Here is a 56,432-nt window from a genome sequence, read left to right on the forward strand (position 1 = left end):
TCGGTATTGGAGAACATTTTCTTCTCAATAACGGTGCGCAGTTTTTCGTAGCTGGTCCAGTTCGGGTTACGTCCGCTGTTGTTCGCTCTGGCGCGCAGCACGAAATTGACGATTTCGTTGCGGAAGTCTTTCGGGTTACTGATCCCGGCAGGCTTCTCAATTTTTTCCAGCTCCGCGTTCAGGGATTCGCGGTCAAACAGCTGGCCGGTATCCGGATCACGGTATTCCTGATCCTGGATCCAGAAGTCCGCATAGGTGACATAACGGTCAAAAATGTTCTGTCCGTATTCGGAATAGGATTCAAGATAGGCGGTCTGGATCTCTTTGCCGATAAATTCGGCATATTTCGGGATCAGATAGCCTTTCAGGAACTCAAGGTAGCGTTCAGACTGCTCCTGCGGGAACTGTTCACGCTCAATCTGCTGCTCCAGCACGTAGAACAGATGCACCGGGTTCGCCGCCACTTCGATGTGGTCGAAGTTGAAGACGCGGGAGAGGATTTTGAACGCAAAGCGGGTGGAGAGCCCGTTCATCCCTTCGTCAACGCCCGAATAGTCGCGATACTCCTGATAGGATTTCGCCTTCGGATCGGTATCTTTCAGGCTTTCGCCGTCGTACACGCGCATTTTCGAGTAGATGCTCGAGTTTTCCGGCTCTTTCAGGCGCGACAGAATCGAGAAGCGCGCCAGGGTTTCCAGGGTGCCCGGTGAGCAAGGCGCATGGGTCAACTCACTGTGGTTGAGCAGTTTTTCGTAAATTTTGATCTCTTCAGAGATCCGCAGGCAATAAGGCACTTTGACGATGTAGACGCGGTCAAGGAAGGCCTCATTGTTTTTGTTGTTGCGGAAGGTGACCCATTCCGATTCGTTGGAGTGCGCCAGAATGATGCCGTTGAACGGCAGGGCAGAGATCCCCTCGGTACCGTTATAGTTACCTTCCTGGGTCGCGGTCAGCAGCGGGTGCAGCACTTTAATCGGCGCCTTGAACATCTCGACGAATTCCATCACACCCTGGTTGGCGCGGCACAGCGCACCGGAATAGCCGTAGGCATCCGGATCGTTCTGCGCGTGGTTTTCCAGTTTGCGAATGTCGACCTTCCCGACCAGCGCCGAGATATCCTGGTTGTTCTCATCGCCGGGTTCCGTTTTGGCAATGGCAATTTGTGCCAGAATTGACGGCCAGACTTTCACCACGCGGAATTTGGTGATGTCACCGCCAAACTCGTTCAGCCGTTTCGCCGCCCACGGCGACATAATGGTGCCGAGATAACGGTTAGGAATGCCGTACTCTTTTTCCAGAATCTGGGCATCTTCCTGTGGATTGAACAGGCACAGCGGGTGATCGTTCACCGGACTGCGTTCGCCGTTGGCGCTCAGCACATAGATGGGCACGCGCTGCATCAGCGATTTCAGGCGCTCGGCCAGAGAAGATTTACCGCCGCCCACCGGGCCCAGCAGATAAAGGATCTGTTTCTTCTCTTCCAGGCCTTGAGCGGCGTGCTTCAGGTAGGCGACGATCTGCTCGATAGCGTCTTCCATACCGTAGAACTCTTCAAACGCCGGATAGCGTGCAACCACCCGGTTCGAAAACAGACGGGACAGCCGTGGCTCATGGGCAGTATCGACCATGACTGGCTCACCGATAGCCATTAACAGTCGTTCTGCCGCATTGGCATAGGCACTGCGATCTTGTTTACAGATGGCAAGAAATTCCTGCAGTGTGAACTCTTCGTCCTTGGCAGCTTCATAACGCTGGCGATAGTGATCGAATATATTCATGGCATGCCGTCCTTTCGTTTTTTAGCACAGGATGAGAGCCGTTCATATGAGTAGTAGAGGCTCCCGGAAGCCGTAAGCTGAACGACGCTCACTCAGATTGCAGCAACCCTTGTGCCAGGTTGCCAGCACTGAAAAGATAGCGTGGCCCGCGATTACACCTTCTGAATTTAAGCGTAGATGGCATTTGGAAAACTTGCATGTTGAGAAAAATCAATTTCAATGACTTATCAATAACTCATCAAAAAATACCGCGACTTAAAGATGAAGAGATTTCAGGGTTTCATCGGGGTGTCATCCGGCTGTCAGCAGCGCGTCATACAAAGGTGGCAGCCTGGCAGGTTAAACAGTGTCAGTGGAAGTAAAGAATTTGAGGTAAGCGGGTCGGGCGGGTAAACTTCAGCCGCTTGTATTTTTAAAGGGATATGCAACGTGAAGACAATTAAACTTTTAACAACGGGCCTGCTTCTCGCAACAGCAGCTACCGTTGTGCACGCTGAAGACAGCAAATTGACGCTGGGAGCAGGCGTTGGCGTGGTCGGGCATCCGTATAAGCAGTATCACACTGATTATTATCCGGTGCCGGCTATCGATTACGAAAGCAAGAATTTCTGGTTCCACGGTCTTGGCGGGGGCTATTACCTCTGGAATGACCAGGCCGATAAGCTCTCCATCACCGCTTACTGGTCGCCGCTGTACTTCAAGCCGGGCGACAGCGACAATCATCAGCTCCGCAAGCTCGATCGTCGTCAGTCAACGATGATGGCTGGCCTGTCGTATATGCACTTTACCCAGTATGGCTTCCTGCGCACCACGCTCGCGGGTGATACGCTGGATAAAAGCAACGGCATCACCTGGGACACCGCCTGGCTCTACCGCTACAACGCGGGCAAGCTGACGGTAACGCCGGGCATCGGTGTGCAGTGGAACAGCGGAAATCAGAACGAGTACTACTACGGCGTTTCCAAAAATGAATCCCGGAAAAGTGGCCTGCGCAGCTACGATCCGGACAGCGGCTGGAACCCGTACGTAGAGCTTTCGATGAGCTATAAGCTGACGGACGACTGGACCGTGTATGGCATCGGGCGCTACACCCGTCTGTCAGATGAGGTCACTGACAGCCCAATGATCGACAAGAGCTGGACGGGTCTGCTGTCCACAGGGATCACCTACAGCTTCTGATGATGCACTAATAAGATGCGTGGAATGCAATAAAACAGGGCGGAGACGCCCTGTTTTGCGTTATGACAGTGCGAGGAATTAACGCTTAGCGACGCGAATCGACTGAGAAAGACGTGAAGGCTTCTCTTCGGACGCTTTCTGCGGGTTAGTCACGCAGGCGGTTTCCACGCAGACAAACGTTTTGTAGCCATCGTCCGGCATATCGCCCATGCTGACGGAGAGCGCCGGGCCCGGGTTCCAGCCAACCACGTTGCTGTGGTGACCATGGACCACGTCGATATTGCGATTCAGTGCACCGTCGTGGATCACGCTGCAGGCTTCCGCGTTGAGATAAACGCGATCGGTTCTGTCCGGGAAGGTCTGCACGCCATCAGCCAGTACGCCTTCTTCAGCATTCTTCACTTTGTCGATGTAGCGATCGCCAAAGCCACTCACTTTCACCTTGCTGATATCACCGACGTTGAAATAGGTGTGCAGGGCAGAGGTGGTCTCGAAATCACCGTGAGCCTCAAGCTCAATCTCACAGGTTTTACCGACCTTAAAGCGCGCATACAGCGTGAAGTCGTGCGGCCACAGCTTCTTCGTCTCTTCGCTGTTTTGCAGTTCAAAGGTCAGCACTACGCCGTTGTCATCTTCGTTATGCGCTTTCAGCGTCCACGGTAGATTACGGGCGAAGCCGTGAGCCGGCAGACCCTGCTGCGCAGCCGGGCCAAACCATGGCCAGCAGATTGGCACGCCGCCGCGCAGGGCGACGCCATTTTTAAAAGGCGTGTTGTTGCTGAGCCACAGCACTTCTTCTTCGCCCGCTGGTTTCCAGGAAAGCAGGTGAGCGCCCTGCAGCGCAAAAGAGGCTTTGACCTGTGGATGATCGACAACGATCAGCTCGAGATCGTCCAACTGACGGCGGGAGAGGACAGGGGTAAGGTGTTCAACTACCGGGAGAGCAAAAATTTTATTAATCATGGTGCAATCCTAAAGGTGAGCCGTAAACGTAAAGCCATAAAAAAAGGCGACCGAGGTCGCCTTTTTGGATCAGAGTCTCATCTCAACTTATTTGGAGATGTGAGCAATCAGGTCCAGAACTTTGTTGGAGTAGCCAGTTTCGTTGTCGTACCAGGAAACCAGTTTCACAAAGTTGTCGTTCAGTGCGATACCCGCTTTAGCATCGAACACGGAAGTGCAAACTTCGCCGTTGAAATCGGTAGAAACAACGTCGTCTTCGGTGTAACCCAGAACGCCTTTCATTGCGCCTTCAGAAGCCGCTTTGATTGCTTTCTTGATTTCTTCGTAAGACGCTGCTTTTTCCAGACGAACGGTCAGGTCAACAACGGATACGTTTGGAGTTGGAACGCGGAACGCCATACCAGTCAGTTTGCCGTTCAGTTCTGGCAGTACTTTACCTACTGCTTTAGCAGCGCCGGTAGAGGATGGGATGATGTTCTGAGCTGCGCCGCGGCCGCCGCGCCAGTCTTTGTGAGACGGGCCATCAACGGTTTTCTGAGTTGCGGTGGTCGCGTGAACGGTGGTCATCAGACCTTCGATGATGCCGAAGTTGTCGTTGATAACTTTCGCCAGCGGTGCCAGGCAGTTGGTGGTGCAGGATGCGTTGGAAACGATGTCCTGACCTTCGTATTTGTCAAAGTTAGCGCCTTTAACAAACATTGGGGTGTTGTCTTTGGAAGGACCAGTCAGAACAACTTTTTTCGCACCAGCGGTGATGTGTTTACGCGCGGTTTCGTCAGTCAGGAACAGACCCGTTGCTTCAGCAACGACGTCAACGCCTGCTTCATTCCACTTCAGGTTAGCCGGATCACGCTCAGCGGTAACACGGATTTTTTTACCGTTAACGATCAGATGACCGTCTTTCACTTCAACGGTGCCGTTAAAACGACCGTGAGTGGAGTCATATTTCAGCATGTACGCCATGTAGTCAGCGTCCAACAGATCGTTGATTGCAACGATTTCGATGTCAGAACGTTCCTGAGCAGCACGGAAAACAATGCGACCGATACGGCCAAAACCGTTGATACCTACTTTGATAGTCATATATTCCACCAGCTATTTGTTAGTGAATAAAAGGTTGCCTGTAAAATTACAAAAACCTTACGCAGCGTCAAGCGGAATCGTGTCAATCATTGCGACAAATCAATCCTCTGCATAGCCTTTGCACGATTGACCGCCTCACTCATCCATTGGGCCAAATTCCACATGGGGGCTGCGCCCGGAATTTTAAAGGCCATAAGAGATAAAAATGTGATTCAGATCACGATTATCTGGCGACCCTTTCGCAACGACTAAGTTTAGAACAAAAGTTCACGCTTCATTGTTAATGTTTTGTTAGAATCGACGCTGAAGTGGTCCTTAATACAGCGAGATGTGAGCCCATGACCAACAAACCTTCCCCGGAGCAGCTGAAAGGCTCGCTCAGCGAAATGCAGTTCTACGTGACGCAGAATCACGGGACCGAACCGCCGTTCACCGGCCGCCTGCTGCACAACAAGCGCGACGGCGTATATCACTGCCTGGTGTGCGATGCCGCGCTGTTTACCGCCGAAAGCAAGTACGACTCTGGCTGCGGCTGGCCGAGCTTTTATGAACCCGTCAGCGACACGGCGATCCGCTACCTGAACGACTCCTCCCACGGCATGCAGCGCACTGAAATCCGCTGTGGAAACTGTGACGCGCATCTTGGTCACGTATTCCCGGATGGCCCGCAGCCTACAGGGGAGCGCTACTGCGTGAATTCGGCCTCGTTGAGCTTCACCGATGAGCAAAACGGCGAGCAAACCAAGGGCTGAAGAAACGATTCAGCAAATTATTCCTGCGTTACGGAGTGAAGGGTGAATATTGAGCAAATGATCGACGGCATGTCAGAGGAAGTGTATTTGCGTCTGGCAACCGCCGTTGAGCTGGGAAAATGGCCGGATGGCGTCGCCCTGACGGCGGAACAGAAAGAGAATTGCCTGCAGTTAGTGATGCTGTGGCAGGCGCGCAATAATACCGACGCGCAGCACATGACCATCGACACGCAGGGGCAGATGGTGATGAAGAGCAAGCAGCAGCTGAAAGAGGATTTCGGTATCGCACCGAAGCCGATTGCAACGCTGAAAATGCAGTAAGTTTTGTGATTTGATGCCCGGCGGCGCATTGCTTGCGCGGGCCTACAGATAGCGTTTGCCTGTAGGCCCGATACGGCGAAGCCACCACCGGGCACTCTGCTTTATCAGTGCTTAATCCCTAAAGACGTCGCCAACTGCCTGGCTAACTGGTTGTGGTCATCCGCACCATATTCCCAGAACATCGCGCCGCCGAGGCCTTTCTCCTTGATGTATTGCGCTTTCAAATCCACCGAGCGTGGGTTTTCGTATGACAGCGCAAACAGCGGTTTCCCTTCCGCCGACTTCAGCGACAGCCAAGGTACTTTTGCCTCATCATCCCACTGTTCGGTAAAGCGCTTCTGCGGATCGTGAATCAGCTTGCCGACAATGTCGTTGTACTTCACGTAGGTGTCTTTGCTGAGATCGAAGCCGAGCGATTTAAACAGGGCGATTTCACTCGGGCCAAAGTAGGGCTGAGTGGCAGGGTTCTTCTGGGCATCCGGCTTGCTCCAGTCGATACCTGGCTCAGTGGCTCGCTTCGGCACCCGGCCATAGAAACCAATGCCCAGATTCATCTGCTCAGGCTTCAGCCCGGCCGCCAGATAGTTGTTCACCACGAAATCAGCGCTGTACTTATCCGCCTGCGCCACCGTAGGCCATGTTTGGGAGTCATACAGGTTGGAGTTAAAGTACTGTGTACCGTAGGCCATATCGTAAGTCATCAGGTTGATGTAGTTCAGATACGGCGCAATGGCCTTCACGTCGACCCAGCTTTTCGGACTTTCCGCATTCGCACCGAGTGCGACGGTGACCAGTTTTTCCTTCGGCAGCGCTTCACGTAACGCTTTCAGCAGGGCGGTGAAGTTGTCCTTGTCTTCCGGCTTTTTATCCACCAGCCCCCACGCGCCGTTGACCGGGTACTCCCAGTCGAGATCGATCCCGTCCAGGCCGTAGGTATTGACGATGTCATTTGCTGAACGGATAAAGACTTCGCGACTCTCTTTATCGTCCGCCGCGCCTGAGAACCCATGGGCTCCCCAGCCGCCCACCGACAGCAGCACCTTCAGGTTCGGGTTTTGCTTGCGCAGCTCAGGGATTTTTTTCAGGTCGGCGATCACTTTAGGCGACAGCCAGATCTGATGCAGTTTGCTGACGTCCTTCAGCGCTTCGTTCGTCTCGCCCGTTTCGTTGTTGTAGATGAGACCAAAGGAGTAATTGAGGTGCGTTATCTGACGGACATCCAGCTTATCGATATCGCCGCCGGGACCGGCGGTCACGTCACCGCCGCCGTTGAAGTAGCCGACGGACATCATATCGGCGGCGAAGGCGTACGGCGCGCAGAGCAGGGGTAAGGCTGCCAGAACAGGCAATAGCTTCATACAGTTTCCTCTTTGACTAAAAAAATAAGCACGCCACACAACGCGGCGTGACGAAAAAATAGCCAGGACAGAGTAGCAGTGCCGCTTCGCAAAAAATGCGAGAAGGGTTCAAATTGGAGAAAAATGAGGACGTTGTACGGTTGCTCCCTCTCTCTGTGGGAGAGGGACGGGTGAGGGCTCAGGCCGTACCAGCCACGTAGGCCGGGCAAACGGAGTGCCGCCCGGCGATCTCAAAAACTCAGGCCTGCGTTTCCTGCCAGTCGGCGAAGGTATAAAGCGTAGCGCCTTCGGCTGCCATCTCCATAAACGCCTGCGCGCTGTCCTGCGGCTGAAGATTAACGCCGCGACAGCCGTCGGTGATGACGTTGACTTCATAGCCGAGCTTCAGCGCATCCAGCACGGTAAATTTGACGCAATAATCCGTCGCGAGGCCCAGCACGATAAGCTCTGAAACTTGCTGCGCCTTCAGCCACTCATCCAGACCGGTTTTCTGACGATGACCGTTATCGAAAAATGCGCTGTAGCTGTCGATATTCACCGCTTCGCCTTTGGGGAAAACCACATCGATATGCTGTGAATTGAGCATGGGGTGCAGCTCCGCGCCTTCACTGTTCTGCACGCAGTGATCGGGCCAGAACGTCTGCGGCAGGCCATCTAGCGTGCCTTGCGTGTAGGGCTCAACGCCATGCTGGCTGGCAAAGCTGCCGTGGTTCGCCGGGTGCCAGTCCTGGCTTGCGACAATCGCATCGCCGCGCACCAGGCACCAATGGATCATCGCATTCGCCACATCCACTGTGCTGTCGCCTTCCGGTACAGCCAGTGCACCGCCAGCACAAAAATCGTTTTGGATATCAACCAGTAACAGCGCTTGTCCGTTCATCGTTGCTCCTTATTCGTCCGGCGTCAGTTCGCCGCGCAGGTTCTGCTGCATTGCGGTACGCACGGCATTGCAATCCAGCCCCTGCGTTAGCAGAAAGTGTAGCTTGGTCAGCGTGGCCTCGACGGTCATATCGAAACCGCTAACGACGCCCGCGTGGGCGAGTGCGTTGCCGGTGGCATATCCGCCCATGTTCACCTTGCCGGACATGCACTGCGTGAGGTTGACCACCACAATCCCACGGCTGCTGGCTTCGGCCAGCTCTTTCAGGAACTCACCATTTTGCGGTGCATTGCCCACGCCATAAGAGCGCAGGATCAGCGCTTTTACCGGCTGGCGCAGAAAGTTACGTACCACATCGGCGGAAATGCCGGGATAGATAGTGACCACGCCAATGGGCTGCGGGGTGATCGGATGAACGATCAGACCACCCGTACCGTGCGGAGCAGGCGGCGTGCCGGAGCGACGAATGTGGATCCCGGCTTCCAGCAAAGGTTGCAGGTTAGGTGAGGCAAACGCGTCGAAACCATCGGCATGCGCTTTGGTGGTGCGGTTGCCGCGGAACAGGCGATTGTTGAAGAACAGCGTGACTTCGTTAATCGGGTAATTAGCCGCCACATACAGCGCATTCAGCAAATTAATTTGCCCGTCTGATCGCAGTTCCGTCAGTGGGATTTGTGACCCTGTCACAATTACCGGCTTGCCCAGGTTCTCCAGCATGAAAGAGAGCGCCGAGGCGGTGAAGGCCATGGTGTCCGTGCCATGCAGGATGACGAATCCATCGTACTCATCGTAATGCGCCTGAATATCGTCAGCAATATGCTGCCAGTCGTCTGGCGTCATATCTGAGGAGTCCATCAGCGGGGCGTACTCGTGGATGGTGAAGTCCGGCATTTCCGGGCGATGGAACTCTGGCATCAGCGCCAGCTGACGCTGAAGATGGCCAGACACCGGAATATAGCCCTGCTCAGAGCGCTGCATCCCGATGGTCCCGCCAGTGTAGGCCACGTAAATTGATTTTTTTTGCATGTTGGAGTGACTGAATCAGATAAAAAAATCCCCTCCGGCGGAGGGGACAGGAATTAACGTATGTTAGCGCAGGTCAGACAGAATGCGTAACGGTTCTGCGGGTCGTTGAAGGCGGCGAGCTTATCGCTTTCCGCTTTTACCACGCTTGCAGCACTCGCCAGCGGCGCGGGCAGATAAGCCTGCAATGCTTCCGGCAGCGCGGCGCGCACCGATCCGCTCAGGCTGTCAATTACCGAGCTGAACAGCGATGGCTCTTCCTGATAGTAGTCAATGTGCCACTGCTTGAGCTTCGCGAGCTCTGCGGCTTTCGCCACGGCATCATCGAAATCACCCAGGCTGTCGACCAGACCGTTAGCTTTCGCGTCCTGGCCGGTCCAGACGTGGCCCTGCGCAATCTTATCCACCTGCACAGGCGTGCTGTGTCGGGACTGCGCCACCAGCGTAATAAAGCGCTTGTAGCCGTTCTCGATGCTCAGTTGCATCATGTCCTGCACTTCCTGCGGCAGCGCTTTGGTCACCGAAATATCGGCGAGCGGAGAAGTGGAGACGCCATCGGTATGCACGCCAAGGGTGCCGAGGCTGTTTTCAACCGTGTTGATCACGCCAAAGATACCGATAGATCCGGTGAGCGTGCTGGCGTTAGCCACGATGTAATCGGCAGGCGTGGAGATCCAGTAGCCGCCAGAGGCTGCCATACCGCCCATTGAAACGACAACCGGCTTACCGGCCGCGCGGGCTGCCGCCAGTTCAGAACGAATCACCTCGGAGGCGCTGACGCTGCCGCCAGGGCTGTTGACGCGCAGCACAATCGCTTTCACTTTTGAATCAAGACGCGCATCGCGAATCTGCGAAGCTGTGGTGTCGCCTCCCACGTTGCCCGGGGTTTCTTCTCCGTCGATGATTGCACCGTTAGCGAAGATGACCGCTACGCTTGCGCCTTTATCCGCAGGGGTTTTCAGCGAATAGTCGTAGTAGCTGACGGCGCGGTAATCGTTATCCGCTTTGCTCCAGCCGAACTGTTTGCTCATTGCCTTTTCGATTTCTGCACTGGAGGCCAGCACGTCAACCAGCTTGTTATCCAGCGCGTATTTCGCCGTGTCGCCATCGACCTTACGCAGGCCGTCAAGCATCCCCTGTGCGCCCGGGAAAATTTGCTCTGGCGTGGTCTGACGGTTGGCGGCAACGGTCGTCAGATAGTTCTGCCAAAGTTCGCCAATCCAGCGGCTGTCTGCTTCACGCGCTGCCGGAGACATATCGTCACGAATAAATGGTTCGACTGCTGACTTATAGGTACCGACGCGGAACACGTGAGTGGTGACCTTCAGCTTGTCGAGCAGGGATTTGTAATACAGACCGTTGGTCGCGAAGCCGTGCAGGTCCACGGTGCCCTGTGGCGAGAGATAAATTTTATTGGCGAAGCTCGCCAGGTAGTACTGGCCCTGAGTGTAGCTGTCGCCCACGGCGTAAACAGGTTTGCCACCGTCGCGGAATTCGCGCAGCGCCTTGCCGATATACTGCATAGACGGCTGATCGGCCCCGGCAAAGTTTTTCAGATCCAGTACGATCCCGGTGATGTTGCGGTCGTCTTTCGCCTGGCGAATCGTCTGCACGATATCGAACAGCGAGTTTTCCTGCAGACGATCGGAGTTTGCTCCGAGCAGCTGGCGGCTGATAGCGCCGAATTTGCTGGTGGAAGAGGGCTTATCGACCACCACGCCGGTGATATCCATCAGCAGCGCGCCGCGGCCAGTGCTTTCGGTCGAACTGCCGCTGAACTGCATCCAGATACCCGCGCACACCAGCACCAACAGAATAAAGAACAGGTTCAGCACCAGTTCGCGGACGAAGTTCAGTAAACGCCATGTCCATTTAAAGAATCCGGCAATAAATCGCCAAAGGGTTCGCATGTTTTCTCCCTGCCTGAATGAAATAGAGGTCCGCCCGCAAAGGCGCGACGTGAGGCTATCCTAAAGACACCGCCGACGGTTGTCAGCAGGAATCGCCTCCGCCGCTGTAACAAATTCTGCCGTCATGTTAATTTTGTGAAAACACTATGACAGGAGATCCCTTAATGGATGCACTCGACTTACTGGTCAACCGCCGCAGCGCTTCTCGTCTGGCCGATCCGGCACCGGCAGGCGAACAGCTGGAAAATATTCTTCGCGCAGGCCTGCGGGCACCGGATCACGGCACGCTCACGCCGTGGCAGTTTTTCGTCATTGAAGGTGAAGGACGCGAACGCTTCAGCCAGCTGCTGCAGAAAGGCGCAATCGAAGCCGGACAGGATGAAAAAGCGATTGAGAAAGCCCGTAATGCGCCGTTCCGCGCCCCGATGATCATCGCCGTGGTTGCTAAATGCCAGGAGCACCATAAAGTGCCTAAATGGGAGCAGGAAATGTCTGCTGGTTGCGCCGTAATGGCGATGCAGATGGCGGCAGTGGCGCAAGGGTTTAACGGGATCTGGCGCAGCGGGGCGTTAACCGACAGCCCGGTGGTGCGCGATGGGTTACAGTGCCGCGAGCAGGATAAAATCGTAGGATTTCTTTACCTGGGCACGCCGCAGCTGAAGGCTTCAGCTAACATATCCGTGCCGGATATCGCGCCGTTTGTGGTTCGGTTCTGATTTCCTGCCGGATGGCGCTCTGCTTATCCGGCCTACGAAATACGGGGCTTGTAGGCCCGGCAAGCCTCGCGCCGCCGGGCAAGAAAATTTACTTCTGCACCTTCGCAAATTCCTCTTTCGCTTTTTGCAGCTGCTGCTGGAAGGCTGGATTGGTGTGCAGGGTTGCCACGACCGCCGAACCCACAATGCGCGCCGCATCGACATCACTCTGCCAGTGATATCCGCAAATCACCCGACTTTGGCCCAGATCGTATCCGCGTTTGAGGATCTCGTTCTGCCGCGCCGGGTTCACTTCCGCCAGCACCAGCGCCGTCGCCCAGCCGATAGAGGTGTGGCCGGACGGATAAGAGCCGTTCTTTGCCAGCTCATCCTGTTCTTTGGTGTTGCAGGTTGGTACGCCGTAGAAGGCAAACGGGCGAATGCGCATATATTTCTGCTTGGCTGAACGGGTCGCCAGATCGCCGGCATCCTCAATCATATTGGTCAGCAGCTTGTGCAGTTCCGGGCTGTCCTTCTCGGTAATCGGCGAACCAAATGCGCCAGAGAAGGCGTTTGCCACGCCGCCGCTGCTGAGGTTGGCATCTTCTGCTGCCTGCTTCCCGCGCTCGGTAGTTCGCAGCAGGCGGCCCTGCTCATACATCGCCTGATCGTTCAGAAAAGCAATACTGCCCACTTCCGGAGGCGGTGGCAGCAACGCCAGGCTGTCGATAGCCTGTGCATTTTTCAGATAATAGAGGTCAGGTTTGGTGGTGGCATCGTTGCCAGAGGGAACAAGGGCAAGGGCGTTGACGGAAAACAGGCTGGCCACGCAAAACGCCAAAAGACTTTTCTTCATGAGTGATCCTTATTGTTTGAAATCGTCCAGGGGGAAAACTGTCACATTTCTGTCATAAATGGCGGCAAAAAAGGGTGCGGCAACTCGCAAAACGGGGGATTCATAAATTTTGTGAATGAATGGATTCCGAAAGCGTCAAGCCAGCCCATCCGTTTTCGGCATCAATCGTGCGCTTAATGAGCAACAGCGCGCGAAATCAGATTGTCGTACTTATCACCTCCGCAAATGGGCGCTAACATAGCAGGATTGCAATGACAGGAGATGTCCATGAGCGAGCAAGCCATTCGTTTGACGCAATACAGCCACGGAGCCGGTTGCGGTTGTAAAATTTCCCCCAAAGTGCTTGAAACCATCCTGCACAGCGAGCAGGCGAAGTTTATCGACCCGAACCTGCTTGTCGGCAACGAAACCCGCGATGACGCGGCCGTTTACGATCTGGGTAACGGCACGTCGGTCATCAGCACCACCGACTTCTTTATGCCGATTGTCGATAACCCGTTTGATTTCGGGCGCATCGCCGCCACTAACGCCATCAGCGACATCTTCGCGATGGGCGGTAAACCGATCATGGCGATTGCGATCCTCGGCTGGCCCATTAACACCCTTGCACCGGAAATCGCTCGCGAAGTGATTGAAGGCGGGCGCTTTGCATGTCAGCAGGCAGGTATTGCGCTGGCAGGCGGCCACTCGATTGACGCGCCGGAGCCTATTTTTGGTCTCGCCGTGACCGGCATCGTGCCGACCGAGCGGGTGAAGAAAAACAGCACCGCGCAGGCGGGCTGCAAGCTTTATCTGACCAAACCGCTGGGCATCGGCGTGCTGACCACTGCGGAGAAAAAATCGCTGCTTAAGCCTGAGCACAAAGGCCTGGCGACAGAGGTGATGTGCCAGATGAACCTCGCCGGGGCGGCTTTTGCCAACATCGACGGCATTAAAGCGATGACCGACGTGACCGGTTTTGGCCTGCTGGGTCACCTGAGCGAAATGTGTCAGGGCGCGGGCGTTCAGGCGCAGGTTCGCTTTGCCGACGTGCCAAAACTACCGGGCGTGGAAGAGTACATTGCCCAGGGCGCCGTGCCGGGCGGAACTTCGCGTAACTTTGCCAGCTATGGTCACCTGATGGGCGAAATGCCGGAAGAGTGGCGCAACCTGCTGTGCGATCCGCAAACCTCCGGCGGCCTGCTGCTGGCGGTGCTGCCGGAAGCGGAAAATGAAACGAAAGCCACGGCGGCAGAATACGGCATCACGCTGACCGCCATTGGCGAGCTGGTTACTGCCCGCGGTGGTCGCCCGATGATTGAGATCCGCTAGCCGCATGCGTTTGTTTATTGCGGAAAAGCCGAGCCTGGCTCGCGCCATTGCTGATGTGCTGCCCAAACCGCATCGTCGCGGCGACGGCTATATCGAATGCGGCAACGGCCAGGTGGTGACCTGGTGTATCGGCCATCTGCTCGAACAGGCGCAGCCGGATGTTTACGACAGCCGCTACGCGCGCTGGAACCTGATGGATTTGCCGATCGTGCCGGAAAAGTGGCGGCTTCAGCCGAGGCCGTCGGTGACTAAACAGCTGAACGCGATCAAACGCCTGCTGGGGGAAGCCAGCGAAGTGATCCACGCCGGTGACCCGGATCGTGAAGGGCAGCTGTTAGTGGATGAAGTGCTGGACTATCTCGACATGCCGGCGGAAAAGCGCCGTCAGGTTCAGCGCTGTCTGATCAACGATCTCAACCCACAGGCGGTGGAACGAGCCATTTCCCGCCTGCGTCCCAATAACGACTTTATTCCGCTGTGCGTCTCGGCGCTGGCTCGCGCTCGCGCCGACTGGCTCTACGGCATTAACATGACCCGCGCCTACACGCTGTTGGGCCGCAATGCAGGCTATCAGGGCGTGCTCTCCGTTGGCCGCGTGCAGACGCCGGTGCTGGGGCTGGTTGTGCGGCGCGATGAAGAGATTGAAAACTTCGTTGCCAAAGATTTTTTCGACGTGAAGGCGCACATCGTTACGCCTGCCGATGAGCGCTTCACGGCAACCTGGCAGCCCAGCGAAGCCTGCGAGCCGTATCAGGATGAAGAAGGGCGCTTATTGCATCGCCCGCTGGCGGATCACGTGGTGGCGCGCATTGCCGGTCAGCCGGCAATTGTCACCGCGTACAACGATAAGCGGGATTCCGAACCCGCGCCGCTGCCGTTCTCTCTTTCCGCTTTGCAGATTGAGGCGGCGAAAAAATTTGGCTTCAGCGCTCAGAACGTGCTGGATATCTGCCAGAAGCTGTACGAAACCCACAAGCTGATTACCTACCCGCGTTCCGACAGCCGCTACCTGCCGGAAGAGCATTTTGCCGGGCGCCAGGCGGTAATGAACGCCATCAGCGTGCACGCGACCGGTTTGCTGCCGCAGCCCGTCGTCGACCCTGAAATTCGCAACCGCTGCTGGGATGACAAAAAGGTTGATGCGCACCACGCCATCATTCCGACGGCGCGCAGTTCTTCGGTACATCTGACCGACAACGAAGCGAAGGTGTATGAGCTGGTGGCGCGCCAGTATCTGATGCAGTTCTGTCCGGACGCGGTGTTCCGCAAATGCCAGATAGATCTGGACATTGCCAACGGTAAATTCGTGGCGAAAGCGCGCTTCCTGGCGGAAGCGGGCTGGCGCACGCTGCTTGGCAATAAAGAGCGCGACGAAGAGAATGACGGCACGCCGCTGCCCGTCGTTGCGAAGGGTGATGAACTGCTGTGCGAGAAAGGCGAAGTGGTGGAGCGGCAAACGCAGCCGCCGCGCCATTTCACCGACGCCACGCTGCTTTCGGCGATGACCGGGATCGCGCGTTTCGTGCAGGATAAAGATCTGAAGAAGATCCTGCGTGCAACGGACGGTTTAGGCACTGAAGCTACACGTGCAGGCATCATTGAACTGCTGTTTAAGCGCGGATTCCTCGTCAAAAAAGGACGCTATATTCATTCCGCTGAAGCCGGAAGGGCGCTTATCCATTCGCTGCCGGAAATGGCAGGACGCCCGGACATGACCGCGCACTGGGAATCAGTGCTGACGCAAATCAGCGAAAAGCAGTGCCGGTACCAGGATTTCATGCAGCCGCTGGTGGGCACGCTGTTTGATTTGATTCAGCAGGCGCGCAGTACGCCGGTGAAGCAGTTCCGTGGGCTGGTGGCGCCGGGCAGCGAAACGAAGAAGAAAACGTTCAGCAAGGCGAGAAAGAAAAAACCGGAGACGCCAGCCGAGTCGTAGGAGTGTCGGGTGGCGGCTTTGCCTTACCCGACCTACGGGATCGAGCGGTTCTGTAGGCCCGGCAAGCTTGCCGCCGGGCGATTCTTTCCTGGATAACGCCCTGAGCCAGCATCGCATCGGCTACTTTCACAAACCCGGCGATGTTCGCTCCGCGCACGTAATGGGTTTGCTTCGCTTCCCCGCCAAACTCGACGCACGCCTCGTGAATATCCAGCATGATGTGATGCAGACGAGCGTCTACTTCCAGCCCATACGCGCGGCGTTCTGCGCCATCTCAAGCCCTGAAGTTGCCACGCCACCTGCGTTTGCTGCTTTGCCCGGCGCAAACAGTACGCCAGCCTCGAGAAACAGATCCGTAGCCGTAATGGTGGTCGGCATGTTTGCTCCTTCGGCGACGGCTTTTACGCCGTTAGCAATTAGCAGGCGCGCGCCAAGCGCCATCGCTTTTTCAATGGCATACTGCGCGACGTTGCCGGAACCGGACACCGCTACGCGCATCCCTTCAAAGCCGAGGCCGTGACGCTTGAGCATTGCATCGGTGAAGTAAATCAGGCCGTAGCCCGTTGCTTCCGGGCGAATCAGGCTGCCGCCAAACTGGATCACGCGTTCGGGTTCAACCAGACGTTCCAGTAATGCCATTTGACGATAGCGCGGGTTGGCGTCAAGGAACGGCCACAGCGTGGTCATTACCTCGCGCACGGCCTGGGCGAACTCGCCCTGGTGCGGGTCGCGTTGCTGAACGCGGGACAGGAAAGATTCCAGAGAGAGAGTCGATTCCATTACGATAAGTTCCTCTTATGGCATTAACGGTATGATGTTTGTGTGTTTATTCTTTGCGATTCGCTTTCTTTCGACTATCTCCGCTGACGCGGCGGCAGGCAAGGAAAAATCAAGCCGGTGGGGGAAAACTTATAACGGCCGGGCTGTCATAACCAAAAGCGATGAAGACGAAAATTTAAGAAAACGTCGCCAGGGTCGATATAGTTAACAGAGGATGCTCAATAAGGAACGACAATGAAACAATATCTGATGGTGGGGTTGTTACTGCTGGCGGGCTTCAGCGCGCAGGCGGCAGAACGCTATGGCTCCGGCGTAGAGGTCAATGTGCCGCCAGAAGTCTTCAGCAGCGGCGGCCAGCGCAGCCAGCCGTGCTCCCGGTGCTGCATTTATCAGGATCAGAACTACAGCGAAGGGGCCGTGGTGAAGGCTGAAGGTATTTTGTTGCAGTGCCAGCGCGATGAGAAAACCATCAGCACGAATCCGCTGGTCTGGCGGCGCGTAAGGCAGTAAGGCAGGTTTTTGTCGGGAACTGAAAAGAAGCAGAAATGCCCCTGGAGGGCATTTCTGCTTTCTTATGCATCGTCGCTTACGCAGACTCAGTAGAACGGACAACTTAATGAATTGCCGTTTAATGAACAAACAGGGCAATCAGAATAATAATCGGGATCGGTACCCCAAGAAAAAACAGCAGTAATGAGCGCATCAGGATCCTCCGGTGCAGTTGAATAAGTGATTATAAATCGCGCTGGCGGCCACCATAGGTCGCGCACAGGCTGGCAACAAAAGCCCCAATCAGCAGTGAAATAAAGGTCCAGAGCGTAAGATGAATGGCTGTTTTACGGGCAGCATCAGCAGCTTTCTTCGCCTCAGTTTTCGCATCCTGCCACGTAGTCTGGACTTTTCCATATACGGCCTGCACACGAGCCTCTGCATCTTTCTGGCTCATTCCCGTATGTTGAGCAACGAGCTGCGCAACATACTGCTGATCTTCAGGAGATAAAGCGCCAGTACGCAGACTGTTGGCAAAAATCCCCGTGACTTCACCAAGCTGAGAAGGGGTCACTGCCGGGGTTTGTGGCTGCGCGCCAGGCATGCCTGCAGGCTCAGCAGCTGGTGCGTTATCCGTTACAGAGGGATTAGCGGTCGTGCGGAAGAGAGAATGTACAAAATAGCCCATTGAGGAGCCTGACATGCCTGACGCGCCCGTTGATACGGCATTCGCAGATGTGCTGGCTGCCCCCCCTGCCACAGAGCCGACCGCTTTTGCACCGCCTCCGACAATGGCGCCGAGCGTGCTGGTCAACAGGACGGCAGAAATCAGGGAGGCGACCGCCCATGCCAGGAAACCATGCGCGGTGTCGCGGAAATAGATTTCATCCACATGGGTTGCTGCCCAACGCGTACGAAGTCGTCCGGCCAGATATCCCCCCATGCCTGAGGCGGCGATTTGGGTAAATATCAGCCAGCCAATGGTTGCTTTACCGACCGTGCTGGCCTGGAGACCGTGATCCTCCCAGGGGGAAACGGATGATAATCCCAGTCCGGTTCCCAGCATGAGGAGTATCATCGCTAAAGCCGCAGCCCCTACCGCACCGGCAAAGATAGCTCCCCACGACACGGCGCTGGCGCTGTTTTCGAGCGGGCCCGCAAAGCGTCTGTCGCCGTACTCGGGTTGGACAGGGACTTGATTTGATGCATCGTAACTGTTGGTCATGTCGAATGTCCTGATAAATAGTTATGAAATCCTGACACAGAAATAAATTCTGCGTTGTGAGGGTTAACAAAAAGAAAAACAGAAACGAACGTTGGGACTAAAAATACGTGCAGAATATACTCCACAATATGATTGCGCCACCGCTTCTATTGTAACATTCCCTATTAAAATTAACGGCATGTTTAAACGCTCGAGTGAATAATTTAATGTTAGTCGAGATCGGGTGGTTAACAATGAGAATGCATTCAATCCATTTTTTATAAATGTAAAAAATTGTAATCACCAGGTGACCTGTCAGGCAGTAAAAGGATGCTTTTACTGGATATTTAACATTTTCAATCTGTCATGTGATGTCGGTTTAGTGAATACTGCTTCAGGATTGTGGGGTAGATTAAGACCTGTTTATTCAGAAGATATATCCTTAAATGAACCTCATCAGGCACTGTAGAATATTTTCATGCAATCAACAGGGACGTTACAGATGATTATTCATGGTGATGCAGGATATAGAGCATTGATGGGAAAGACCCTGATTTTCCCGATGGTAAAGCAATAATGTATTTCTGAACTGGTAAAAATAATGGCATCATCAGCTTCAGCATTTTATTGATTTGAAGTGAAACAGTTAAACCGCCTGGCGGCAGTTTTATCTTCATAGCTGATTCACCTGTTACTCATGATGCTTTACCGCTTCGCTGTAATGAACGCATCCAGCAGCGGAACGTCGGCGGGAGCCAGATCCCGCTGATACGCCGCTTCGGGCCTCACCCAGACCAGTTCGCTGTGCTCAAAGGCGATCGGTTCACCGCTGAAGTCAGGCACGTGCCATGCGTGCAAATTAATCATACGTCCGGAAACTTCCCGCTGATGGCTCGCCACATAGGCAGCAGGGCAAGCCTCAATCCCCAGTTCTTCCTTCAGCTCACGTATCAGGGCTTCGGGCTGCGTTTCCCCGGGTTCGACTTTTCCACCCGGAAATTCCCACATTCCCGGCTGGTCGGCATGAGCCGGGCGCTGAGCCAGTAAAATCAGCCCGTCGCGTTCGATAATTGCCGCTACCACATCAATTGTTTTCAGCATTGAGGTCAAGGTTCCTTTAATGAGCGTGTCATACTATCTCTGCCGTTGAAAAATCAGAAGATCGACTGGAGTGTTCGGGTGAAAAACCGTCAACCGTGGGTGCCGCCGCTGAGCAAAATTCCTGCCTCGCTTGCGCCTGTCGTGAAAATGCAGAAGAAACATTATGGTGACGTACTGAATCCCACACGCTTGTGGGGAAGGATGCCGCGCCTGTTCTGGCTGGTGGCGCTGTTTGTCGGCTGGCTGGAACGAAAGCAAGCGCGCCTTTCCCCCGAACTGCGCGCGCTGCTGATGACCCGGGTTTCTCAGCAGTGCGACTGCGCATTTTGCATTGATGCTAACAGCCTCCGGCTGGCACAGCGCTGCAATGCGCTGGAAAAAGTGCAGGCGGTTGCAGAGTGGCGTAGCTCAGCACTGTTCACGGGTGGGGAGCGTGCGGCGCTGGACTATGCCGAAGCGATGACCGCCACGCCGCCGCGGATTAGCGATGAGCAAAAGGCGGCGTTGAAACAGTATTACGATGATGAGGCTATCTGCGAGATGACCGCGCTGGTGGCGTTCCAGAACCTTTCCGCGCGCTTTAACGCTGCGCTGGAGATCCCTTCGCAGGGATTATGCGACGCGCAGGGGAAACCGCATGCTTGACCATCATCTTCATCCCCGCATCAAGCCGCGGCTCAATCAGCTGGCGGAAAAGCTCGACAGGCCGGGCATCACGCCAGACGGCATTACGCTGGTTGGGTTCGCTATTGGCGTGCTGGCGCTGCCGCTGCTGGCGCTTGGCTGGTATCTTCCCGCTCTGGTCGCGATTGCGCTTAACCGCGTGCTCGACGGGCTGGACGGCGCGCTGGCGCGACGGCGAGGGCTGACCGATGCCGGAGGCTTCCTCGATATCGCGCTGGATTTTCTGTTTTATGCGCTGGTGCCGTTCGGGTTTATTCTGGCCGATCCGCAGGCCAATGCGCTGGCAGGCGGCTGGCTGCTGTTTGCCTTTATCGGGACCGGCAGCAGCTTTTTAGCTTTTGCGGCGCTGGCGGCTAAGCACAATATCGACAACCCTGGCTATGCACATAAGTCGTTTTATTATCTTGGCGGCTTAACGGAAGGCACGGAAACTATCGCGCTGTTTGTGCTGGGCTGTCTTTTCCCACAGGCGTTTGCCTGGCTGGCGTGGGTGTTTGGCGCGCTGTGTTGGCTGACGACGCTGACGCGGGTGTGGAGTGGGTATTTAACGTTGTCACGTTTGTAATGCCTGGCGGCCTGATGCTCATACTCGACGCTCTCTCTATTGGAGAGGAAGCAAAGCGGCAACCTGAGTTGCCGCTTTGCTTTATCTCATCACCGCGCAAAAAACATTAAAGCGTTGAATCCGGTCCGCGTTCGCCGCTGCTGACCGGGTTTTTCGCGTTCTGGCTCCATTCGTACCAGCCGCCGTCGTACACCGAAACGTTCTGCCAGCCCATGGCGCGGGCATACATAAAGGTTTCTGACGCACGCCAGCCGGTGCCGCAGTAGAACGAGACCTGCTGCGACGGCAGAATGTGCCATTCGGCCCACATTGCAGCGATGTCGTCGGCGCTGCGCATGGTGCCGTCCGGGTTATGAAAATCTTCCATATGGGTGGAGTCACTGCCTGCATGGCCCCAGCGAGCCCCGGCAATCTCACCTTTTGGCTTGATGTAGCTGTAGCCGCTGGTGGTGCCGATAAACTCAGGCCAGGAACGAATGCTCACCAGGGAGGCGTCCTTGCGATGCAGCAGGCTGCGCGCCTGTTCTTCATTCAGCATCAGCTGTGGCTGACCCGGAATGGTGGCACCGAAATCCGGTTCCGCTTTCACTTTACCCGGCGTACCGCGTTCGATGGGGAGATCCGCGTCGGACCAGGTTTTCCAGCCGCCGTCCAGCAGGCGAACGTCCTTCACCCCGGCATACAGCAGAATCTGCGCCACGCGCGCGGCGGCGTAGACGTCACGGCCATAGAGAATTACCGTGGTGTCGTGGCGAATGCCTTGCTTCGCCATCAGCGCCTTCAGCTTGTCGTCAGACACTTTGTTCCACAGCGGCTCGCTTTCGACGTCGTTGGTATTGATGTAGCCCGCGCCCGGGATGTGGTTCAGCAGATAAAATTTCGGCGCGCCCCAGGCGGCTTCAATAACCTTCCAGTCACCTTTCGGTGCCGCGGTTACGGCTTTTCCTTGCTGCAAATCATGCAGCCACTGCGGGTACACCAGCTGTTCGAAGTGCGGCAGCTTTTGCAGACGATCGGGCTGAGTCAGCGCATCGCCGAGCAGGCTAACGTGCGCGATACCGGCTTTTTTCAGACGTTCAGCTACGGCGGCGTTATCGTTTTCCGCGCCGTACAAAGCGACAGGCGTGGACGGCTGAAGCTTGTGTTGTTTAATCCAGTCGGTCAGCTGCGCGTCGTTCATTGCAGAAAGCCAGGTTGCCGAGAGGTTCAGCGCCGCCGGTTCATGGCCTTCCGGCCCGTTCAGCGTGTGCGGCCAGCCGTTGTAAAAAGCGCTGAGGCGCGTATCAATAGCGACACCTTTTTGCTGCTGCAGCTCGCTGAGCGTGAGGGAAGAGGCCATATCAGCCGCGAAAGAAACCGAAGAGGAAAGCCCGATCAGCAGGGCCAGCGCGGTCAGTTGAGAAACACGTTTCATCGAATTGCCCGTCAGAAGAAAATTGAAGCGACATTCTGAACCTCCGGATGCAGAAAATCCTTGCGTTAGCGCAGTTTAGCGCCAGCTTTCAAGGCGCATACAGCGTCCTCCCGGCGGGATGTCGGCGACGTCGTGGGTCACCAGAATGACCGGGATCTGCCGCTGCTTAATTTCAGCGAAAACCCACTGGCGGAAGCTGTCGCGCAGGACGGCATCCAGCCCGCTGAAGGGTTCATCAAGCAGCAGCGCTTCGGGCTCAGCTAGCAGCGAACGCAGCAGCGCGACGCGCGCCCGTTGGCCGCCGGAAAGCGTGGCCGGATCGCGGGAATAAAAGCCGCTCAGCCCGGCGTACTCAAGTGCGGCCTCCGCCTTTTGCCGACGAAGGCTACGGGGCACGGAACCGGGCAGGGCGAGCAGCAAATTTTGCCCAACGCTGAAGTGGTCAAACAGCAGCGCATCCTGAAACAGAATGCCGATCCGCCGCGCTTCCGTTGGCAGGATGTCGCAGCGCCTGTCGTTGAGCCACAGCGCTCCGCTGGCATGCAGGTTGTTCTCCGACGCTCCCACTATCCAGTTAAGCAGCGTAGATTTACCGCTACCGGAAACGCCCATCAGGGTCAGAATCTCGCCGTTGTTGGCGTGAAAACTGACGTTGTTGAGCAGCGTCTCGTGCGCATATCTCAGAGAGAGGTTGTCTACTTTTAGCATCAGCGAAGTCCTTGTCGATAATGTCCCACTATGCGCAGCATCAGCGCGACAGCCAGGAAGATCATGCCGGGAAGCAAAAGCTGCCACAGGGCCTCAGCGGCAAGCATCGGCGTGCTGCCGCCGCTGCTGAGTGCCACCGCCTCGGTAGTCAGCGTGGCGATACGTCCGGCGCTGAGCCAGACCGTTGGTAAATATTGCGCGATGCTGACCGAAAAACCGACCGCCAGCGCCGCCAGCAGCGGGCGCAGTAGCAGTGGGCATTTCATCAGCCAGAAGCCGCGCCAGCGGCTCCAGCCTAATGTCCGGGCAATGGTCGTGAGCCTGGGGTCAAGGCGCTGCCAGGCCGGTTGCAGGATAAACAGCATCCAGGGCACGACCCACAGAAGGTGCCCCCACAGCACCGTCAGCCACTCACCGTCCTGAAAGCTTAGCAGCGCCAGCTGATACTGCCCGGCGGCGAGCGGGAGGGCAGGCAGCACCAGCGGCAGCCACACCCAGGCGGTGAAGCGCTTTGCCCCGAACTCCAGCCAGAGTAAGCAAAGCACTACGCCGATCGAAGCGGACGCCAGCCCCAGCCATAAGCTGGCAGCGATATTGTCGGTGGTTGCCATTTCACCATCGGCCAGTAACGCCAGGGTCACCACACAAAGCAGGCCGCTCAGAGACAGCAGACCGCTCAGGGCTATCCCCGGCAGGGCAAACGCCCGGGAATGGCGAACGCCGCCAAAGTCAGGGATTTGGGTACGAAACAGACGCCACAGTAGATGAGCCAGCAGCATCAGCGTTGCCAGCAGAAATAACAAAAGCAGGCAGACCAGAGCGCCCAGGGCCTGCTGCTGCTCGTTCCCCTGCGAAAGCCACTGCCACGCCAGCACCGCAAGCGTCGGCGGATTGCCAGGCCCGAGAATTAACGCGACATCCACCGCCGACAACGTCCAGGCGGTAGTCGCCAGTAGCACGACGCGTAGCTGTGGCAAAAGCTGCGGCAGGATAATCCAGGCCAGGCACTGCCAGCGGCCATAGCCCTGGCTGCGCAGCGTCAGGCTTTGCTCCGCCAGCCGTTTCTCCCCGAGCAGGGCGTACATCGCCCACAGCAAAAAGACACTCTCCTTCACCGCCAGCGTCAGGCCGAGTCCAATGCCGTAGCGGTCAATCGGCGGCGTGAGCTGGGGAAACTGGCGAAACAGCCAGCCGCCTTCAGCGAACAGCAGAAGGGCTGCGCTGGCGAAGGCCACGTGAGGCACCGCCAGCATGAGCGGAAGGCGCACCGCCAGCCGCTGCCAGCCACGGGAAGGCCACAGGGCCGCCACTACGCAGAACGCGATAATCAACGCGCCGAAAACGGCCGTCAGCGTGGATATCAGCGTTGCAAGCGTTGCCTGCCAAAGCTGCGGATCGCTGAACAGCGATTGCCAGTTACCAGGCGAAAACGCGGGCGTGAGAAGCTGAACGGCGGCGGGCAGCAGCGGCAGATAAATCAGCCCCATCGCGGCCCACAGCAGGCCAGTCAGTGCGTACCGTAGCGGCGCAGCCATTCCTGCTCCAGCGCGTTAACCCAGGCGGCGTGCGGTTCAGCCAGTACCGGCGGAGCAGTTTCTGCCTGTGCGGCAGGCCAGGGGTGGGGGAGTTTTTGGATATCAAGGACGGTCGGATCGCCCCAGACGGCAGGATCGGCTTTATGCTGCTGAGCCTGCGGTGAAAGCAGGAAATTCGCCACCACTTTTGCCCCTGCCGCAGAACGGGCGTTGGCCGGAATGGCGACAAAATGCACGTTGCCAATCATGCCCTGGGCAAAACCGAAGCTGTAGCTGTCCTTTGGCAGTTCGCCGCGAGCGACTTTCTGGCTGGCGTGTGCAGGATTAAAGGTCAGCGACAGGTGCAGCGTGCCGTTGGCAAGCATGTCATCCATGCGGGCGGGCGATGCTGGGAAGTCGCTGCCTTTACGCCATAGCTGCGGGTGGAGCTTGTCTAAATACGACCACAGCGGCGCAGTGACGTTAGCAAATGTCGCCTGGTCAGGAGGTTGTTTCAGCGCATCAGGCTGCTGCGTCAGAGTCAGCAAGAGCTGCTCCAGAAAAGCCGTGGCGGTGAAGTCCGGCGGGCGAGGATAGGTTACCGTGCCCGGATGCGCCGTGGCAAAAGTGAGTAACTCCTGAGGCGTTTGCGGCGGCTGCGGGGTTTGTTCCCGGCGGGCAATGAACGTCAGCTGTGCACTGCCCCAGGGGGATTCCGCCCCGTCGGTCGGTATGGAAAAATCTTCCCGCACCGGCTTTTGCAGATCGACATAGCGCCAGTTTGGCAGCTGCTGCGCCCAGCCCGTTTGCAGTAAATTTGCCTCTTTCAGGGTACGGAAGTTTTCGCCGTTGACCCACAGCAAATCCACCGAGCCCCCTTTGGTCCGCCCGGCCTTCGCTTCCGTCTGAATGCGCTTTACTGCGTCTGCGGCGTCGGCAAGGCGCACGATTTTCAGGGTAACGCCATAGTCGCGTTTGACCTCGCTACTGGCCCAGTCGAGATAGCGGTTAACCGCCGGGTCGCCACCCCAGGCGTTGAACCACACGGTCTGCCCGCGCGCCTCCTGTTCAGTTTGCTGCCACTGCGTGGATGCGAATGCACACGGCGTAACCGCCAGCAGCGTCATCCATAACATACTCCGGGAAAATGTTGGCATCAGTGGCGTCTCTTCTGGCGTTGTTGGGTAATTTTTTTGACCATCACAATGAGGATAGCCAGGGCAAAAGCGATCAGCAGGCCGGTAACCAGCCAGTAAGTGCCGCCGGTCAGCATGCTGCCGACGCAGGAATAGACGATGGTGGCGGGCAACTGGCCGATTCCGGTCGCGACAAAAAAGGCGCGAAAGCGCAGGGACGTCAGCCCGGCGGCGTAGCTCACCGGGTCGAACGGCACGAAGGGCAGCAGGCGGCAAATCAGAATAGTGTGTTTGCCATAGCGGGTAAAAAAGCTGTCCACGCTTTCCAGTACGGTTTTGCCGGTGAGTTTTTCCACCGCATCGCGTCCGAGAATACGGGCAAGATAAAAGCAGAATGCGGCACCCGCCATGGAGCTGGTCCAGGACAATATACCGCCCGAGAAGGCACCAAATAGCGAGGCGTTGGCGAAGGTAATCAGAAAGGCGGGCAGCGGGGCAACGATAGCCTGCAAAATCATCAGGAAGAACGACACGGCAGCAGCCTGCGGCCCCCATGCGCGGATAAAGCGCTCGATTGCCGCTTGATCGAGGGTGGCGAAGGCGGCGAGGCTGCCGTTCACCAGCGTTCTGACCGTCGGGGAAATCCACCAGGCCGCCACCAGCGCGCAGAGCAGCACCAGCAAAGCGATGCGGTAAACCCGGTTCATTGCGATAACCCTGTGGCGCTTACGCCCTTGCGGCGCGCCCACGCTTTCGCAGTCCGGACGAGCATGAAAAGGAGAGCGCCCGCCACGCAGAGCTTCAGGAAAAACAGGTGTGTAACGCCATGAGTGGCGAGATCGTCAGCCATCAGCGTATAAATCAGCAGTCCCGGAAAGGTGGTCAGGATGGATATCAGGGTAAACGGCCAGAAGGCGATGGCGGTGAGGCCGTAGGCGTAATTCTGCAGCGTCCAGGGAAACAGCGGAATCAGGCGGGTAAACAGCAGAAAGTCCACGCCGTGTCGGTGGATACCGTTTTCTATGGCCTGAAAAACGGCGCTCTGCCCGAAGGCGTGTACCAGCAGATCGCGACCCAGCGCTCGCGCAAGCAAGAAGCAGAGGGAGCTTGCCAGCGTCGATGCCACCACGGAAAGCAGCGTGCCGTAAAGCGGGCCAAAAATAACGCCTCCGGCAATCACCAGCAGGCTGCCTGGCATAAAACAGACCGCCGCGAGAATAAACAGCAGAACGTAGAGCGCCGCACCGAATGTGCCGCTCTGGCGAATAAGCGTCTGAAGCTGTGACAGATGAAGCAGGGGATCGGTCATCCTGCCGTGGTGAAGTGCGAAAATCAGAATGCCGGAAAGGGCAATAAAGAGCAGAAGCTTAACGACTTTCCCTTTCAGAACTTCTTTGGCATCCGTTTCTCCGTGGTTCAGGCAATGAGGGGCGGCATTTTAGCAAGCTTTGCCTGATTCACGTCTTTGATATGGCGCAAATAAAGCCGATTGCCTGCGAAAAACCTGACGCCGGGGGGGCGTCAGGTCGCGCTAAATCAGCCCTTAAACGTCGCCCAGACCGGCGCGTGATCGGACGGTTTTTCCATGCTGCGGATGTCATAGTCGATACCGGTCTCAACGCAGTGCGGCGCCAGGCCCTGGCTTGCCAGCAGCAGATCGATGCGCAGACCACGGTTGTCGTCGAAGCCTTTCGAACGGTAGTCAAACCACGAGAATTTATCCTGCGTTTCCGGGTGGGCGTGACGGAAGGTATCCACCAGACCCCAGCCCATCAGCCGCTCCATCCATTCACGCTCTTCCGGCAGGAACGAGCACTTTCCGGTGCGCAGCCAGCGCTTGCGGTTCTCTTCGCCAATGCCGATATCGAGATCCGTCGGGCTGATGTTCATGTCGCCCATGATCAGCACCGGATTCTCCTTTTTCAGCTCGCCCGTCAGGTAGTTCTGCAGGTTCTGGTAGAACAGCTCTTTGGCCGGGAACTTCAGCGGATGGTCGCGGCTTTCGCCCTGCGGGAAGTAGCCGTTAATCACCGTCACGTTGCCGAATGCAGAAGGGACTTCCGCCATAATGATGCGGCGCTGCGCGTCTTCACCGTCGCCTGGAAAGCCACGGCGAACGGAAACCGGGGTCTCTTTGGTCAGCAGCGCCACGCCGTAGTGGCCTTTCTGCCCGTGATAAAACACGTTGTAGCCGAGCTTTGCCACGTCTTCGAGCGGGAACATATCATCGTGAACTTTGGTTTCCTGAAGGCCGATCACATCAGGCTGATGCTTCTCAACGATGGCTTCCAGCTGATGCGGGCGGGCACGCAGGCCGTTGATATTAAAGGAGACGAATTTCATAGTTGCTGTTACTGTGTAAGGTGAATGATGCAGGGATGTTAGCAGAATTTGTGGCGCCTGACTTCTGCAGTGTTATGCTGTTGCGGCCCCGGCCTGATAGCCGGGCCATGTCATTTCAATGCCCGCAGCCTTGCCAGCACCGTCGGGAAGAATTCTGCTACGGTCGGATGGATGGGCAGGGCCTGCTGCATCAGCCTGTAGCTCGCGCCTGTCGCCATAAAGTTAGTGATGACCGCGATAATTTCGTCCCCGCCAATGCCGAGGATGGCTGCGCCGAGAAAACGCTCGCTTTCGGCATCGATGATAAACCGCATCATGCCCCAGGTTTCATCTTCCTCTTTCGCGCGGCTGACGTCGGCCATGGCGATTTCCGCTACCAGAATCTTTTGCCCTTTGTTTGCAAGCGCCTTTGCCTGAGAAAGTGTGATGCCCACGCGACCCAAAGGCGGGTCGGTAAACATGGCGTAGCTCAGCACGCGCCTGTCGGCATCCTGCCATTGCCCTGCGGGATGCTGACCGTCGAATTCCGCCAACACAATCTGGTGATCGTGATAGCTGGTGTGCGTAAACGCGCCGCGTCCGTTAACGTCGCCGAGCGCTTTGATACCGGCCACGCTGGTATTGAAGCGTGCATCGGTGCGAATAAAGCCACGCGCATTCGTTTCCACACCCACGGCGCTAAGATTCAGGCGTTCAACGTTGGTCTGCCGCCCGGTAGCAAACAGAATGTGGCTGCCGTGAATTTCTTGGTTATCGCTGAGACGGGCGCTCAGGCCTTCATCACTACGCATTAGCTGATTGACGCTGCTGTTCAGGTAAAATGCGATCCCTTCGGCACGCAGGAACTCTGCAATGTGCTCGCTGATGTCCTCATCTTCGCGTTCGGCAATCCGCCCGGTACGATGAATGATGGAAACCTGCGCGCCCAGCCGGCGGAAGATTTGCCCCAGCTCAAGCCCGATGTAGCTGGCACCCACGATAATTAAATGTGCTGGACATTCGGTCAGCGCCAGAATGCTGACGTTATCCAGATACGGCACGCTCTCGATTCCAGGCACATCGGGAATGACCGCACGGGTGCCGGTATTCAGGTAGACGCGCGCCGTAGAAAGGGTTTCGCCGTTGGTCTCAATCAGAAATCGGTCGCCGTCGCGCCCCTGAAAGCTCGCCCAGCCGTGGAGAGTTTCGACATTCGCCGTCGCGTCAAGCCAGTCCGTCAGGCCAAGCCGCGAAGTTTCAACCCGCGCCCGCATGCGCTGCATCGCTGCTGCAAAATCGACGCTGACCGGCCCTGTCATCACGCCAAATTCCGCGGCCCGGCTTACCATATGCGCCACGCGGGCGGATTTGCGCAGCGTTTTGGTCGGCGTACAGCCCACGTTCACGCAGGTTCCGCCCAGTAAATTGCCTTCGATCAGCGCGACCCGCTGGCCTCTCTCTGCTAACTCAACGGCAAGCGAGGGCGCTGCCTGGCCTGCACCAATCAGAATTGCATCAAAGTGCCGCATTGATACCCCACTCAGCTGTTCACGAAATAATCAGATTCAGCGTAGTGCAGAGCGGTAAGGGTGACAAACCTGCTCTTTTACAGGGCATTCCGCTCCATTTTGGGGCGCAGACTTACGATAAATGTCGCTGCCTTCACAGAACGTGAATTAAGTTCCTCTAATGCATAATGCTGCAATTATTAACGCTGCTAATGGCACAGAAATCCCTTTCTATTCACTTTATATGCAGATTCGGTGAATAGCGTTTGGCTGTAACTTATTGATATTAAGTTGCCCACTTCCGTTTATGCACTTTTGTCGCTGGCTGGCACGATGCGTGCAATATACATTTACAGCACAAACACTCATTTTTATTAACATCACAATAACGTAATTGTTACCGGAAGAGGTTGCTATGAATCAGTCAGTGACGCGTGGAAATTTTGACGATTGGATGATGCCGGTTTACGCCCCGGCGCCTTTTATTCCGGTACGTGGGGAAGGTTCTCGCCTGTGGGATCAGCAGGGGAAAGAATACATTGATTTTGCAGGTGGTATCGCGGTGAACGCGCTGGGGCATGCGCACCCGGCGATGGTGCAGGCGCTGACCGAACAGGCAGGCAAGTTCTGGCATACCGGCAACGGCTACAGCAACGAGCCGGTGCTGAAGCTTGCGAAGCAGCTTATCGATGCGACCTTTGCCGACAAAATTTTCTTCTGCAATTCCGGTGCTGAAGCCAACGAAGCTGCTCTGAAGCTGGCGCGCAAGTATGCCCATGACAAATTTGGCCCGCAGAAAAGCGGCATCGTGGCCTTCAAAAATGCCTTCCATGGCCGGACGTTGTTCACCGTGAGTGCGGGCGGTCAGCCTTCTTATTCCCAGGATTTTGCACCGCTGCCGCCGCAGATCCAGCACGCGATTTATAACGATATCGACTCGGCTCGCGCACTGATTAATGACGACACCTGCGCGGTGATCGTCGAGCCCGTGCAGGGCGAAGGCGGTGTGGTTCCGGCTACTCCGGCGTTTCTGCAAGAGCTGCGTGCGCTGTGCGATAAGCACAATGCAGTGCTGATTTTCGATGAAGTTCAGACCGGCGTGGGCCGCACCGGCGAGCTCTATGCCTACATGCATTACGGCGTAACCCCGGACGTGCTCTCAACGGCAAAAGCGCTGGGCGGCGGTTTCCCGATTGGTGCGCTGCTGGCTCGTGATGAGTTCGCCCGCGTTATGACCGTCGGCACCCACGGCACCACCTACGGCGGCAACCCACTAGCCTGTGCGGTGGCGGGTGTGGTATTCGGCATGATCAATACCCATGAGGTGCTGAACGGTGTGAAGCAACGCCATCAGTGGTTTACTGAACGCCTGACGGCGATCAATGCGAAATTTGCTCTGTTCGACGATATTCGCGGCATGGGCCTGCTTATTGGCTGCGTGCTGAAGGCTGAGTATGCCGGGAAAGCGAAGCAAATTAGCCAGCTTGCCGCAGAAAACGGCCTGATGGTGCTGATTGCAGGGGCCAACGTCGTGCGCTTTGCGCCAGCGCTTATCATCAGCGAAGAAGAGGTGAAGACCGGCCTTGACCGCTTCGCCAGCACCTGTGAACGCTTTGTCGCCGGGGTGACATCATGATGGTGATTCGCCCGGTCGGACGCGAGGATTTGTCCGGCGTGCTGGCTCTGGCAGGGAAAACCGGCGGCGGCCTGACGTCGCTTCCCGTGGATGAAAAAACGCTTGCCGACCGCATTGAGCGCTCTATTAATACCTGGAGCGGCAGCCTGGAGAAGGGCGATCAGGGTTATGTGTTCGTGCTGGAGGATACTGAACAGGGGCGCGTGGCCGGGATCTGCGCCATTGAAGTTGCAGTCGGCCTGCATGACCCGTGGTACAACTACCGCGTGGGAACGCTGGTCCACGCTTCAAAAGAGCTGAACGTTTACAACGCATTACCGACGCTATTCCTTACTCATGACCACACTGGAAGCAGCGAGCTTTGCACGCTGTTCCTTGACCCGGACTGGCGTAAAGAGGGTAACGGCTATCTGTTGTCGAAATCCCGTTTTCTGTTTATGGCGGCGTTCCGCGATCGCTTCAACGAAAAAGTTGTCGCTGAGATGCGCGGCGTTATCGATGAACATGGCTACTCCCCGTTCTGGGAAAGCCTCGGCCAGCGCTTCTTCTCCATGCCGTTTGCGCGCGCTGATTACCTGTGCGGCACCGGGCAGAAAGCATTCATCGCTGAGCTGATGCCGAAGCACCCGATCTACACCGATTTCCTGACGCCGGAAGCGCGTGCGGTGATTGGCGAAGTGCATCCGCAAACCGCGCCCGCCCGTGCGGTGCTGGAGAAAGAAGGATTCCGCTACCGTAACTACGTTGATATTTTCGACGGCGGTCCGACGCTGGAATGCGACGTGGATCGCATCCGGGCCATCCGTAAAAGCCGTCTGGTGGAAGTGGGGGAAGGTCAGCCCGCGCCGGGCGAGCTGCCAACCTGTCTGGTGGCGAACGAAAACTATGAGCACTTTCGCGCGATGCTGGTGCAGGCCGATCCGCACACCGACAAACTGTTACTGAGCGCGAAACAGCTGGATGCCCTGAAGTGTCATGCGGGTGACCGCGTGCGGCTGGTGCGTCTTTGCCCTGAGGAGAAAAAAGTATGAGTCTATGGATCAACGGCGACTGGGTCGCCGGGCGCGCAGAGGCACGCAGCAAAGCCAACCCGGTCACACACGAAGCGGTGTGGCGCGGAAATGATGCGGATGCTGAACAGGTCGCTGAGGCCGTCCGGGCTGCCCGTGCCGCATTCCCTGCATGGGCAAAACTGCCGTTCAGCGCTCGTCAGCAAATTGCAGAAAAATTTGCTTCTCTGCTGGAAGAACATAAAGCAGCGTTGACCGAAGTCATCGCCCGCGAAACCGGCAAACCGCGCTGGGAGGCGGCGACGGAAATCGGCGCGATGATGAACAAAATTGCCATTTCGGTGAAGGGCTATCATAGCCGCACTGGCGAACAGGCAACGCCAATGCCTGACGGCGCGGCAACCCTGCGCCACCGTCCGCATGGCGTGCTGGCGGTATTCGGCCCCTACAACTTCCCCGGCCATTTGCCGAACGGACATATCGTCCCTGCGCTGCTGGCGGGCAATACCGTCGTTTTCAAACCGAGCGAACTGACGCCGATGAGCGGCGAAGCGGTCGTGAAGCTATGGGAGAAGGCGGGATTACCGGCGGGCGTACTGAACCTGATTCAGGGCGGTCGTGCTGTGGGGGAAGCCCTGAGCTCACAGGCCGATCTCGATGGCCTGCTGTTCACCGGCAGCTCAAACACCGGCTTCACGCTGCACCGCCAGCTGGCCGGGCAGCCGCAGAAAATTCTTGCGCTTGAAATGGGCGGCAACAACCCGCTGATTATCGATGAGCCGCAGGATCTTGACGCCGCTGTTCACGTCGCTGTGCAGTCTGCGTTCATTACCGCCGGGCAGCGTTGCACCTGCGCACGCCGTCTGCTGGTAAAACGCGGTGAAGCGGGCGACGCCTTCCTCAAACGCCTTGTCGACGTGACCCGTCGTATTATTCCGGGCAGCTGGAATGCGGAACCACAGCCGTTTATCGGTGGGCTGATTTCCGAACAGGCTGCACAAAACGTTCGTACCGCATGGCTGCAACACGTGGCTAACGGCGGCGTGACGCTACTGGAGCCTCGTCTGCTGGAGCCAGGCACGTCGCTTGTGACGCCAGGGATTATCGACATGACGCAGGTGCAGAACGTGCCGGATGAAGAAGTGTTCGGTCCGCTGCTGTGCGTGTGGCGCTACGACGAATTTGATGAGGCCATCCAGCTTGCCAATAACACCCGCTATGGCCTTTCCTGTGGGCTGGTCTCCGCTGAACGTGAAAAATTCGACCAGCTGCTGCTGGAAGCCCGGGCCGGAATCGTCAACTGGAACAAGCCGTTGACGGGTGCCGCAAGTACCGCGCCGTTTGGTGGCGTGGGCGCTTCGGGCAATCACCGTCCGGGGGCATGGTATGCCGCGGATTACTGTGCGTGGCCGATGGCAAGCCTTGAGTCTCCTGCGCTAGTGTTGCCGGGCACGCTGAATCCTGGCCTCGATTTTTCCGCTGAGGTGACATCATGAAGGCCTGGGAAGTGAACTTCGATGGCCTGCCGGGGCTGACGCACCACTATGCCGGGCTGTCATTTGGCAATGAGGCGTCAACGAAGCATCGTTTTCGCGTCTCTAATCCGCAGCTTGCCGCGAAGCAGGGGCTGCTGAAGATGAAAGCGCTGGCGGATCTCGGCTATAAACAGGCGGTTCTGCCTCCGCAGGAGCGCCCTAATGTGTCATTGCTGCGCCAGCTGGGCTTCAGCGGCAGCGACGAGCAGGTGATTGCAAAGGCCGCCGCGCTGGCGCCGCAGCTGCTTTCTTCCGTCAGTTCGGCTTCCTCAATGTGGGTGGCGAATGCCGCCACGGTTTGCCCTTCCGCAGACGCGCTCGACGGAAAAGTGCACCTGACGGTGGCCAACCTCAATAACAAATTCCATCGCGCCAGCGAAGCGCCGACCACTGAGGCGGTGCTGAGGGCGATTTTCAGCAATGAGCAGGCCTTTGCCGTTCATGGTGCGCTGCCGCAGGTGGCGATGTTCGGTGATGAAGGGGCGGCGAACCATAACCGCCTCGGCGGTGAGTACGGCCAGCCCGGCCTGCAGCTTTTCGTCTATGGTCGGGAAGAGAACGGCCATCATCAGCCTCTGCGCTACCCGGCACGCCAGACGCTGGAGGCGAGTCAGGCCGTGGCGCGGCTCAATCAGGTCAATCCGCAGCAGGTTGTATTCGCTCAGCAAAACCCGTCGGTGATTGACCAGGGCGTGTTTCATAATGACGTGATCGCCGTCAGCAACCGCCAGGTGCTGTTCTGCCATGAGCAGGCATTCCTCAATCAGCCGCAGCTTCTGGCACAGCTGGCTGAGCGCGTACCGGGCTTCACGCCGATCGAAGTGCCCACCTCGCGCGTGTCAGTCAATGACGCGGTGGCGACGTACCTGTTCAACAGCCAGCTGCTGAGCAAACCCGACGGCAGCATGATGCTGGTGCTGCCAAAAGAGTCCCAGGAGCATCAGGGGGTCTGGTCTTATCTTAACGATATGCTGGTGCAGGATAACCCGATTAACGAGCTGAAGGTGTTCGACCTGCGTGAAAGCATGGCCAACGGCGGCGGCCCGGCGTGCCTGCGCCTGCGTGTCGTGCTTAATGAAGCGGAGATGCAGGCGGTTAACCCGTCGGTTCTGATGAACGATCGCCTGTTCGATACCCTGAATACCTGGGTTGACCGCTATTATCGCGATCGCCTGACGCAGGCCGATTTAGCCGATCCGCAGCTGCTGCGCGAAGGGCGCGAGGCACTGGATCAGCTGACGCAAATTCTGGGGCTGGGCTCGGTTTATCCGTTCCAGCAATAAAAGGAGGCGTAATGATGGACTTTCTGGCGCTGACTCTGGCCGGCGAACAACCGACGCAGACGCGCGGAGAAACGGAGCTGTTTCACTGGCAGTGGCATGACACTGGCCTGCTGGAGCTGACGCCGTTTGTCTCCAGCGCCCGTGCAATGGTGCTCTCTGCGGGCATTCATGGCAACGAAACGGCCCCGGTTGAAATGCTGGATGCGCTGCTGAAGGCCCTGTTTGCTGGCACCATCACGCTAAGCTGGCGCCTGCTGGTGGTGCTCGGCAATCCTCCCGCTCTGGCAGAGAATAAGCGCTATCTGCACAGCGATCTGAACCGGATGTTTGGCGGACGCTGGCATGAGTTTGTCCCGTCGCTGGAAACGGCGCGGGCGGCGCGGCTGGAGCACGCGCTGTCACAGTTCTGGCAGCCGCTGGACAGCGAGCGCTGGCATCTCGATCTGCATACTGCCATTCGCGGGTCGCACCACGTTCGGTTTGGCGTGCTGCCGCTGCGCAAAGAACCCTGGGACGAGGCATTTCTGCACTGGCTTGGCGCGGCGGGGCTCGAGGCGCTGGTGTTTCATCAAAGCCCTGGCGGAACGTTTACGCATTACAGCACCGAGCGTTTCAGCGCGCTCGCCTGCACGCTGGAACTCGGTAAAGCGCTGCCGTTTGGTCAGAACGATTTAAACCAGTTCTCCACGACGCAGCGGGCGATGGCGCGGCTGCTTGGCGGTGATATCGCTTCGGCACCTTTGCCGCAGAAGTACAGGGTGGCGCAACAAATCACCCGGCACGACGACCGCTTTGTGCTGCATATGTCCAATGACACGCTGAACTTTACGCCGTTTAGTGAAGGTACTCTGTTGGCGGAGGAGGGGGACATGCGTTGGCAGGTGAAGTACGAAACGGAATATGTGCTGTTCCCTAATCCCAACGTTGCGCCAGGCCTGCGGGCGGGTCTGATGCTGGTTCGTGAAAAGAATTAGTGTTTAATAAAGGGCGTGGAACACAATCTGCGCCGTTTTATCATTGCTGAACCAAAAATGTTTTTACGAACAATTGCGGACTATTCTTATAAACCGCTTTTTAATTAATCAGGACTGCGCTAAACTTCTTCATAATCTCTTTAATAACAGTCTATTAGTTATTATTCCTCGCAACTCTCCATCATTTTTCCTTATTTTCTTCATAATTGGTTAAAACAGCGTTTTTGTACTTTCATTGTTTTACGCTTGCTCTGACTAATTGACGTTGAACCCCGTAAAGTTAATCACGTCAACACGGCGATGTGCAGTAAAAATCTTGTTGTAAACATTGCCGTAAAAAATAACTGAAAGTAAGGAATATACGATGAAAAAGCTGACTACTCTGATTCTTGCCTCTACCCTGGCTCTGGGCGCAACCGGCCTGGCTCACGCGGTTGAAACCTCGGTAACGGGCACCACAGACGCTGCACCAATGATGCATCACAAAGGTAAGCCGGGCATGCATCATGACATGATGTTCAAAGGCCTGAACCTGACCGATGCGCAGAAGCAGCAAATCCGTGACATCATGAAAGAGCAGCGCGGCAAAATGCAGCGTCCGTCCCTCGACGAACGTCGCGCCATGCATAGCCTGATTGCCAGCGACACCTTCGATAAAGCGAAAGCCGAAGAGATGGTGAGCAAAATGGAAGCGCAGCACAAAGAGATGGCCGTTTCCCGCATGGAAACGCAGAACAAGATTTACAACATTCTGACCCCGGAACAGAAAAAGCAGTTTAATGCCAATTTTGAGAAGCGTCTGACAGAACGTCACGCACCGGAAGGTAAAATGGCCCCCGCTGCTGAATAATTCGGTCGCACAGTCTTAAGACCGCCGGTCCTGCCCATACGCCGCTCAGGCTGTGGGCAGAACCGGCGGTTTTTCTTTGTCTGCCTGTTGCCGCATTCCCGGTATGCTGCCTTAGCAGCCACCATTTGATTCTTTTTTATGCAATATCAGTATCTTACCTTCATGCTTGCGTAAAGCCGCTAAGGCAATGGCCGTCCTGTGCCGATACTCCGTCCGTGGTGAACAAAAAAAGACAATAAACAGGGCTGCCTTCGTCGCGGCCTGAGTCGTTCTTCAGGAGTGATGATGGAATACTTTGATATTCGCAAGATGCCGGTCAGTCTGTGGAAAAATGGCGCAGGAGAAACGCGCGAACTGTGCTGTTTTCCACCCGGCACACGCGATTTTACATGGCGTGCCAGCATTGCTTCTATTGCGGGCAACGGCGAGTTTTCTGCATTTCCAGGCGTAGATCGTGTCATGACGCTGCTGGAGGGCGGTGAAGTGACGCTCGACGGCGGGAAGGACTTTCACCATACGCTGAAACGCTTTCAGCCATTCGGATTTGCCGGTGAGCAGACGGTGCGAGCCGAGCTTTCCGAAGGACAGATGTCAATGGAGCTGAATATCATGACCCGCCGTGAGCGCTGTCAGGCAAAGGTGCGCGTGGCGGACAGGACATTCACCAGCTTTGGCGCGCGCGGCGGCATGGTGCTGGTGCTGAGCGGAGCATGGCAGCTCGGCGATAAGCTGCTCACCGCCGACCAGGGGGCGTTCTGGCAGGACGAGCAGCACACGATACGCCTGCTGAAAGACGAAGGAAAAATTCTCTACAGTGCGATTAGCCTGAACCCGACCTGGCCGTCAGATAGCGTCAGCCAGGTCGATAATTTCAGCCTCGCGGGCTAACAGCGGCTTGCAGAGAATTTTGTAGCCGTCGTGATCGAACCCGGCAGGCAGGCGACGCAGCGTGTCTGCATCGGCTAATGCGCTGACCGAGCCCAGCCACAGCCAGTTGTGGATGATCAGGTAGTCGGTCATGCCTTCGCTGCTCTCCTTTAACGCAATCGCACCTTTCCACGGCCAGCAGGTCAGCTGAAGTTTTGCCAGTCCTGCCAGCAGCCGCTGCTGGTGCGCCTCAACGCTTTCTTTCCCACAGCAGGCTCCTGCACAGCGTTTTAACGCCGAGCGAAAACAGCCGCGGCCCCGCGTGACCGCTTCAAGCCCCAAAATGCCATAACACAGCTGGTGTTCATCGGCGATGGCCTGCAATGCCTGAAGCGCTGCGCGCCGGTTGGCAAAAAGGCCATACAGGCCGGGCTGGTGTGCAAAATCAATCTCTTTGGCGTACACCACCTGGGGCTGTGCATCTTTCAATAGCAGAGAACAGAGCTGACGGTTGCGTCGCAGGCGCTTGTTGAATAGCGGCTGCCGCTCTTTGATGAGTCGGGCTTCAAGCAGCAATGCACCGATTTCCCCGGCGGTGCGGATCCAGGTGATGTGCCGTGACTGGCGCAGCAGGGCGGCTTCATCGGGCGTGCGCATGTGTGACAGGATACGGCTGCGCAGATTGACGCTTTTCCCAATATAAAGCGGCAGCGTGTCGCTTTCGCCATGGAAAATGTAAACCCCGGGCAGAGAAGGCAGGGCTTCCAGCGACGGGCGCAGATGTTCGGGATATTCATAAATTGCCGCCGCTTCAAATTCCAGACGCGGGGCGAATTGACGCCGGGCCACATTCTCTCCTGATGCTGTTTATGCATACAGTGTAGCAATGAAGAACGATGCAGAAAAGAGAATTGCCGGGCGGTGCTTCACTTGCCCGGCTAACAGGTAAATTTAGTCGGCCGGGTAAGACGTTAGTCGCCACCCGGCAATGATTGGCTGGCTCAGCGCTTCCAGAACGTGTCAAATACCGTGATCGGCGGGCGACGCTTGTGTTCTGTCTTCAGGTACCAGCCTTCGATGATGTTGGCGATGCCGGGATCAACCTGCTTGCCTTCAAGATAATCGTCGATGTTGTTATAGGTCACGCCGAGTGCGGCTTCGTCAGGCAGAGAAGGGCGATCGTCTTCGAGATCCGCTGTCGGGGCTTTCTTATACAGATGCTCCGGGCAGCCGAGCGCGGCTAACAGCTGTTTGCCCTGGCGCTTGTTGAGACGGAAAATCGGATTGATGTCGGTGCCGCCGTCGCCGTATTTGGTGAAGAACCCGGTGATGGCCTCTGCGGCATGATCGGTGCCGACCACCACACCTTTGGTCATTCCTGCAATGCTGTACTGTGCCTTCATGCGCTCGCGCGCTTTCTCGTTACCACGGACAAAATCGCTCAGCTCAATGCCTGCTTCGCGCAGAGCCTGTTCGCTTGCCAGTACGGCGCCCTTAATATTGACCGTCAGCACGCGATCCGGCTGGATAAACTCAATGGCATCCTGGCAATCCTGCTCATCTGCCTGCACGCCATAGGGCAGGCGCACGGCAATAAATTGCAGGTTCGCGTCACCGTTCTCTTCGCGCAGTTCGCTGATGGCCATCTGGCAGAGTTTGCCGGTCAACGTAGAGTCCTGGCCGCCGCTGATGCCGAGTACCAGTGATTTTATGAATGGATAAGTCGTGAGATACGATTTGAGAAAATCCACGCTGCGGCGGATCTCTTCTTCGCTGTTGACCTGCGGCTTCGCGCCGAGTGCAGCAATAATCTCTTGTTGCAGAGCCATTTACCCCTCCCCGAAAAGTTGTCGTGTCTTCGCTAAAGCTACCTCTTTGCCGGGAAAACGACAAGGATCACAGTTTTGAGTGCCGCAAAATAGCGCGATTCAGCAGTAAATCGTAATTTCAATAGAATTTTCCTAAAGTTATGCCATCTTTGCCCTTGGGTTGAAAAATATCACTCTTTATTCCAGGCTTATAACACACTGATAAAAAAGAGGACGGAATATGAACAAGAACGTAGCGGGAATTTTAGGTGCAGCAGCAGTACTGACTATGTTGGCGGGTTGTACCGCTTACGATCGTACCAAAGACCAGTTCACCCAGCCGGTGGTCAAAGACGTGAAAAAAGGCATGAGCCGAGACCAGGTTATGCAGATTGCCGGTAAGCCATCATCCGAAATTACGATGATTCATGCGAAGGGGACTTGTCAGACTTATATCCTGGGTCAACGCGATGGTAAAACTGAGACCTACTTCGTTGCCCTTGATAACACCGGGCACGTGATGAATTCCGGCTATCAGTCCTGTGATGAGTACGATACCGACCCACAGGCTGCCAAGTAACCAACTCCCATAATCTGCTGAGTTCTGCGCAAGCCCGGCCTTTTGGTCGGGCTTTTTACTGCCTGAATGTGCTTATTTAATTGCGCGAATTATTTGGCCAAAATGTGAGGGTAGTCATAACCGGAGGTCAATGAGAGACAATTCAGGTTTGCCAGGAATTATCCTGCGCCAGTTTGATGCCGTATACTCACCTCATAAACACAAAGTAACAATTCGTTACCATCATTATGTCGTCGCGTTGAGAGCCGGATGCCTCACGTGACGGTCAGAAAATGCAAATTGAGGAAGCGAGTATGGAAAAGAAACATATCTATCTGTTCTGTTCTGCAGGCATGTCCACCTCTCTGCTGGTGTCCAAAATGCGCGCGCAGGCTGAGAAATACGAAGTGCCGGTAGTGATTGAAGCTTTCCCCGAAACCCTCGCCGGTGAAAAAGGTGAAGCGGCCGATGTCGTATTACTGGGCCCACAAATTGCCTATATGTTGCCAGAAATTCAACGTCTGCTGCCAAATAAGCCAGTGGAAGTGATCGATTCTATTTTGTACGGCAAAGTAGATGGTTTAGGTGTGCTTAAAGCCGCTGTCGCCGCAATTAAGAAAGCTGCAGCGCAATAATTTTTTTATTTGATTTAATTTTCCCGTCAAAGAGTTATTTCACACACAATCGCCGTCATCGCTGGATGACGGCCTTTAAGGGTATTTTCTATGAGTAAAGTTATTAGCTCTCTTGAAAAGGTACTCCTTCCTTTTGCTGTCAAAATAGGAAAGCAGCCACACGTCAATGCGATTAAAAACGGCTTTATTAAATTAATGCCGTTGACCCTCGCAGGGGCCATGTTTGTTCTTATTAACAACGTGTTTTTAAGTTTTGGCGAAGGTTCGTTTTTCTATTCGATGGGCATTCGGTTAGACGCCTCCACCATTGAGACCCTGAATGGTTTTAAAGCCATCGGCGGCAACGTGTACAACGGTACGTTGGGCATTATGTCGCTGATGGCGCCTTTTTTCATTGGTATGGCGCTGGCTGAAGAACGTAAAGTCGATCCTTTTGCTGCCGGGCTGCTGTCCGTTGCGGCCTTTATGACGGTGACGCCGTACAGCGTAGGTGAAGCCTATGCGGTCGGGGCCAACTGGCTGGGTGGGGCAAACATCATTTCCGGTATTGTTATCGGCCTCGTGGTCGCGGAGATGTTTACCTTTATCGTTCGCCGTAACTGGGTAATTAAGCTGCCTGCAAGCGTACCGGGCTCCGTGTCCCGCTCGTTCTCTGCGGTCATTCCGGGCTTCATTATCCTCTCCATCTTTGGCGTGATTGCCTGGGCGCTGACCCACTGGCAGACCAATTTCCACCAGATCATCATGGATTCCATTTCTACGCCGCTGGCGTCGATGGGGACCGTTGTGGGCTGGGCGTACGTCATCTTCACTTCGCTGCTGTGGTTCTTCGGCGTACATGGCTCTCTGGCGCTTACCGCTCTGGATAACGGCATCATGACCCCGTGGGCGCTGGAAAACATCCAGATTTATCAGCAATACGGCTCCGTAGAAGCGGCGCTGGCGGCAGGCAAGTCCTTCCACATGTGGGCGAAGCCGATGCTGGATTCCTATATCTTCCTCGGCGGTACGGGTGCAACGCTGGGTCTGATTATCGCTATCTTTATCGCTTCACGTCGCGCTGACCATCGTCAGGTTGCGAAGCTGGCGCTGCCATCAGGCATTTTCCAGATTAACGAACCGATTCTGTTCGGTCTGCCGATCATCATGAACCCGGTCATGTTCATCCCGTTCGTGCTGATTCAGCCGCTGCTGGCCGCGATTACCATGTCTGCCTACGGCCTGGGACTTATCCCACCAATCACCAATCTGGCACCGTGGACGATGCCAACCGGCCTGGGTGCATTCTTTAACACTAACGGAAGCGTTGCCGCACTGCTGCTGGCGCTCTTCAACCTCGGTGTCTCGGTGCTGGTCTACCTGCCATTCGTGGTGGTGTCAAACAAAGCACAGGCCGTCATTGACGAAGAAGAGAGCGAAGAAGATATCGCTAACGCACTGAAATTCTGATGTAACGCGGTACGGGGTTATGCCCTGTACCGCCAGACGTAATGAGGGAGAAAGTATGTTCGATTTGGATCATATCGTGGCAGAAACAGAGGTTAAGGAGAGCGACCTCGAAGAAGTGGTGATGGGGCTGATTATCAACTCCGGGCAGGCGCGTAGCCTTGCTTATACCGCACTAAAGCAGGCCAAACAGGGGGATTTCGCCACCGCAAAAGCCACCATGGAGCAATCCCGCATAGCGCTGAGTGAAGCACATCGCGTGCAGACTCAGCTTATCGAAAGCGATGAAGGCGAAGGCAAAATGAAGGTCAGCCTGGTGCTGGTTCATGCGCAGGATCACCTTATGACCTCAATGCTCGCTCGCGAGCTGGTCGCTGAATTGATTGAGCTTCACGAGAAGGTACAATAACGGGCAGATATCACGATGAGGCAACCGAAGATGACGACCCTGGAAATCAGTACCGCGCTGGAACAACAGCTTTTTAACGGGAAAAACTTCCATGTCTTCATCTACAACAAAACCGAAAGCATCAGTGGACTGCACCAGCACGACTACTACGAGTACACCCTCGTATTGACCGGGCGCTATTATCAGGAGATCAATGGCAAACGGGTGATGCTGGAGCGCGGAGATTTCGTCTTCATTCCGATGGGGTCGCACCACCAGAGCTTTTATGAGTTCGGCGCGACCCGCATACTGAACGTCGGCATCAGCAAGCGCTTCTTTGAAGAGCATTATCAGCCGCTGCTGCCGGGCTTTCTGGTTGCCTCTCAGGTCTATTCGGTAAAAAGTACCTTTCTCAGCTATATAGAATCGGTTATTGCCTCGCTCAATTTCCGCGAAAGTGAATTTGATGAGTTTATTGAAGTTGTCTCTTTTTATGTGATTAACCGCCTGCGCCATTTCCGCGAAGAGCAGACGCAGGACGTCATTCCTCAGTGGTTAAAAATCACCGTGGAAGAGATGCACGATAAACATAAATTTGGCGAAGGCGCGCTGGAAAATATGGTGGCGTTATCCGGAAAATCCCAGGAATACCTGACCCGGGCAACTCAGCGCTATTACAGCAAAACGCCAATGCAGATCATTAATGATATCCGCATCAATTTCGCCATGAAGCAGCTGGAAATAACCAATTATTCGGTGACCGATATTGCCTATGAATCAGGTTACAGCAGCCCAAGTCTGTTTATTAAGACCTTTAAAAAGCTGACCTCATTCACGCCAAGCCAGTATCGTAAACAGCTCACCGTGATTAATTAACGCCGCGCGGTTTGCCGCGCGCACCGAATTCGTTTAGCTATCCGCTTTCGTGGAGGGTTTTCCACATTCCGGGCGCGGATCACGAGGGAGAAAGTTATGAGCCAGAAATTAAAAGTTGTGACTATCGGCGGCGGCAGCAGCTATACCCCGGAATTACTCGAAGGATTTATCAAGCGCTATCACGAGCTGCCGGTTACCGAGCTGTGGCTGGTTGATGTGGAAGAAGGGCAAGAGAAGCTCGATATTATCCACGCTCTGTGCGAACGCATGGTGCAAAAAGCCGGTGTGCCAATGACGGTACACAAAACCCTCAACCGCCGTGAAGCGCTGAAAGGTGCGAATTTTGTCACCACCCAGCTGCGCGTCGGCCAGCTGAAAGCGCGTGAAAAAGATGAGCGTATTCCGCTGAGCCACGGCTATCTCGGCCAGGAAACCAACGGTGCAGGTGGCCTGTTCAAAGGGCTGCGCACCATTCCGGTGGTTTTCGACATTATTAAAGACGTGGAGGAGATTTGCCCGGATGCGTGGGTGATTAACTTCACCAACCCGGCAGGGATGGTGACCGAAGCGGTTTATCGCCACACAAACTTCAAGCGCTTTATCGGCGTGTGCAACATTCCGGTTGGCATGAAGATGTTCATCACCGACGTGCTGAAGCTCTCTGAAAGTGACGATCTGTCCATCGATCTGTTCGGCCTGAACCATATGGTGTTCATCCGCGACGTGATCGTGAACGGTGAATCCCGCTTTGCGGAGCTGCTGGACGGCGTTGCCTCCGGCAAGCTCACCGCCAACACCGTGAAGAACATCTTCGATATGCCGTTCAGCGAAGGGCTGATTCGCTCCCTGAATCTGCTGCCGTGCTCTTATCTGCTGTACTACTTCAAGCAGAAAGAGATGCTGGCGATTGAAATGGGGGAATACTACAAAGGCGGCGCGCGTGCGCAGGTGGTGCAGAAGGTTGAGAAGCAGCTGTTCGACCTCTACAAAGACCCGAACCTGAACATCAAGCCGAAGGAGCTGGAGCAGCGCGGCGGAGCATACTACTCAGACGCGGCGTGTGAAGTGATTAACGCTATCTACAATAACAAACAGACCGAGCATTACGTTAACGTGCCGCACCACGGCCACGTGGACAATATTCCGGCGGACTGGGCGGTAGAAATGACCTGCATTCTGGGCCACGAAGGGGCGAAGCCGCATCCGCGACTGACCCATTTCGATGATAAAGTGCTGGGCCTTATCCACACCATTAAGGGCTTTGAAGTGGCGGCAAGCCATGCGGCGCTGAGCGGTGAATTCAACGACGTGCTGCTGGCGCTGAATCTGAGCCCGCTGATTCATTCCGACAAAGATGCGGAAATTCTGGCGCGCGAGATGATCCTTGCTCACGAGAAGTGGTTGCCGAACTTTGCCGAAACGGTGAAAACCCTCAAGCAGTAAAAGGAGTTGCAGATGGAACGTGTGCTAATCGTCAACGCCGATGACTTCGGCCTGAGCAAAGGGCAGAACTACGGCATTGTCGATGCCTGCAAAAACGGTCTGGTCACCTCTACTACCGCGCTGGTCAACGGCGCGGCTATCGAACACGCGGCTCAGCTGAGCCGCTGTTTGCCGGAGCTGGCCGTGGGAATGCACTTTGTGCTGACGCTGGGCATGCCGCTTTCCGCTATGCCGGGCCTGACGCGTGAAGGCAAGCTCGGGAAGTGGATCTGGCAAATGGCTGAAGAAGACACGCTGCCGCTGGATGAAATTGCCCGCGAGCTGGACTGTCAGTATCACCGCTTTGTCGATCTGTTCGGCTGTGAACCAACCCATTTCGACAGCCACCACCATGTGCATATGATCCCGCAGATATTCCCGATTGTGGCGGCGTTTGCTAAAGCAAAAGGGGTCGCGATGCGTATTGATCGCCAGGTGCAGAAGCTGCACGGTCTGGACGAGCAGGGCGTGCGCAGCAGCGACGGTTTTGCCAGCGAGTTCTACGGCGAGGCCATCACCGAAGCGCTGTTCCTGCAAACGCTGGAAGCCTCCGCTCAGGCTGGCGAATCATCGCTGGAAGTGATGTGCCATCCGGCCTTCGTCGATAACACTATTATGGGCAGCGCCTATTGCTACCCGCGTTTAACTGAACTGGACGTCCTCACGTCTCCGTCGCTGAAATACGCGGTGGCAGAGCGAGGCTACCGTCTCGGCACATACCGCGACGTATAGTATGTCACGCCTGGCGCCCGGTTTCGTTGCGGGCGCCGTGTTAGGGGTTAGGCCGGGTGAATATGCCCGGCATTTTTTTGCCCGTTATTTGCCATCGCGCCGTTTATCCCAGGCAACCGCACACAGGGCGCGACGTTGGCTGCCGCAATCGGCTATCATAGGGGATTCCTGACTCTGTTTTTCGTTCTGGTGCTTTTCCGCTTATGAAACCGCTGCGTCAACAAAACAACCGCCCTGTTATCAGCTACGTGCCGCGCGTCGAACCGGCTCCGCCCGATCACGCCTCCAAAGTGGAGGGGTTTCGTGACGTCTGGCTGTTGCGTGGGAAATACGTGGCCTTCGTGCTGATGGGGGACTGCTTCCGGCGCTCACAGGCCTTCAGCGTGCCGGAGTCGGCTCAGCGCTGGGCGGCGCAGATGCGACAGGAAGGGGAAGTAGAAGAGTAAAAGCTTCCCCGACGGGGAAGCTTCAACAGAGATCAATTCCACAGCGCAAGGATGGGCCAGCCGACGAGCAGCAGCAGCGAGATGTAAATCACGCCAAAGATGGCTCCCAGCCGCCAGTAGTCCTTCGACTTCACATAGCCGCAGCCGTAGATGATAACGCCAGGACCGGTGGCGTAAGGCGTCAGACAGCCCATAATCCCAATCGACAGCACCAGCAGAATACAGAGATGCTCCATCGGCACCCCAGGGATCCCTTTGCCTACCGCCAGGATCACCGGCAGCATCGTGGCGGTGTGCGCGGACAGGCTGGCAAACAGGTAATGGGCAAAATAGAACACCAGCACCAGCACGATAACCGTGGTATTGGCGGAGAAGCCTTCCAGATGCGTGCTCATCGTTGCGGCAAACCAGCCGATAAATCCGGAGCGGGTCAGGCCGCTGGCCATGACCACCAGCGTCGCAAGATTCACCAGCGTATTCCAGGCGCTGTTGTAACGGGTTATCTCTTTCCACGGGACTACGTGCAGCGTCAGCATCAGGGAAACGGCCAGCAGCCCAACCGCCGTGGCATCAATGAAGCCGCCGCCAAATACCCAAAGCGCAAGGCTCAGCAGGACAAGACAAATGAGCGTGATTTCTTTTCGCGACAGGGCCCCCATCTCTTTAAGCGCATTGCCCGCCCAGCCGGAGACCTCTTCACTGTGGGTGACTTCGGGCTTATACAACACGTACGAGAGCCAGGGGGCAACGATCAACAGCAGAATGCCGACGGGCAAAAAGCTCAGAAACCACGTCAGCCAGCTTATCTGAATTCCGGCAATTTTATTGACGAACTCCAGGCCGAGCACGTTGGGTGCCGCGCCCGTGACAAACATTGAGGAGCTCAGGCTGGTACTGATTACCATCATCCACATCAGATACCCACCGATGCGGCGGGAAGAGGGATCGTTGGGGAAAGACCTGAATAAAGGGGGCAGGTTTTTGATCACCGGGAAAACGGTGCCGCCGGTACGGGCGGTGTTTGAAGGCGTAAACGGTGCCAGCAGGATATCGATTATCACAATCGCATAGCCGAGGGTCAGCGTACGCTTCCCCATAAATTTAACCATGAATAAAGCGATGCGTTTGCCGAGGCCCGTGACTTCATAGCCCAGCGCGAAGATAAAGGCGCCAAACACCAGCCAGACGGTCGTACTGGAAAAGCCAGCCAGCCCCCATTTCAACGCTTCTTTTCCCGCGTTAAACGCCGGGTCGGCCAGCTCTTTGGCATCAAAGAGCAGATAATCACTGCCGATAACGCATATCGTCATGGCAATAAAGCTTATCGCCGTGGCCGGAATCGGTTCGAGGATCATGCCGACAATCATTGCCACGAACACGGCAAAAAAATGCCATGCCTGCGGGGGCATGCCGTCGGGAACCGGGATAATGAGCATGACGGCCATCACCAGCAGAGGGGCTATCAATTTCCATATATTCTCTTTTGAAACGGACATAGCTGAAACTCCTGTAAGGATTTTTAATAGCGTTATCTTTTCGCTAATCGGGACAGTTCATCTAAAAAGAGGGTGACAATCAGCAGGTCGGCGCTGCCGCCGGGGCTCAGATTACGGGCAATACACTGTTGGTCGAATTCACGCAGGGCATGCATATCCTTATCCCGGCGGACGCTACCGCGATGCAGCAGGGCTCTGGCCTGGTGTTGCAGCCATAGCAGCCCTTGCAGACCGCCTCGCGAAGCAACGTTGGTGTCGCCGTTGTGCGCCATCAGCACCAGCAGCGTGTCGAGCCATATCCGCTCGGTGGGAAGATGCCGGTTACGCATTATTCTCACGTGCGGCAAAGCGAGCTTAAGCACCAGGGGATAACCGGCTTCCGCCTGACCTCGCGCCCCGGTGAGGCCCAGCGTCAGATACAGACGCTGGCCCGCGGTTTTCTGCTGGTTGCCGAGCTGCAATTCACGGGCGCTAAGCCCATGGCAAAATGATGCCACGGTTGCACAAATGCTTTCCGGCGTGAGACGACGGCGATGCTCATGCAGGCGTCCAACTGCCGCACAGAGCAGTCCGAGCGAAAAAATGCTGCCCTTATGGGTGTTCACCCCTCCCGTTGCCCGAAACATATCGGCTTCGCAGGCAAGGCCGATGTGCCGCAAACCGGACAAAACGGATGTTTCAGCCAGCCCCGCGCTGGTGGCGCCATAGCGCACAAAATCGGCAAGCCAGGGATAAATGGCATTTGCACTGAGATAAAAATCCTCCAGCGTCATATCCTGGTGCGCGCCGCTGTTGTGGCGATCCACAAGGCCGGGCTTGGGTGAAAGTTCCACTTCGGCGATCATTGCCCGCCAGGCCAGTTCAGCGACCCGTTCTGCCAGCGTGCAGTCAGCTTTGCTGTGCGTTTTCGGCATCATGCAGCAGCCTCTCCATGTGGTTGAGCAACTCCGCGATTGAATGGGAACGCTCTCTTGCACAAATGCGGGCATCCCTTTCGCAAAGCAGGCAGCGGCGGGCTGGCTGAGCAAGCGCCTGGCGGGACAGCAGCTCTCCCTGCGGCGTGAAGACGTCGATATCCCATAGCCTGCCCAGCGGGTGATGCTGCTCCAGCGTGATACAGGCCCGCTTGAGCGCCAGCGCTGGGGCATCAACGGCCAGCAATCCTTCTGCCCCCGTCGCCAGTTCGTAGCAGCGCTGGTGAACAATTTCCCAGCCGGATGCGGCAAGCATCTGGCGAAGTGAACGGATACCGTGGTTAAAAATACGGCGCGACAGTTCGCTGTCTTTGACCGGGCCTGGCGCCACGGTGGTAAAGGAAATCAGTGATGTGGGATACTTTTTCTGCCACTGCTGCTGGCGTGCCTGACGATCATCCCGGCTGGCAAGCAGTTCGGGCAGCGCGATGACACGATTGCTCGCGCAGCTGAGATAGAGCGGCATGGTTTACTCCTTCACCTGATGGACGACGTCAATTACCGAACCATCGCGATAGCGCACGACGGCGATAATCCGATCGGTAAATTCAATGGGTTGCGGTGTTCCGGTGAGAATGTCAGCCCGCTCGCGCAGCCACTCAACGGACACCACTTTCAGTCCGGCATTCTTAAGGCGCTCGGCCAGCTCTGGGCGAGCGGGGTTGACGGCGATACCATGATCGGTGACGAGGATATCCACGCTCGAACCCGGCGTGACGCAGGTGGTGACCTGATCAACCAGCGTGGGGATACGGCCGCGTACCAGCGGGGCAACGATGATAGAGACGGCTGCGGCGACGGCCGTATCGCAGTGACCCCCGGATGCGCCACGCAGGACGCCGTCGGAGCCGGTCAGCACGTTAACGTTGAACTGTGTATCAATCTCAAGTGCGCTGAGGACAACGACATCCAGCCGGTCAACGCTGGCACCTTTTGAACCCCGGTTGGCGTACTCGTTAGCGCTGATTTCAATGTGATTCGGATTGCGGGCGAGGGACTCAGCGGCCGCCCGGTCAAAGCTCTGCACGTCGAGTAACGTGTGGATCAGCCCTTTTTCGTGCAGTTCGACCATGGTGGAGGTAATGCCGCCCAGCGCGAACGCGGCCTGGACGTTGCGCTGGCGCATTTTATCTTCCAGAAAACGGGTGACCGCGAGTGACGCACCACCCGTGCCGGTTTGCAGGGAGAACCCATCGTTGAAAAAGCCGGAGTTAACCACCACGTCCGCGGCGCTGCGAGCAATCAGCAGTTCGCGGGGATTGGACGTCATACGGGTGGCATCGGCACCGATTTTGTCCGCATCGCCGACCTGTTCAACCTGTACGATCAGATCGACCTGGTCCTGGCGCAGGCTGGCGGGCGTGTGCGGGTAGGGCAACAGCGTTTCGGTGAGTAGCACTACCTGCTGCGCGTTTTCGGCATCGACTTTGGCATAGCCCAGTGAGCCGCAGCAGGCTTTGCCCGTGAAACCGTTGGCGTTGCCAAAGGGATCGCAGGAGGGCACGCCAAGAAAGGCCACGTCAACGTTCAGCTCACCGCTTTCGACCAGATGAACGCGCCCGCCGTGGGAGTGGATCTGCACCGGTTCAGCCAGCAGGCCGCGAGAGATTGCCTCGGCAAGCGGGCCGCGCAGGCCCGAAGTATAAATCCGGGTAATGACCTGATTGCGGATGTGTTCGACCAGCGGGGCATGGCAGTCGCTGAGTGAACTGGAGGCCAGCGTCAGGTTTTTGAATCCCAGAGCGGCAATCGCGTCCATGACCTGGTTCAGCGTCAGATCGCCATTGCGAAAGGCGTGGTGAAACGAAATGGTCATGCCGTCCTGCAGCCCGGAGCGGCGAATCGCCTCTTCAAGGCTGGCGCAAAGCTTGCGATTCCGGGGCTTTTGCGTTTGCAGGTTTAGCTTAGAGACGGGGGCATAGAGCGGGGTCATATCGTCCGCGTGGCGACGCCAGGCGGCAACCCGTTCCTGTCGGGAGATCTGAGTCATGATTAATCCTTATTCTTGACGAATGCCTGAGAGCGCAGCGCGTGATAGCACCAGACGCGCACGTTCGATAACCGGGCTGTCCACCATTTTCCCGTTGAGTGACACTACGCCACGCCCTTCGCGCGCAGAGGCTTCAGCGGCCTCAATAACCTGCTGTGCGTGGTTAATCTCTTTCTGCGTAGGCGCATAGAGGTTATGCAGCAGTTCAATCTGGCGCGGGTTGATCAGGGATTTACCGTCAAAGCCCAGCTGTTTGATGTGCGCGGCCTCGTGGAGAAACCCCGCATCGTTGCTGGCGTCGGAATAGACGGTATCGAACGCCTGGATCCCGGCGGCACGGGCGGCTTGTAAAATGGCACAGCGCGCGAAGAGCAGCTCTACGCCATCCGCTGAACGCTCTGTGCGCAAATTCCTGACGTAGTCTTCAGCGCCTAACGCGATGCCGATCAGACGTGGCGAAGCGTTGGCAATGGCGGCCGCTTCGGTGATCCCTTGCGGCGATTCGATGGCCGCCAGCAGCCCTGTGCTGCCGGACTCGCGGCCGCACTGTTCCTCAATGCGGGCGATTTCGCTTTCAATATCCTTCACGTCCTGCGCGGTATCGGTTTTCGGCAGACGCACAATGTCGGCTCCGCCGCGAACAACGGCCTCGAGGTCAGCCAGACCGTACGCCGAATCCAGGGCGTTGACCCGCACGATGGTTTCACGCTCCCGGTAAAGTGGGTGCTGAAGGGCGTGGTACACCAGGCAGCGTGCGGCATCTTTCTCACGCAGAATGACCGAGTCCTCAAGGTCGAACATCAGCGCATCAGCGCCGTAGATAAAGCTATTGCTGACCATCGCAGCGTTGGCACCGGGAACAAACAGCATGCTGCGTCGGGTTCGGGATCTGCGCAGCTGGGCGGAAGTCGAGGTCATGGGCGATCCTCCCATGGCAGGGCGCTGAGCCCGCTGGCGCGGGCGAGCAGGGTTTCCAGACGAGCGCGTAGTACGCAGTCGAGCGCGCCTTTATCATCGACGATCAGCTGTACGCCGCGAACATCGTGGCGGTGGAGGATTTCATAGAGCGTGGCGCGAATGGCCTCACCAAACTGTTTCTCGACGCTGCTGCTGATTTGCAGGTCAATCTCCTGACCGTCGAGCGGGGCTATTCGTATCATGACATCGCCAGACTCCAGGGTGCCGGCGACGGCTGCTTGGGTAACGTTCATTTTTCACCTGTCATTGATGCGCAAAGGGATTCTTTATTCGCGGCGATCATCCGTTGCAGATAGCTGTAGGTCGCCTCGGGGACCAGCTGCGCGATGGTCGCCAGATCTTTTTTCACCAGCAGCCGACGCACCCAGGAGGCGGAAATCGCCGCGCCCTGGTACTGCAGGCGCTCGATTTCAATCAGCTGAATGGGCGGTGAGTCCCATGCCGGATCGGCAAGCCGCTGGCGCATATCGTGGTTGTAACCTGCGGTGACCGTACAGAACGGCTCGGTGCCGACGAAGCGGTGCGTAATGCCCAGCGCCGGAGCGAGATGTTGCCGAAATATTTGCAGGTCAATTTCGGTGTAGCAGTGGTTAATCACGCTCTGCTCTTTGATGAAATAGCAGGGGAAAGTGGCGCGTGAGATCATGTATTCCGACCCCCGGTGGACGGTAATGCCCGGAATATCCGCTGTTCCGGCACGGACCAGCGCCAGGCGGTCCTCATAGGGAAAACGTGAGGTGTCCTCTTTCACCAGAAACACGTGCAGCCAGTCGCACTGCGCAGCTGCGGTCTGAATCAGATATCGGTGTCCACGCGTAAAGGGATTGGCGTTCATGACGATACAGCCAATTTTTTCGCCGCTCTGGCGGAGCGTTGTGAGGTAGCTGGCATAGCGTTGCAGTCGCGTGGCGCTGTTTTCCATCAATACCATCACGCCGGGCACGCTGGCGATCGTATAAAAACCGCATTGCTTAAACAGGGCTTCGTTATGGCTTTTGGTGTAAATGAATAAATTTGTGCGCTGCTTTTCATACGCCAGATTTATTAATTCGGTGGCCAGCTTTAATGCCAGGCCTTCACCGCGCGCTGATTCACTGATGGCGACACATTTAATAATATTCCCGGCAATACCGCCGCAGGCAATCAGTGTTTCATTGCGGGTTACGGTAATAAAAACCTCTACCGTGGTATCTATGCTCAGGTCGTTTTCGCGCAGGAATTGCGTCACGGCGGCGATTTTTTTATTTTCCGCACGTTTGACCTGCGTAAATACGGGTTGGGCCTGCATGGATCAAAACATCCTGTTTTTTTTACGCTGCCGAAGTAGCAACGAAACTGATAATAATGCTTTGCAAATGAATAACATTTGCGACTTCAGTACGGGTTATTCCTTACTCATGCGACGATAGTACGAGCTGTTTTTATTTTAATTATTGACCTGTTTCACAAACGCAGGGCTGTTTTAAATTGGCTTAATGGTTTTTATTTGTTTAATTATCTTTAATGCATCTAATGGCGTGACGTTTATTTTCGTAATTGATTTTATTTGTGCAATCCTTAACGAAACCGGTGCGAATCGCTGGACGCCGCGAAAACAAAACCATTACATTTTAAGGGTCATTAGGGAGAAGCCTGTTCCGACACAAGGAAACGATCATGTCAGAGGTAAAAGCGGGAGGAAGCCTGGCGTTCTTTTATCGCCTCGCGTTTCCGCTGCGTATTTTTCTGCTGCTGCTGTTAATGTCCTCGCTATTAGTTGCGGCCCTCGGCCAGTACCTCTCCGCAAGCTTTGAAGACTATCTCACCCGCCAGGTCAGGGATATGGCGATGAATCAGGCCAAAATTATCGCGGCAAACGACAGCGTCGTGGCGGCGGTGAAAAGCCGGGATACCGCACGGCTCTCGGTGATAGCCAGCAAGCTGGCAGGGGGCTCAGACCTGGATTATGTGGTCATTGGCGATAAGCATTCGGTTCGTCTGTATCACCCTAATCCGGAGAAAATAGGTCAGCCGATGCAGTGGACCAAACCCGGCGCGCTGGAAAAGGGCGAAAGCTACTTCATTACCGGCAAAGGTTCGATAGGCATGGCGATGCGTGCAAAAACGCCGGTGTTTGATGAGCACGGGCAGATTATCGGCGTGGTGTCGCTGGGCTATCTGGTCAGCAAAATCGACAGCTGGTGGCTGGATTTTATTTTGCCGATGGCGGGCGTATTTGTGCTGCTGTTGCTGATTTTACTGCTGCTGTCGTGGCTGTTTGCCGCACATATTCGCCGCCAGATGCTGGGTATGGAGCCGCGGCAGATTGCGAGGGTCGTTCGTCAGCAGGAGGCGCTGTTCGGCTCCGTTTTTGAGGGGCTGATTGCGGTGGATCCCGATGGACAAATCACCGCGATTAACCGTAACGCCCGAAAAATGCTCGGTCTGAGTTCGCCGGGGCGACAGTGGCTCGGCAGGCCGATTGCCGACGTGGTCCAACCGAGCGCGTTTTTCACCGACAGCATCGCGGACAAAAGGCAGGACGTGATGTGTACGTTTAACGGGCTGAACGTGATCGCCAATCGGGGGGCGATTCGTTCCGGGGCGGAAATGCTGGGGGCCATTATCAGCTTTCGCAGCAAGGATGAAATGAGCGCGTTGAACGCTCAGCTGACGCAGATTAAACAGTACGTGGAGAGCCTGCGGGTGCTGCGGCACGAGCATCTGAACTGGATGTCGACGCTAAGCGGCCTGTTGCAGATGAAAGAGTATGACCGTGTGCTGGAGATGGTGAAGGGGGAATCCCAGGCCCAGCAGGCGCTGATAGACCGCCTGCGCAGCGCCTTCTGCGATCGCCAGGTCGCCGGGTTACTGTTCGGCAAGGTACAACGTGCGCACGAGCTGGGGCTTAATCTGCATATTGTGGAAGGCAGCCAGCTCCGTCAGTTACCGCCAGGGCTGGACAGCACCGAGTTTTCCGCCATCGTCGGCAACCTGCTGGATAACGCATTCGAAGCAAGCCTCCACAACCCGAAGGGCGATAAAACTGTCGAGCTGTATCTCAGCGATGAGGGCCCGGAGGTAGTGATTGAAGTGAGTGACCACGGCTGCGGCGTTCCGGATGAGCTGCGTCACGCCATTTTTAGCCAGGGCGTGAGCACCCGGGAGAAAGATGCCGGTGAACACGGCCTCGGCTTGTATTTGATTTCTGGCTATGTGGAGCGTTGCGGCGGCGTTATTACGCTTGAAGATAACGATCCCACTGGCGCTCTGTTTTCCGTTTTTATACCGAAAGTGAAATGCAATGATGGCACAACCTCTGACGATTTTGATTGTTGAAGATGAAACGGCGCTGGCCGAAATGCATGCAGAATTTATTCAACAGTATCCCGAATGCAGTCAAGTGTGGCTGGCAGGAAATCTGGCTCAGGCGCGTGCCATGATCGCCCGGCTGCATCCTTCGCTGATTCTGCTTGATAACTACCTGCCGGACGGGAAGGGTATCACCTTACTGCATGAGCTGATCGAGGCCCATACGTCATGCGGCGTGATTTTTACTACCGCAGCGAGCGATATGGATACCGTCTCCGAAGCGGTGCGCGGCGGAGTCTTTGATTATCTGGTGAAGCCGGTTTCGTACGAGCGGCTTCATCAGACGCTGGTACGCTATCAGCAGAGGATGCAGATGCTGGCATACACCGCCAGCGCCAGCCAGCGTCAGATTGACCAGATGTTTAACGCTTACGCACGCGGTGAGCCCAGGGCTGAGCTCCCGGTTGGCATCGATGGCCTGACGCTTGAGAAGGTCCTCGCGCTGTTTGCCGACCGTGAAACCAGCCACACCGCAGAAACGGTTGCTCAGACGCTTAAGCTAAGCCGGACGACGGCAAGGCGCTATCTTGAGTATGCCGCAGGCCAGCAGCAGATTCGGGCTGAGATTGTCTACGGCAAGGTTGGTCGGCCGCAGCGCAGCTACCGGGGCACGGAGACATAAAAAAACGGTGAGCAGAACGTGTCTGGCTCACCGTTTTTTTTGGAAGAAGTGGGCTTAGCGGTGCGCCAGCTCTACTTCATCTTCGCTTGCCATTACCGCTTTGTCGGTCTGACGCAGCCACTGGCTGGTAAGGGTACCGGCGGTCATGGAGCCGTTGACGTTCAGAGCAGTACGGCCCATGTCGATCAGCGGTTCAATGGAGATCAGCAGGGCAACCAGCGTCACCGGCAGGCCCATCGCAGGCAGCACGATCAGCGCAGCAAAGGTTGCGCCGCCGCCCACGCCCGCCACGCCGGCGGAGCTGACGGTCACGATGCCAACCAGAGTCGCAATCCACAGCGGATCCAGTGGGTTAATCCCGACGGTTGGGGCAACCATCACCGCCAGCATAGCCGGGTACAGGCCCGCACAGCCGTTCTGGCCGATGGTCGCACCGAAGGACGCGGAGAAGCTGGCGATAGATTCCGGCACGCCCAGACGGCGAGTTTGCGCTTCGATGTTCAGCGGAATAGACGCGGCGCTGGAACGGCTGGTGAACGCGAAGGTTAGCACAGGCCATACTTTACGGAAGTATTTCAACGGGTTAACGCCGTTCGCACCCAGCAGCAGGCCGTGAACCACAAACATGATAGCCAGGCCCAGATAGGATGCCACCACGAAACCGCCAAGCTTAATGATGTCCTGCAGGTTAGAACCCGCAACGACTTTGGTCATCAGCGCCAGTACGCCATAAGGGGTCAGTTGCATCACCAGACGCACCAGCTTCATCACCCAGCTTTGCAGGGTATCGATGGCGGTCAGAACGCGTTTGCCTTTTGCTTCATCGTCTTTCAGCAGCTTCAGCGCGGCCACGCCGAGGAAGGCGGCGAAAATCACGATGCTGATGATTGAAGTCGGGCTCGCACCGGTCAGGTCTGCAAACGGGTTTTTCGGCACGAAGGAGAGCAGCAGCTGCGGTACGCTCAGGTCAGCCACTTTACCGACGTAGGTGCTCTGGATGGCGTTCAGGCGCGCGGTTTCCGCA

Annotated in this window: 55 protein-coding genes and 1 pseudogene (1 of these 56 running past the window's edge); 26 read left to right on the top strand and 30 right to left on the bottom strand. The window is 56.3% G+C overall.

Annotated elements, in window-relative coordinates; genetic code table 11:
- The coding region (gene yeaG / locus RTU33_RS08035; protein WP_312626506.1) for a protein kinase YeaG at positions 1–1,778 on the bottom strand (1,778 nt) is incomplete at its 3' end.
- Positions 1,779–2,207: 429 nt separating this feature from the next.
- On the opposite strand from yeaG, the gene RTU33_RS08040 reads away from it, so the two are divergent.
- A complete protein-coding gene (locus RTU33_RS08040; RefSeq protein ID WP_312626508.1) occupies positions 2,208–2,957 on the top strand; it encodes a MipA/OmpV family protein in 750 nt (249 codons plus the stop codon).
- Between the two features lie 78 nt (positions 2,958–3,035).
- Here RTU33_RS08040 and RTU33_RS08045 read toward each other — a convergent pair whose 3' ends face one another.
- Together RTU33_RS08045 and gapA are read right to left on the bottom strand one after the other, a co-directional pair.
- Positions 3,036–3,920, bottom strand: coding sequence for a D-hexose-6-phosphate mutarotase (locus RTU33_RS08045; RefSeq protein ID WP_312626509.1), 885 nt, complete (start codon positions 3,918–3,920; stop codon positions 3,036–3,038).
- 87 nt (positions 3,921–4,007) lie between these two features.
- Positions 4,008–5,003, bottom strand: a complete 996-nt coding sequence (gene gapA, locus RTU33_RS08050) for a glyceraldehyde-3-phosphate dehydrogenase (RefSeq protein ID WP_004860805.1) — start codon at positions 5,001–5,003, stop codon at positions 4,008–4,010.
- 338 nt (positions 5,004–5,341) lie between these two features.
- Here gapA and msrB point away from each other — a divergent pair, with 338 nt between their 5' ends.
- Positions 5,342–5,755 carry a peptide-methionine (R)-S-oxide reductase MsrB gene (gene msrB / locus RTU33_RS08055; RefSeq protein ID WP_312626512.1) on the top strand — a complete coding sequence of 138 codons (414 nt, stop codon included), beginning with the start codon at positions 5,342–5,344 and terminating at the stop codon, positions 5,753–5,755.
- A gap of 42 nt (positions 5,756–5,797) precedes the next feature.
- Positions 5,798–6,076 carry a DUF1315 family protein gene (locus RTU33_RS08060; protein WP_312626513.1) on the top strand — a complete coding sequence of 93 codons (279 nt, stop codon included), beginning with the start codon at positions 5,798–5,800 and terminating at the stop codon, positions 6,074–6,076.
- Positions 6,077–6,180: 104 nt separating this feature from the next.
- On the opposite strand, the gene RTU33_RS08065 is transcribed toward RTU33_RS08060, so the two are convergent.
- The 4 genes from RTU33_RS08065 to sppA form a co-directional block, all read right to left on the bottom strand.
- Positions 6,181–7,434, bottom strand: coding sequence for a glycoside hydrolase family 18 protein (locus RTU33_RS08065; RefSeq protein WP_312626514.1), 1,254 nt, complete (start codon positions 7,432–7,434; stop codon positions 6,181–6,183).
- A 238-nt stretch (positions 7,435–7,672) separates the two neighbouring features.
- Entirely contained in the window at positions 7,673–8,314 is a 642-nt protein-coding gene (pncA, locus tag RTU33_RS08070; protein WP_312626516.1) for a bifunctional nicotinamidase/pyrazinamidase, read from the bottom strand.
- 9 nt (positions 8,315–8,323) lie between these two features.
- Positions 8,324–9,340, bottom strand: coding sequence for an asparaginase (gene ansA / locus RTU33_RS08075; protein ID WP_312626517.1), 1,017 nt, complete (start codon positions 9,338–9,340; stop codon positions 8,324–8,326).
- A gap of 53 nt (positions 9,341–9,393) precedes the next feature.
- Positions 9,394–11,247: a signal peptide peptidase SppA gene (gene sppA, locus RTU33_RS08080; protein WP_312626519.1), complete on the bottom strand. Its 1,854-nt coding sequence runs from the start codon at positions 11,245–11,247 to the stop codon at positions 9,394–9,396.
- Positions 11,248–11,411: 164 nt separating this feature from the next.
- On the opposite strand from sppA, the gene RTU33_RS08085 reads away from it, so the two are divergent.
- A complete protein-coding gene (locus tag RTU33_RS08085) occupies positions 11,412–11,963 on the top strand; it encodes an NAD(P)H nitroreductase (protein WP_312626521.1) in 552 nt (183 codons plus the stop codon).
- A gap of 88 nt (positions 11,964–12,051) precedes the next feature.
- On the opposite strand, the gene phoC is transcribed toward RTU33_RS08085, so the two are convergent.
- Entirely contained in the window at positions 12,052–12,798 is a 747-nt protein-coding gene (gene phoC, locus RTU33_RS08090) for an acid phosphatase PhoC (RefSeq protein ID WP_312626523.1), read from the bottom strand.
- Between the two features lie 267 nt (positions 12,799–13,065).
- On the opposite strand from phoC, the gene selD reads away from it, so the two are divergent.
- The gene (gene selD, locus RTU33_RS08095; protein WP_312626524.1) at positions 13,066–14,109 is read left to right on the top strand and encodes a selenide, water dikinase SelD; all 1,044 of its coding nucleotides are present in this window, start codon (positions 13,066–13,068) and stop codon (positions 14,107–14,109) included.
- Between the two features lie 4 nt (positions 14,110–14,113).
- Entirely contained in the window at positions 14,114–16,045 is a 1,932-nt protein-coding gene (locus RTU33_RS08100) for a DNA topoisomerase III (protein ID WP_312626526.1), read from the top strand.
- Between the two features lie 91 nt (positions 16,046–16,136).
- On the opposite strand, the pseudogene RTU33_RS08105 reads toward RTU33_RS08100, so the two are convergent.
- A pseudogene (locus tag RTU33_RS08105) lies at positions 16,137–16,825 on the bottom strand (hypothetical protein); the annotation flags it as partial.
- Positions 16,826–17,074: 249 nt separating this feature from the next.
- Between RTU33_RS08105 and RTU33_RS08110 the strand changes: the two are divergent.
- Positions 17,075–17,335, top strand: a complete 261-nt coding sequence (locus tag RTU33_RS08110) for a YnjH family protein (RefSeq protein WP_409438240.1) — start codon at positions 17,075–17,077, stop codon at positions 17,333–17,335.
- 223 nt (positions 17,336–17,558) lie between these two features.
- On the opposite strand, the gene RTU33_RS08115 is transcribed toward RTU33_RS08110, so the two are convergent.
- From RTU33_RS08115 to RTU33_RS08125, 3 genes are all read right to left on the bottom strand, one after another.
- Positions 17,559–18,539, bottom strand: coding sequence for a hypothetical protein (locus RTU33_RS08115; protein WP_312626528.1), 981 nt, complete (start codon positions 18,537–18,539; stop codon positions 17,559–17,561).
- A 485-nt stretch (positions 18,540–19,024) separates the two neighbouring features.
- Positions 19,025–19,195 (bottom strand): hypothetical protein, encoded by a 171-nt coding sequence (locus tag RTU33_RS08120; protein WP_312626529.1) that lies wholly within the window; start codon positions 19,193–19,195, stop codon positions 19,025–19,027.
- 28 nt (positions 19,196–19,223) lie between these two features.
- Positions 19,224–19,619 (bottom strand): pyrimidine (deoxy)nucleoside triphosphate diphosphatase, encoded by a 396-nt coding sequence (locus RTU33_RS08125; protein WP_312626530.1) that lies wholly within the window; start codon positions 19,617–19,619, stop codon positions 19,224–19,226.
- A 78-nt stretch (positions 19,620–19,697) separates the two neighbouring features.
- Here RTU33_RS08125 and RTU33_RS08130 point away from each other — a divergent pair, with 78 nt between their 5' ends.
- Together RTU33_RS08130 and RTU33_RS08135 are read left to right on the top strand one after the other, a co-directional pair.
- Positions 19,698–20,264, top strand: a complete 567-nt coding sequence (locus RTU33_RS08130; protein WP_312626531.1) for a carboxymuconolactone decarboxylase family protein — start codon at positions 19,698–19,700, stop codon at positions 20,262–20,264.
- On the top strand, positions 20,257–20,868 hold the full coding sequence (locus tag RTU33_RS08135) for a CDP-alcohol phosphatidyltransferase family protein (RefSeq protein WP_312626532.1): 612 nt from the start codon (positions 20,257–20,259) through the stop codon (positions 20,866–20,868). The genes RTU33_RS08130 and RTU33_RS08135 overlap by 8 nt, the downstream gene beginning before the upstream one ends.
- A gap of 106 nt (positions 20,869–20,974) precedes the next feature.
- Here RTU33_RS08135 and RTU33_RS08140 read toward each other — a convergent pair whose 3' ends face one another.
- The 8 genes from RTU33_RS08140 to RTU33_RS08175 form a co-directional block, all read right to left on the bottom strand.
- Complete coding sequence (locus tag RTU33_RS08140) at positions 20,975–22,282, bottom strand: rhodanese-like domain-containing protein (protein ID WP_312626533.1); 1,308 nt, start codon at positions 22,280–22,282, stop codon at positions 20,975–20,977.
- A gap of 75 nt (positions 22,283–22,357) precedes the next feature.
- On the bottom strand, positions 22,358–22,990 hold the full coding sequence (locus tag RTU33_RS08145) for an ATP-binding cassette domain-containing protein (protein WP_312626534.1): 633 nt from the start codon (positions 22,988–22,990) through the stop codon (positions 22,358–22,360).
- Positions 22,990–24,525, bottom strand: a complete 1,536-nt coding sequence (locus RTU33_RS08150) for a thiamine ABC transporter permease (protein ID WP_312626535.1) — start codon at positions 24,523–24,525, stop codon at positions 22,990–22,992. The genes RTU33_RS08145 and RTU33_RS08150 overlap by 1 nt, the downstream gene beginning before the upstream one ends.
- Complete coding sequence (locus RTU33_RS08155) at positions 24,498–25,661, bottom strand: ABC transporter substrate-binding protein (RefSeq protein ID WP_409438233.1); 1,164 nt, start codon at positions 25,659–25,661, stop codon at positions 24,498–24,500. The genes RTU33_RS08150 and RTU33_RS08155 overlap by 28 nt, the downstream gene beginning before the upstream one ends.
- Positions 25,661–26,347 carry a TVP38/TMEM64 family protein gene (locus tag RTU33_RS08160; protein ID WP_312626537.1) on the bottom strand — a complete coding sequence of 229 codons (687 nt, stop codon included), beginning with the start codon at positions 26,345–26,347 and terminating at the stop codon, positions 25,661–25,663. Before RTU33_RS08160 ends, RTU33_RS08155 begins: the two co-directional genes overlap by 1 nt.
- On the bottom strand, positions 26,344–26,979 hold the full coding sequence (locus RTU33_RS08165; RefSeq protein ID WP_409438241.1) for a TVP38/TMEM64 family protein: 636 nt from the start codon (positions 26,977–26,979) through the stop codon (positions 26,344–26,346). The genes RTU33_RS08160 and RTU33_RS08165 overlap by 4 nt, the downstream gene beginning before the upstream one ends.
- Positions 26,980–27,176: 197 nt before the next feature.
- A complete protein-coding gene (xthA, locus tag RTU33_RS08170; protein ID WP_312626538.1) occupies positions 27,177–27,983 on the bottom strand; it encodes an exodeoxyribonuclease III in 807 nt (268 codons plus the stop codon).
- Positions 27,984–28,093: 110 nt separating this feature from the next.
- On the bottom strand, positions 28,094–29,491 hold the full coding sequence (locus RTU33_RS08175) for a mercuric reductase (RefSeq protein WP_312626539.1): 1,398 nt from the start codon (positions 29,489–29,491) through the stop codon (positions 28,094–28,096).
- 394 nt (positions 29,492–29,885) lie between these two features.
- Between RTU33_RS08175 and RTU33_RS08180 the strand changes: the two genes are divergently transcribed.
- The 7 genes from RTU33_RS08180 (at position 29,886) to ves (ending at position 37,646) form a co-directional block, all read left to right on the top strand.
- Entirely contained in the window at positions 29,886–31,106 is a 1,221-nt protein-coding gene (locus RTU33_RS08180; RefSeq protein WP_312626540.1) for an aspartate aminotransferase family protein, read from the top strand.
- Positions 31,103–32,137 (top strand): arginine N-succinyltransferase, encoded by a 1,035-nt coding sequence (gene astA, locus RTU33_RS08185; RefSeq protein WP_312626541.1) that lies wholly within the window; start codon positions 31,103–31,105, stop codon positions 32,135–32,137. Before RTU33_RS08180 ends, astA begins: the two co-directional genes overlap by 4 nt.
- Complete coding sequence (gene astD / locus RTU33_RS08190; protein WP_312626542.1) at positions 32,134–33,612, top strand: succinylglutamate-semialdehyde dehydrogenase; 1,479 nt, start codon at positions 32,134–32,136, stop codon at positions 33,610–33,612. Before astA ends, astD begins: the two co-directional genes overlap by 4 nt.
- Positions 33,609–34,934, top strand: coding sequence for an N-succinylarginine dihydrolase (astB, locus tag RTU33_RS08195; protein WP_312626543.1), 1,326 nt, complete (start codon positions 33,609–33,611; stop codon positions 34,932–34,934). The genes astD and astB overlap by 4 nt, the downstream gene beginning before the upstream one ends.
- Before the next feature lie 11 nt (positions 34,935–34,945).
- A complete protein-coding gene (astE, locus tag RTU33_RS08200; protein ID WP_312626544.1) occupies positions 34,946–35,908 on the top strand; it encodes a succinylglutamate desuccinylase in 963 nt (320 codons plus the stop codon).
- A 364-nt stretch (positions 35,909–36,272) separates the two neighbouring features.
- A complete protein-coding gene (gene spy, locus RTU33_RS08205) occupies positions 36,273–36,758 on the top strand; it encodes an ATP-independent periplasmic protein-refolding chaperone Spy (RefSeq protein WP_312626545.1) in 486 nt (161 codons plus the stop codon).
- Between the two features lie 285 nt (positions 36,759–37,043).
- Complete coding sequence (gene ves, locus RTU33_RS08210; protein WP_312626766.1) at positions 37,044–37,646, top strand: environmental stress-induced protein Ves; 603 nt, start codon at positions 37,044–37,046, stop codon at positions 37,644–37,646.
- Here the strand turns inward: ves and cho are convergent.
- Positions 37,602–38,474 (bottom strand): excinuclease Cho, encoded by an 873-nt coding sequence (gene cho / locus RTU33_RS08215; protein ID WP_312626546.1) that lies wholly within the window; start codon positions 38,472–38,474, stop codon positions 37,602–37,604. The two genes, ves and cho, sit on opposite strands and share 45 nt — an antisense overlap.
- Before the next feature lie 152 nt (positions 38,475–38,626).
- The gene (gene nadE, locus RTU33_RS08220; protein ID WP_312626547.1) at positions 38,627–39,454 is read right to left on the bottom strand and encodes an ammonia-dependent NAD(+) synthetase; all 828 of its coding nucleotides are present in this window, start codon (positions 39,452–39,454) and stop codon (positions 38,627–38,629) included.
- Positions 39,455–39,674: 220 nt separating this feature from the next.
- Between nadE and osmE the strand changes: the two genes are divergently transcribed.
- The 8 genes from osmE (at position 39,675) to cedA (ending at position 45,997) form a co-directional block, all read left to right on the top strand.
- Positions 39,675–40,013, top strand: a complete 339-nt coding sequence (osmE, locus tag RTU33_RS08225) for an osmotically-inducible lipoprotein OsmE (protein WP_312626548.1) — start codon at positions 39,675–39,677, stop codon at positions 40,011–40,013.
- A gap of 293 nt (positions 40,014–40,306) precedes the next feature.
- Positions 40,307–40,627, top strand: a complete 321-nt coding sequence (chbB, locus tag RTU33_RS08230) for a PTS N,N'-diacetylchitobiose transporter subunit IIB (RefSeq protein ID WP_312626550.1) — start codon at positions 40,307–40,309, stop codon at positions 40,625–40,627.
- 90 nt (positions 40,628–40,717) lie between these two features.
- Positions 40,718–42,076 carry a PTS N,N'-diacetylchitobiose transporter subunit IIC gene (gene chbC, locus RTU33_RS08235; RefSeq protein WP_312626552.1) on the top strand — a complete coding sequence of 453 codons (1,359 nt, stop codon included), beginning with the start codon at positions 40,718–40,720 and terminating at the stop codon, positions 42,074–42,076.
- A 55-nt stretch (positions 42,077–42,131) separates the two neighbouring features.
- Entirely contained in the window at positions 42,132–42,482 is a 351-nt protein-coding gene (chbA, locus tag RTU33_RS08240) for a PTS N,N'-diacetylchitobiose transporter subunit IIA (protein WP_312626554.1), read from the top strand.
- 30 nt (positions 42,483–42,512) lie between these two features.
- The gene (gene chbR / locus RTU33_RS08245) at positions 42,513–43,337 is read left to right on the top strand and encodes a transcriptional regulator ChbR (RefSeq protein ID WP_312626556.1); all 825 of its coding nucleotides are present in this window, start codon (positions 42,513–42,515) and stop codon (positions 43,335–43,337) included.
- A 96-nt stretch (positions 43,338–43,433) separates the two neighbouring features.
- A complete protein-coding gene (locus RTU33_RS08250) occupies positions 43,434–44,780 on the top strand; it encodes a 6-phospho-beta-glucosidase (protein ID WP_312626558.1) in 1,347 nt (448 codons plus the stop codon).
- Positions 44,781–44,792: 12 nt separating this feature from the next.
- Entirely contained in the window at positions 44,793–45,551 is a 759-nt protein-coding gene (gene chbG / locus RTU33_RS08255) for a chitin disaccharide deacetylase (protein ID WP_312626560.1), read from the top strand.
- A 203-nt stretch (positions 45,552–45,754) separates the two neighbouring features.
- On the top strand, positions 45,755–45,997 hold the full coding sequence (gene cedA / locus RTU33_RS08260; protein WP_312626562.1) for a cell division activator CedA: 243 nt from the start codon (positions 45,755–45,757) through the stop codon (positions 45,995–45,997).
- A gap of 32 nt (positions 45,998–46,029) precedes the next feature.
- On the opposite strand, the gene RTU33_RS08265 is transcribed toward cedA, so the two are convergent.
- From RTU33_RS08265 to citC, 7 genes are read right to left on the bottom strand one after another with little or no spacing between them, the layout of a single operon-like run.
- A complete protein-coding gene (locus RTU33_RS08265; protein WP_312626564.1) occupies positions 46,030–47,493 on the bottom strand; it encodes an anion permease in 1,464 nt (487 codons plus the stop codon).
- Between the two features lie 32 nt (positions 47,494–47,525).
- Entirely contained in the window at positions 47,526–48,407 is an 882-nt protein-coding gene (gene citG / locus RTU33_RS08270; protein ID WP_409438242.1) for a triphosphoribosyl-dephospho-CoA synthase CitG, read from the bottom strand.
- Complete coding sequence (gene citX / locus RTU33_RS08275; protein WP_312626569.1) at positions 48,382–48,933, bottom strand: citrate lyase holo-[acyl-carrier protein] synthase; 552 nt, start codon at positions 48,931–48,933, stop codon at positions 48,382–48,384. Before citX ends, citG begins: the two co-directional genes overlap by 26 nt.
- Positions 48,934–48,936: 3 nt before the next feature.
- Entirely contained in the window at positions 48,937–50,457 is a 1,521-nt protein-coding gene (gene citF / locus RTU33_RS08280) for a citrate lyase subunit alpha (protein WP_409438234.1), read from the bottom strand.
- 9 nt (positions 50,458–50,466) lie between these two features.
- Positions 50,467–51,375: an aldolase/citrate lyase family protein gene (locus RTU33_RS08285; RefSeq protein WP_312626571.1), complete on the bottom strand. Its 909-nt coding sequence runs from the start codon at positions 51,373–51,375 to the stop codon at positions 50,467–50,469.
- Positions 51,372–51,668, bottom strand: a complete 297-nt coding sequence (gene citD, locus RTU33_RS08290; RefSeq protein ID WP_312626573.1) for a citrate lyase acyl carrier protein — start codon at positions 51,666–51,668, stop codon at positions 51,372–51,374. Before citD ends, RTU33_RS08285 begins: the two co-directional genes overlap by 4 nt.
- The gene (gene citC / locus RTU33_RS08295; RefSeq protein WP_312626575.1) at positions 51,665–52,723 is read right to left on the bottom strand and encodes a [citrate (pro-3S)-lyase] ligase; all 1,059 of its coding nucleotides are present in this window, start codon (positions 52,721–52,723) and stop codon (positions 51,665–51,667) included. Before citC ends, citD begins: the two co-directional genes overlap by 4 nt.
- A 368-nt stretch (positions 52,724–53,091) precedes the next feature.
- On the opposite strand from citC, the gene dpiB reads away from it, so the two are divergent.
- Together dpiB and dpiA are read left to right on the top strand one after the other, a co-directional pair.
- Complete coding sequence (dpiB, locus tag RTU33_RS08300) at positions 53,092–54,753, top strand: sensor histidine kinase DpiB (RefSeq protein ID WP_312626577.1); 1,662 nt, start codon at positions 53,092–53,094, stop codon at positions 54,751–54,753.
- On the top strand, positions 54,722–55,408 hold the full coding sequence (dpiA, locus tag RTU33_RS08305; RefSeq protein ID WP_312626769.1) for a two-component response regulator DpiA: 687 nt from the start codon (positions 54,722–54,724) through the stop codon (positions 55,406–55,408). The genes dpiB and dpiA overlap by 32 nt, the downstream gene beginning before the upstream one ends.
- Positions 55,409–55,462: 54 nt before the next feature.
- Here dpiA and RTU33_RS08310 read toward each other — a convergent pair whose 3' ends face one another.
- Positions 55,463–56,432: the 3' portion of an L-cystine transporter gene (locus RTU33_RS08310; RefSeq protein WP_312626579.1), read on the bottom strand. It continues 422 nt past the right edge of the window; the window shows 970 of its 1,392 coding nt (coding positions 423–1,392); the start codon falls outside the window, past its right edge — the gene reads right to left on this strand; it ends in the stop codon at positions 55,463–55,465.

The organism is Scandinavium sp., assembly GCF_032012665.1.
Taxonomy (GTDB): Bacteria; Pseudomonadota; Gammaproteobacteria; order Enterobacterales; family Enterobacteriaceae; genus Scandinavium.

What these genes read in the sequence shown, in the direction of transcription:
- RTU33_RS08045 (WP_312626509.1), bottom strand. Translation starts at nt 3,920, where the DNA reads ATGATTAATAAAATTTTTGCTCTCCCGGTAGTTGAACACCTTACCCCT.
- gapA (WP_004860805.1), bottom strand. Translation starts at nt 5,003, where the DNA reads ATGACTATCAAAGTAGGTATCAACGGTTTTGGCCGTATCGGTCGCATT.
- msrB (WP_312626512.1), top strand. Translation starts at nt 5,342, where the DNA reads ATGACCAACAAACCTTCCCCGGAGCAGCTGAAAGGCTCGCTCAGCGAA.
- RTU33_RS08065 (WP_312626514.1), bottom strand. Translation starts at nt 7,434, where the DNA reads ATGAAGCTATTGCCTGTTCTGGCAGCCTTACCCCTGCTCTGCGCGCCG.
- pncA (WP_312626516.1), bottom strand. Translation starts at nt 8,314, where the DNA reads ATGAACGGACAAGCGCTGTTACTGGTTGATATCCAAAACGATTTTTGT.
- ansA (WP_312626517.1), bottom strand. Translation starts at nt 9,340, where the DNA reads ATGCAAAAAAAATCAATTTACGTGGCCTACACTGGCGGGACCATCGGG.
- sppA (WP_312626519.1), bottom strand. Translation starts at nt 11,247, where the DNA reads ATGCGAACCCTTTGGCGATTTATTGCCGGATTCTTTAAATGGACATGG.
- RTU33_RS08085 (WP_312626521.1), top strand. Translation starts at nt 11,412, where the DNA reads ATGGATGCACTCGACTTACTGGTCAACCGCCGCAGCGCTTCTCGTCTG.
- phoC (WP_312626523.1), bottom strand. Translation starts at nt 12,798, where the DNA reads ATGAAGAAAAGTCTTTTGGCGTTTTGCGTGGCCAGCCTGTTTTCCGTC.
- selD (WP_312626524.1), top strand. Translation starts at nt 13,066, where the DNA reads ATGAGCGAGCAAGCCATTCGTTTGACGCAATACAGCCACGGAGCCGGT.
- RTU33_RS08100 (WP_312626526.1), top strand. Translation starts at nt 14,114, where the DNA reads ATGCGTTTGTTTATTGCGGAAAAGCCGAGCCTGGCTCGCGCCATTGCT.
- RTU33_RS08110 (WP_409438240.1), top strand. Translation starts at nt 17,075, where the DNA reads ATGGTGGGGTTGTTACTGCTGGCGGGCTTCAGCGCGCAGGCGGCAGAA.
- RTU33_RS08115 (WP_312626528.1), bottom strand. Translation starts at nt 18,539, where the DNA reads ATGACCAACAGTTACGATGCATCAAATCAAGTCCCTGTCCAACCCGAG.
- RTU33_RS08120 (WP_312626529.1), bottom strand. Translation starts at nt 19,195, where the DNA reads ATGAAGATAAAACTGCCGCCAGGCGGTTTAACTGTTTCACTTCAAATC.
- RTU33_RS08125 (WP_312626530.1), bottom strand. Translation starts at nt 19,619, where the DNA reads ATGCTGAAAACAATTGATGTGGTAGCGGCAATTATCGAACGCGACGGG.
- RTU33_RS08135 (WP_312626532.1), top strand. Translation starts at nt 20,257, where the DNA reads ATGCTTGACCATCATCTTCATCCCCGCATCAAGCCGCGGCTCAATCAG.
- RTU33_RS08140 (WP_312626533.1), bottom strand. Translation starts at nt 22,282, where the DNA reads ATGAAACGTGTTTCTCAACTGACCGCGCTGGCCCTGCTGATCGGGCTT.
- RTU33_RS08145 (WP_312626534.1), bottom strand. Translation starts at nt 22,990, where the DNA reads ATGCTAAAAGTAGACAACCTCTCTCTGAGATATGCGCACGAGACGCTG.
- RTU33_RS08150 (WP_312626535.1), bottom strand. Translation starts at nt 24,525, where the DNA reads ATGGCTGCGCCGCTACGGTACGCACTGACTGGCCTGCTGTGGGCCGCG.
- RTU33_RS08155 (WP_409438233.1), bottom strand. Translation starts at nt 25,661, where the DNA reads ATGCCAACATTTTCCCGGAGTATGTTATGGATGACGCTGCTGGCGGTT.
- RTU33_RS08160 (WP_312626537.1), bottom strand. Translation starts at nt 26,347, where the DNA reads ATGAACCGGGTTTACCGCATCGCTTTGCTGGTGCTGCTCTGCGCGCTG.
- xthA (WP_312626538.1), bottom strand. Translation starts at nt 27,983, where the DNA reads ATGAAATTCGTCTCCTTTAATATCAACGGCCTGCGTGCCCGCCCGCAT.
- RTU33_RS08175 (WP_312626539.1), bottom strand. Translation starts at nt 29,491, where the DNA reads ATGCGGCACTTTGATGCAATTCTGATTGGTGCAGGCCAGGCAGCGCCC.
- RTU33_RS08180 (WP_312626540.1), top strand. Translation starts at nt 29,886, where the DNA reads ATGAATCAGTCAGTGACGCGTGGAAATTTTGACGATTGGATGATGCCG.
- astA (WP_312626541.1), top strand. Translation starts at nt 31,103, where the DNA reads ATGATGGTGATTCGCCCGGTCGGACGCGAGGATTTGTCCGGCGTGCTG.
- astD (WP_312626542.1), top strand. Translation starts at nt 32,134, where the DNA reads ATGAGTCTATGGATCAACGGCGACTGGGTCGCCGGGCGCGCAGAGGCA.
- astB (WP_312626543.1), top strand. Translation starts at nt 33,609, where the DNA reads ATGAAGGCCTGGGAAGTGAACTTCGATGGCCTGCCGGGGCTGACGCAC.
- astE (WP_312626544.1), top strand. Translation starts at nt 34,946, where the DNA reads ATGATGGACTTTCTGGCGCTGACTCTGGCCGGCGAACAACCGACGCAG.
- spy (WP_312626545.1), top strand. Translation starts at nt 36,273, where the DNA reads ATGAAAAAGCTGACTACTCTGATTCTTGCCTCTACCCTGGCTCTGGGC.
- ves (WP_312626766.1), top strand. Translation starts at nt 37,044, where the DNA reads ATGGAATACTTTGATATTCGCAAGATGCCGGTCAGTCTGTGGAAAAAT.
- nadE (WP_312626547.1), bottom strand. Translation starts at nt 39,454, where the DNA reads ATGGCTCTGCAACAAGAGATTATTGCTGCACTCGGCGCGAAGCCGCAG.
- osmE (WP_312626548.1), top strand. Translation starts at nt 39,675, where the DNA reads ATGAACAAGAACGTAGCGGGAATTTTAGGTGCAGCAGCAGTACTGACT.
- chbB (WP_312626550.1), top strand. Translation starts at nt 40,307, where the DNA reads ATGGAAAAGAAACATATCTATCTGTTCTGTTCTGCAGGCATGTCCACC.
- chbC (WP_312626552.1), top strand. Translation starts at nt 40,718, where the DNA reads ATGAGTAAAGTTATTAGCTCTCTTGAAAAGGTACTCCTTCCTTTTGCT.
- chbA (WP_312626554.1), top strand. Translation starts at nt 42,132, where the DNA reads ATGTTCGATTTGGATCATATCGTGGCAGAAACAGAGGTTAAGGAGAGC.
- chbR (WP_312626556.1), top strand. Translation starts at nt 42,513, where the DNA reads ATGACGACCCTGGAAATCAGTACCGCGCTGGAACAACAGCTTTTTAAC.
- RTU33_RS08250 (WP_312626558.1), top strand. Translation starts at nt 43,434, where the DNA reads ATGAGCCAGAAATTAAAAGTTGTGACTATCGGCGGCGGCAGCAGCTAT.
- chbG (WP_312626560.1), top strand. Translation starts at nt 44,793, where the DNA reads ATGGAACGTGTGCTAATCGTCAACGCCGATGACTTCGGCCTGAGCAAA.
- cedA (WP_312626562.1), top strand. Translation starts at nt 45,755, where the DNA reads ATGAAACCGCTGCGTCAACAAAACAACCGCCCTGTTATCAGCTACGTG.
- RTU33_RS08265 (WP_312626564.1), bottom strand. Translation starts at nt 47,493, where the DNA reads ATGTCCGTTTCAAAAGAGAATATATGGAAATTGATAGCCCCTCTGCTG.
- citG (WP_409438242.1), bottom strand. Translation starts at nt 48,407, where the DNA reads ATGCCGAAAACGCACAGCAAAGCTGACTGCACGCTGGCAGAACGGGTC.
- citX (WP_312626569.1), bottom strand. Translation starts at nt 48,933, where the DNA reads ATGCCGCTCTATCTCAGCTGCGCGAGCAATCGTGTCATCGCGCTGCCC.
- citF (WP_409438234.1), bottom strand. Translation starts at nt 50,457, where the DNA reads ATGACTCAGATCTCCCGACAGGAACGGGTTGCCGCCTGGCGTCGCCAC.
- RTU33_RS08285 (WP_312626571.1), bottom strand. Translation starts at nt 51,375, where the DNA reads ATGACCTCGACTTCCGCCCAGCTGCGCAGATCCCGAACCCGACGCAGC.
- citD (WP_312626573.1), bottom strand. Translation starts at nt 51,668, where the DNA reads ATGAACGTTACCCAAGCAGCCGTCGCCGGCACCCTGGAGTCTGGCGAT.
- citC (WP_312626575.1), bottom strand. Translation starts at nt 52,723, where the DNA reads ATGCAGGCCCAACCCGTATTTACGCAGGTCAAACGTGCGGAAAATAAA.
- dpiB (WP_312626577.1), top strand. Translation starts at nt 53,092, where the DNA reads ATGTCAGAGGTAAAAGCGGGAGGAAGCCTGGCGTTCTTTTATCGCCTC.
- dpiA (WP_312626769.1), top strand. Translation starts at nt 54,722, where the DNA reads ATGGCACAACCTCTGACGATTTTGATTGTTGAAGATGAAACGGCGCTG.